General features: G+C 72.0%; 54 protein-coding genes (1 of these 54 cut by a window edge). 24 read left to right on the forward strand and 30 right to left on the reverse strand.

What is annotated here, in order from left to right; translation table 11 throughout:
- The 7 genes from AC6H2I_RS13095 to AC6H2I_RS13125 all read left to right on the forward strand — a co-directional run.
- On the forward strand, positions 1–620 hold a 620-nt coding region (locus AC6H2I_RS13095), incomplete at its 5' end, for a type I glyceraldehyde-3-phosphate dehydrogenase (RefSeq protein ID WP_497501086.1).
- Between the two features lie 42 nt (positions 621–662).
- On the forward strand, positions 663–1592 hold the full coding sequence (locus AC6H2I_RS13100) for a sugar kinase (RefSeq protein WP_497501087.1): 930 nt from the start codon (positions 663–665) through the stop codon (positions 1590–1592).
- A 44-nt stretch (positions 1593–1636) separates the two neighbouring features.
- A complete protein-coding gene (locus AC6H2I_RS13105; protein WP_497501088.1) occupies positions 1637–2350 on the forward strand; it encodes a GntR family transcriptional regulator in 714 nt (237 codons plus the stop codon).
- A 23-nt stretch (positions 2351–2373) separates the two neighbouring features.
- Positions 2374–3006: a bifunctional 4-hydroxy-2-oxoglutarate aldolase/2-dehydro-3-deoxy-phosphogluconate aldolase gene (gene eda, locus AC6H2I_RS13110; protein ID WP_497501089.1), complete on the forward strand. Its 633-nt coding sequence runs from the start codon at positions 2374–2376 to the stop codon at positions 3004–3006.
- A 570-nt stretch (positions 3007–3576) separates the two neighbouring features.
- Positions 3577–4599, forward strand: a complete 1023-nt coding sequence (gene kdgT / locus AC6H2I_RS13115; RefSeq protein WP_497501090.1) for a 2-keto-3-deoxygluconate transporter — start codon at positions 3577–3579, stop codon at positions 4597–4599.
- A gap of 62 nt (positions 4600–4661) precedes the next feature.
- Positions 4662–5438, forward strand: coding sequence for a 2-keto-4-pentenoate hydratase (locus AC6H2I_RS13120; protein WP_497501091.1), 777 nt, complete (start codon positions 4662–4664; stop codon positions 5436–5438).
- 113 nt (positions 5439–5551) lie between these two features.
- Positions 5552–5986, forward strand: coding sequence for a methylglyoxal synthase (locus AC6H2I_RS13125; protein WP_497501092.1), 435 nt, complete (start codon positions 5552–5554; stop codon positions 5984–5986).
- On the opposite strand, the gene AC6H2I_RS13130 is transcribed toward AC6H2I_RS13125, so the two are convergent.
- Genes AC6H2I_RS13130 through AC6H2I_RS13140 form a run of 3 tightly spaced genes read right to left on the reverse strand, consistent with a single transcriptional unit; the run spans position 5965 to position 11317 of the window.
- Complete coding sequence (locus tag AC6H2I_RS13130; protein WP_497501093.1) at positions 5965–9285, reverse strand: efflux RND transporter permease subunit; 3321 nt, start codon at positions 9283–9285, stop codon at positions 5965–5967. The genes AC6H2I_RS13125 and AC6H2I_RS13130 overlap by 22 nt on opposite strands.
- Positions 9282–10484 (reverse strand): efflux RND transporter periplasmic adaptor subunit, encoded by a 1203-nt coding sequence (locus AC6H2I_RS13135; protein WP_497501094.1) that lies wholly within the window; start codon positions 10482–10484, stop codon positions 9282–9284. Before AC6H2I_RS13135 ends, AC6H2I_RS13130 begins: the two co-directional genes overlap by 4 nt.
- A gap of 14 nt (positions 10485–10498) precedes the next feature.
- Positions 10499–11317: a MipA/OmpV family protein gene (locus tag AC6H2I_RS13140; RefSeq protein ID WP_497501095.1), complete on the reverse strand. Its 819-nt coding sequence runs from the start codon at positions 11315–11317 to the stop codon at positions 10499–10501.
- 146 nt (positions 11318–11463) lie between these two features.
- Between AC6H2I_RS13140 and AC6H2I_RS13145 the strand changes: the two genes are divergently transcribed.
- Entirely contained in the window at positions 11464–12123 is a 660-nt protein-coding gene (locus tag AC6H2I_RS13145; RefSeq protein ID WP_497501096.1) for a response regulator, read from the forward strand.
- Between the two features lies 1 nt (position 12124).
- The gene (locus AC6H2I_RS13150) at positions 12125–13504 is read left to right on the forward strand and encodes a sensor histidine kinase (RefSeq protein WP_497501097.1); all 1380 of its coding nucleotides are present in this window, start codon (positions 12125–12127) and stop codon (positions 13502–13504) included.
- A 66-nt stretch (positions 13505–13570) separates the two neighbouring features.
- Here AC6H2I_RS13150 and AC6H2I_RS13155 read toward each other — a convergent pair whose 3' ends face one another.
- Both AC6H2I_RS13155 and AC6H2I_RS13160 read right to left on the reverse strand, forming a co-directional pair.
- A complete protein-coding gene (locus AC6H2I_RS13155) occupies positions 13571–14506 on the reverse strand; it encodes a pirin family protein (RefSeq protein ID WP_497501098.1) in 936 nt (311 codons plus the stop codon).
- A gap of 127 nt (positions 14507–14633) precedes the next feature.
- Positions 14634–15527, reverse strand: coding sequence for a LysR family transcriptional regulator (locus AC6H2I_RS13160; RefSeq protein ID WP_497501099.1), 894 nt, complete (start codon positions 15525–15527; stop codon positions 14634–14636).
- Positions 15528–15685: 158 nt separating this feature from the next.
- Here AC6H2I_RS13160 and AC6H2I_RS13165 point away from each other — a divergent pair, with 158 nt between their 5' ends.
- Both AC6H2I_RS13165 and AC6H2I_RS13170 read left to right on the forward strand, forming a co-directional pair.
- Complete coding sequence (locus AC6H2I_RS13165) at positions 15686–16339, forward strand: hydrolase (RefSeq protein ID WP_497501100.1); 654 nt, start codon at positions 15686–15688, stop codon at positions 16337–16339.
- 105 nt (positions 16340–16444) lie between these two features.
- Positions 16445–17137, forward strand: coding sequence for a nuclear transport factor 2 family protein (locus AC6H2I_RS13170; RefSeq protein WP_497501101.1), 693 nt, complete (start codon positions 16445–16447; stop codon positions 17135–17137).
- 30 nt (positions 17138–17167) lie between these two features.
- Here AC6H2I_RS13170 and AC6H2I_RS13175 read toward each other — a convergent pair whose 3' ends face one another.
- Positions 17168–18055: an IS1 family transposase gene (locus AC6H2I_RS13175; protein ID WP_497501102.1), complete on the reverse strand. Its 888-nt coding sequence runs from the start codon at positions 18053–18055 to the stop codon at positions 17168–17170.
- Between the two features lie 167 nt (positions 18056–18222).
- Here AC6H2I_RS13175 and AC6H2I_RS13180 point away from each other — a divergent pair, with 167 nt between their 5' ends.
- On the forward strand, positions 18223–19545 hold the full coding sequence (locus tag AC6H2I_RS13180; protein ID WP_497501103.1) for an AAA family ATPase: 1323 nt from the start codon (positions 18223–18225) through the stop codon (positions 19543–19545).
- Positions 19546–19695: 150 nt separating this feature from the next.
- On the opposite strand, the gene AC6H2I_RS13185 is transcribed toward AC6H2I_RS13180, so the two are convergent.
- Complete coding sequence (locus tag AC6H2I_RS13185) at positions 19696–19827, reverse strand: hypothetical protein (protein WP_497501104.1); 132 nt, start codon at positions 19825–19827, stop codon at positions 19696–19698.
- A gap of 134 nt (positions 19828–19961) precedes the next feature.
- Entirely contained in the window at positions 19962–20708 is a 747-nt protein-coding gene (locus tag AC6H2I_RS13190) for a GntR family transcriptional regulator (RefSeq protein ID WP_497501105.1), read from the reverse strand.
- Positions 20709–21085: 377 nt separating this feature from the next.
- On the opposite strand from AC6H2I_RS13190, the gene AC6H2I_RS13195 reads away from it, so the two are divergent.
- Positions 21086–22777, forward strand: a complete 1692-nt coding sequence (locus AC6H2I_RS13195; protein ID WP_497501106.1) for a methyl-accepting chemotaxis protein — start codon at positions 21086–21088, stop codon at positions 22775–22777.
- A gap of 67 nt (positions 22778–22844) precedes the next feature.
- Here the strand turns inward: AC6H2I_RS13195 and AC6H2I_RS13200 are convergent, their stop codons facing one another.
- Together AC6H2I_RS13200 and AC6H2I_RS13205 are read right to left on the reverse strand one after the other, a co-directional pair.
- Complete coding sequence (locus tag AC6H2I_RS13200; RefSeq protein WP_497501107.1) at positions 22845–23732, reverse strand: universal stress protein; 888 nt, start codon at positions 23730–23732, stop codon at positions 22845–22847.
- A gap of 97 nt (positions 23733–23829) precedes the next feature.
- Complete coding sequence (locus AC6H2I_RS13205; RefSeq protein ID WP_497501108.1) at positions 23830–24354, reverse strand: Fur family transcriptional regulator; 525 nt, start codon at positions 24352–24354, stop codon at positions 23830–23832.
- 108 nt (positions 24355–24462) lie between these two features.
- On the opposite strand from AC6H2I_RS13205, the gene AC6H2I_RS13210 reads away from it, so the two are divergent.
- The 7 genes from AC6H2I_RS13210 (at position 24463) to AC6H2I_RS13240 (ending at position 29577) form a co-directional block, all read left to right on the forward strand.
- Complete coding sequence (locus AC6H2I_RS13210) at positions 24463–24666, forward strand: hypothetical protein (protein WP_497501109.1); 204 nt, start codon at positions 24463–24465, stop codon at positions 24664–24666.
- Position 24667: 1 nt separating this feature from the next.
- On the forward strand, positions 24668–24790 hold the full coding sequence (locus AC6H2I_RS13215; protein WP_497501110.1) for a hypothetical protein: 123 nt from the start codon (positions 24668–24670) through the stop codon (positions 24788–24790).
- Between the two features lie 4 nt (positions 24791–24794).
- Entirely contained in the window at positions 24795–25538 is a 744-nt protein-coding gene (locus tag AC6H2I_RS13220) for a metal ABC transporter ATP-binding protein (RefSeq protein WP_497501111.1), read from the forward strand.
- The gene (locus tag AC6H2I_RS13225) at positions 25535–26407 is read left to right on the forward strand and encodes a metal ABC transporter permease (RefSeq protein ID WP_497501112.1); all 873 of its coding nucleotides are present in this window, start codon (positions 25535–25537) and stop codon (positions 26405–26407) included. Before AC6H2I_RS13220 ends, AC6H2I_RS13225 begins: the two co-directional genes overlap by 4 nt.
- A gap of 30 nt (positions 26408–26437) precedes the next feature.
- Positions 26438–27379 (forward strand): metal ABC transporter solute-binding protein, Zn/Mn family, encoded by a 942-nt coding sequence (locus AC6H2I_RS13230; RefSeq protein WP_497501113.1) that lies wholly within the window; start codon positions 26438–26440, stop codon positions 27377–27379.
- Between the two features lie 192 nt (positions 27380–27571).
- Positions 27572–28531: a CobW family GTP-binding protein gene (locus AC6H2I_RS13235; RefSeq protein WP_497501114.1), complete on the forward strand. Its 960-nt coding sequence runs from the start codon at positions 27572–27574 to the stop codon at positions 28529–28531.
- Positions 28528–29577, forward strand: coding sequence for a WD40 repeat domain-containing protein (locus AC6H2I_RS13240; protein WP_497501115.1), 1050 nt, complete (start codon positions 28528–28530; stop codon positions 29575–29577). The genes AC6H2I_RS13235 and AC6H2I_RS13240 overlap by 4 nt, the downstream gene beginning before the upstream one ends.
- A gap of 53 nt (positions 29578–29630) precedes the next feature.
- On the opposite strand, the gene AC6H2I_RS13245 is transcribed toward AC6H2I_RS13240, so the two are convergent.
- The 5 genes from AC6H2I_RS13245 to AC6H2I_RS13265 are packed head-to-tail and all read right to left on the reverse strand — an operon-like array spanning position 29631 to position 34616.
- The gene (locus tag AC6H2I_RS13245) at positions 29631–30377 is read right to left on the reverse strand and encodes an aspartate/glutamate racemase family protein (protein WP_497501116.1); all 747 of its coding nucleotides are present in this window, start codon (positions 30375–30377) and stop codon (positions 29631–29633) included.
- Positions 30374–31753 (reverse strand): amidohydrolase family protein, encoded by a 1380-nt coding sequence (locus AC6H2I_RS13250; protein WP_497501117.1) that lies wholly within the window; start codon positions 31751–31753, stop codon positions 30374–30376. Before AC6H2I_RS13250 ends, AC6H2I_RS13245 begins: the two co-directional genes overlap by 4 nt.
- A gap of 30 nt (positions 31754–31783) precedes the next feature.
- The gene (locus AC6H2I_RS13255) at positions 31784–33064 is read right to left on the reverse strand and encodes a TRAP transporter large permease (protein WP_497501118.1); all 1281 of its coding nucleotides are present in this window, start codon (positions 33062–33064) and stop codon (positions 31784–31786) included.
- Positions 33061–33612: a TRAP transporter small permease gene (locus tag AC6H2I_RS13260; RefSeq protein WP_497501119.1), complete on the reverse strand. Its 552-nt coding sequence runs from the start codon at positions 33610–33612 to the stop codon at positions 33061–33063. Before AC6H2I_RS13260 ends, AC6H2I_RS13255 begins: the two co-directional genes overlap by 4 nt.
- Positions 33609–34616, reverse strand: a complete 1008-nt coding sequence (locus tag AC6H2I_RS13265) for a TRAP transporter substrate-binding protein (RefSeq protein ID WP_497501120.1) — start codon at positions 34614–34616, stop codon at positions 33609–33611. Before AC6H2I_RS13265 ends, AC6H2I_RS13260 begins: the two co-directional genes overlap by 4 nt.
- Positions 34617–35037: 421 nt before the next feature.
- Here AC6H2I_RS13265 and AC6H2I_RS13270 point away from each other — a divergent pair, with 421 nt between their 5' ends.
- Positions 35038–35763 carry a GntR family transcriptional regulator gene (locus tag AC6H2I_RS13270; RefSeq protein WP_497501121.1) on the forward strand — a complete coding sequence of 242 codons (726 nt, stop codon included), beginning with the start codon at positions 35038–35040 and terminating at the stop codon, positions 35761–35763.
- A 28-nt stretch (positions 35764–35791) separates the two neighbouring features.
- Here AC6H2I_RS13270 and AC6H2I_RS13275 read toward each other — a convergent pair whose 3' ends face one another.
- The 3 genes from AC6H2I_RS13275 to AC6H2I_RS13285 form a co-directional block, all read right to left on the reverse strand.
- Positions 35792–36892: an NADH:flavin oxidoreductase/NADH oxidase gene (locus AC6H2I_RS13275; protein ID WP_497501122.1), complete on the reverse strand. Its 1101-nt coding sequence runs from the start codon at positions 36890–36892 to the stop codon at positions 35792–35794.
- A gap of 61 nt (positions 36893–36953) precedes the next feature.
- Positions 36954–37394 carry a VOC family protein gene (locus AC6H2I_RS13280; RefSeq protein ID WP_497501123.1) on the reverse strand — a complete coding sequence of 147 codons (441 nt, stop codon included), beginning with the start codon at positions 37392–37394 and terminating at the stop codon, positions 36954–36956.
- Positions 37391–38101 (reverse strand): type 1 glutamine amidotransferase domain-containing protein, encoded by a 711-nt coding sequence (locus AC6H2I_RS13285; RefSeq protein ID WP_497501124.1) that lies wholly within the window; start codon positions 38099–38101, stop codon positions 37391–37393. The genes AC6H2I_RS13280 and AC6H2I_RS13285 overlap by 4 nt, the downstream gene beginning before the upstream one ends.
- 98 nt (positions 38102–38199) lie before the next feature.
- Between AC6H2I_RS13285 and AC6H2I_RS13290 the strand changes: the two genes are divergently transcribed.
- Positions 38200–39090: a LysR family transcriptional regulator gene (locus tag AC6H2I_RS13290; protein ID WP_497501125.1), complete on the forward strand. Its 891-nt coding sequence runs from the start codon at positions 38200–38202 to the stop codon at positions 39088–39090.
- 79 nt (positions 39091–39169) lie between these two features.
- Complete coding sequence (locus tag AC6H2I_RS13295; RefSeq protein ID WP_497501126.1) at positions 39170–40318, forward strand: THUMP domain-containing class I SAM-dependent RNA methyltransferase; 1149 nt, start codon at positions 39170–39172, stop codon at positions 40316–40318.
- Positions 40319–40331: 13 nt separating this feature from the next.
- Here AC6H2I_RS13295 and AC6H2I_RS13300 read toward each other — a convergent pair whose 3' ends face one another.
- From AC6H2I_RS13300 to AC6H2I_RS13345, 10 genes are all read right to left on the reverse strand, one after another.
- Positions 40332–40592: a DUF6455 family protein gene (locus tag AC6H2I_RS13300; RefSeq protein WP_497501127.1), complete on the reverse strand. Its 261-nt coding sequence runs from the start codon at positions 40590–40592 to the stop codon at positions 40332–40334.
- Between the two features lie 124 nt (positions 40593–40716).
- On the reverse strand, positions 40717–41031 hold the full coding sequence (locus AC6H2I_RS13305) for an Rdx family protein (RefSeq protein WP_497501128.1): 315 nt from the start codon (positions 41029–41031) through the stop codon (positions 40717–40719).
- A 23-nt stretch (positions 41032–41054) separates the two neighbouring features.
- Positions 41055–41861, reverse strand: coding sequence for an EAL domain-containing protein (locus AC6H2I_RS13310; protein ID WP_497501129.1), 807 nt, complete (start codon positions 41859–41861; stop codon positions 41055–41057).
- A gap of 77 nt (positions 41862–41938) precedes the next feature.
- Positions 41939–43144, reverse strand: a complete 1206-nt coding sequence (phaZ, locus tag AC6H2I_RS13315; protein ID WP_497501130.1) for a polyhydroxyalkanoate depolymerase — start codon at positions 43142–43144, stop codon at positions 41939–41941.
- A 197-nt stretch (positions 43145–43341) separates the two neighbouring features.
- Positions 43342–43638, reverse strand: a complete 297-nt coding sequence (locus AC6H2I_RS13320) for a DUF3325 family protein (protein ID WP_497501131.1) — start codon at positions 43636–43638, stop codon at positions 43342–43344.
- A complete protein-coding gene (locus AC6H2I_RS13325; protein ID WP_497501132.1) occupies positions 43635–45218 on the reverse strand; it encodes a PepSY-associated TM helix domain-containing protein in 1584 nt (527 codons plus the stop codon). Before AC6H2I_RS13325 ends, AC6H2I_RS13320 begins: the two co-directional genes overlap by 4 nt.
- On the reverse strand, positions 45215–45505 hold the full coding sequence (locus tag AC6H2I_RS13330; RefSeq protein WP_497501133.1) for a DUF3649 domain-containing protein: 291 nt from the start codon (positions 45503–45505) through the stop codon (positions 45215–45217). Before AC6H2I_RS13330 ends, AC6H2I_RS13325 begins: the two co-directional genes overlap by 4 nt.
- On the reverse strand, positions 45502–46230 hold the full coding sequence (locus AC6H2I_RS13335; protein ID WP_497501134.1) for a cobalt ABC transporter substrate-binding protein: 729 nt from the start codon (positions 46228–46230) through the stop codon (positions 45502–45504). The genes AC6H2I_RS13330 and AC6H2I_RS13335 overlap by 4 nt, the downstream gene beginning before the upstream one ends.
- A 26-nt stretch (positions 46231–46256) precedes the next feature.
- Positions 46257–48737, reverse strand: coding sequence for a TonB-dependent siderophore receptor (locus AC6H2I_RS13340; RefSeq protein ID WP_497501135.1), 2481 nt, complete (start codon positions 48735–48737; stop codon positions 46257–46259).
- Between the two features lie 483 nt (positions 48738–49220).
- Positions 49221–51224 carry a methyl-accepting chemotaxis protein gene (locus tag AC6H2I_RS13345; protein ID WP_497501136.1) on the reverse strand — a complete coding sequence of 668 codons (2004 nt, stop codon included), beginning with the start codon at positions 51222–51224 and terminating at the stop codon, positions 49221–49223.
- A 374-nt stretch (positions 51225–51598) separates the two neighbouring features.
- Here AC6H2I_RS13345 and AC6H2I_RS13350 point away from each other — a divergent pair, with 374 nt between their 5' ends.
- Entirely contained in the window at positions 51599–51832 is a 234-nt protein-coding gene (locus AC6H2I_RS13350) for a hypothetical protein (RefSeq protein ID WP_497501137.1), read from the forward strand.
- A gap of 9 nt (positions 51833–51841) precedes the next feature.
- Here the strand turns inward: AC6H2I_RS13350 and AC6H2I_RS13355 are convergent, their stop codons facing one another.
- Together AC6H2I_RS13355 and AC6H2I_RS13360 are read right to left on the reverse strand one after the other, a co-directional pair.
- On the reverse strand, positions 51842–53515 hold the full coding sequence (locus AC6H2I_RS13355) for an acyl-CoA dehydrogenase family protein (RefSeq protein WP_497501138.1): 1674 nt from the start codon (positions 53513–53515) through the stop codon (positions 51842–51844).
- A 50-nt stretch (positions 53516–53565) separates the two neighbouring features.
- A protein-coding gene (locus tag AC6H2I_RS13360; RefSeq protein WP_497501139.1) for a LysR substrate-binding domain-containing protein crosses the window boundary here: on the reverse strand, positions 53566–54115 show its 3' portion. It continues 359 nt past the right edge of the window; 550 of the gene's 909 nt are visible here — the last part of the coding sequence; the start codon falls outside the window, past its right edge; it ends in the stop codon at positions 53566–53568.

Raw genomic sequence — 54115 nt, forward strand, 5'->3', positions numbered from 1 at the left:
TCACCGTGGTCTACGGCGTCAACAGCGACAAGCTGACGGCCGGGCACCGCATCGTCTCCAACGCCTCGTGCACCACCAACTGCCTGGCCCCGGTCGCCTTCGTGCTGAACACCGCGGTCGGCATCGACCACGGCTTCATGACCACCATCCACTCCTACACCGGCGACCAGCGCGTCGTCGACACCATGCACAAGGACCTGCACCGCGCCCGCGCCGCCGCCCTCAACATGATCCCGACCTCGACCGGTGCGGCCAAGGCGGTGGGCAAGGTCCTGCCCGACCTCAAGGGCAAGCTGGACGGCACCGCCATCCGCGTCCCCACCCCCAACGTCTCGGTCGTCGACTTCAAGTTCGTGGCCAAGCGCGCCACCACCGTCGAGGAGATCCAGGGCGCCATCAAGGCCGCCGCCGCCGGCCCCCTCAAGGGCATCCTCGGCTGCTACGACGAGCCGCTGGTCTCCAGCGACTTCAACCACGACGACCACTCCTCGATCTTCGCGCTCAAGGAGGTCAAGGTCATCGAGGGCACCTTCGTGCGCGTCATGAGCTGGTACGACAACGAATGGGGCTTCTCCTGCCGCATGAGCGACACCGCCGTCGCCATGGCCAACGCCCAGTAAGCCGACCGAGCCACCCACCACCCCATGCCCCGGAGACCGACCATGGCCGTCCCCGCCCGCTCCGTCGCCGCCCTCGGCGAATGCATGATCGAGCTGTTCCGCCGATCCGGCGACACGCTCACCATCGGGTTCGGCGGCGACACGCTGAACACCGCCGTCTACCTCGCGCGCCTCGGCGTGCCGGTGGACTACGTCACCGCGCTGGGCGACGACACCATCAGCGACGGCATGGTCGCCTCCTGGGCCGCGGAGGGGGTGGGGGTCGACCGCGTCCTGCGCGTGCCGGGCCGGCTGCCCGGACTCTACCTCATCGAGACCGACGACGCGGGGGAGCGCCGCTTCCACTACTGGCGCGACCGCGCGCCGGCGCGCGACCTGTTCGTGCTGGAGCCGTCGCCGGCGCTGGTGGCGGCGCTGGAGGGCTACGACGTCCTCTACCTCTCCGGCATCAGCCTGGCGATCTGGGGCGAGGCGGGACGCGCGGTCCTGTTTCCGTTGCTGGACCGGGTGCGCCGGCGCGGCGGGCGCGTCGTCTTCGACACCAACTGGCGGCCGCGGCTGTGGCCGGACCGCGCCACGGCGCAGCGGGCCTACGACGCCATGCTGGCGCGCACCGACATCGCCCTGCCCGGCGTCGCCGACCTGCGCGACCTCTACGGCGACGACGGGGTCGAGTCCATCGTCGCCCGGGTGCGCGCGGCCGGTGCGGCGGAGATCGTGGTCAAGCTCGCGGCGCCCGGCTGCCGGGTCATCGCCGGCGGCGACGACATCCTGGTTCCGGCCACGCCGGTGGACAGCGTGGTCGACACCACGGCCGCCGGCGACAGCTTCAGCGCCGGCTATCTCGCGGCGCGGCTGGCCGGGGCGTCGCCGGAGGCGGCGGCCCGCGCCGGCCACCGCCTGGCCGCCCGGGTCATCCAGCACCGCGGCGCCATCATCCCGCGCGAGGCCATGGCCGCCGCCAGCCTCTAGGTCCGCCCGCGCCGTCCCCTTCCCCCCGGAAAGGAACACCCGCCATGGCCCCCGCCCCCCGCGCGGCCCAGCGCGGCGGCACCGTCGCCACGGTCTACCGCACGCTGCGCGACGACATCGTCTCCCTGCGCCGAAAGCCGGGCGAGCCGGTCGTCGAGAAGCACCTCGCCGAGGCCTTCGGCGTCAGCCGGACGCCGGTGCGCGAGGCGGTGCTGAAGCTCGCCGACGAGGGCCTGATCGAGATCTTCCCGCAATCGGGCACCTTCGTGGCGCGCATCCCCCTGGCCGCCCTGCCCGAGGCCGGGCTGATCCGCCGCTCCCTGGAGTCGACCGTCGTCCGGCGGGCGGCGGAGCGGGCGACGCGCAGCCAGGTCGCCCTGCTGCGGGCCCATCTGGCCCGCCAGCAGGAGGCCGAGGCCGCCCACGAATACGATGGCTTCCACCTCGCCGACGAGGCGTTCCACGCCACCCTGGCCGAGATCGCCGGCGCGCCGGGCGTATGGACCGTGATCCGCGCCGTCAAGGTCCAGGTCGACCGCTGCCGGCGCCTCACCCTGCCGGTCGCCGGCAACATCGCCCGGGCGATCGCCGAGCACCAAGCCATCCTCGACGCCGTGGCGGCCAACGACCCCGAGGGCGCGGTCCGCGCGATCACCGCGCACCTCGACGGGCTGGAGCTGACCATCGACGACCTCCACCACGCCGCCCCGATCTACTTCTCCCGCACCGCCGCGACCCGGGCGTGGAGCACCGCCTGATCCCCTGACCCCGAGGTTCCCCCATGTCCCCGACCCTGCCCCGTCTCGAGCCCGCCCTGTCCGGGCCGCGCGTCGTTCCCGTGCTCGTCCTCGATGACCCGGTCGACGCGGTCGACCTGGCCCGCGCGCTGGTCGCCGGCGGCCTGACCACCCTGGAGGTGACGCTGCGCACCCCCGCGGCGCTGGCCTGCGCGGAGGCCATCGCCGCCGCCGTGCCCGAGGCGCTGGTCGGCATCGGCACCCTGACCCGGCCGGAGCAGTTCGCGCACGCCCGCGACGCCGGCGCCCGCTTCCTGGTCAGTCCCGGCCTCACCGAGCGCCTGGCGGCGGCGGCCCTGGACACCGGCCTGCCCTACCTGCCGGGCATCGCCACGGTGTCCGAAGCCCTGGCCGCCCGGGAATTCGGCTTCGTCGAGCAGAAGTTCTTCCCCGCCATGCTCAACGGCGGCGCGCCGGCGCTCCGGGGCATGGTGCCGCTGTTGCCGGACGTGCGCTTCTGCCCCACCGGCGGGCTGCGCGCCGAGCACGTCGGCGAGATCCTGTCCCTGCCCAACGTCTTCGCTCTGGGCGGGACCTGGCTGACACCCGACGCCCTGGTGAAGGGCCGGCGCTGGGACGAGATCCGCCAACTCGCCGCCGCCGTGCCCCGCCCCTGACGCGGCGACCGCGAGCCGGCCGCTTCGACGCCCGCCATCCTCGCCAGGACCACACCCACGCCCCGTCCTTTGCGCTGCAAAGGACGGGGCGTGTTTCGTTTTCACGCAGCGTCCGGAACGCTTTGCCCACGGGGGTGCGACATTGTGTCGGCGCGGTCGAGCGGGCCCGCTTCCGCCTTGCCGGTCAACTGATATACTAGTATAACGATGGAGACGGAGACGCACGGGCACCGGCGCACCCGTCACCACCTCGACCGCCGGCCGCGGCCCCCGCAACGAAGCGGTGGCGCCGGGCCGAGGCCAGGAGAGGAGCATTCCGATGATCTGGCTCAACACCCGGAGCGCCCGCCGCGGCGACAGTGGGCACCCACGCCCGGACCACGCGACCGGAGGCCGCCCCGACCCCAGCCGCCGATGCCTGCGAACGATCCCCGCTCATGGCGGCCCCGTCGACGACCGTCATCGCCGACGACGGCGATCCCGCCTGAGCACCGGAATCCCCCCTCGCCCCGCATCGCGCCCAGCGACCCGGCAGACGCGGCACCGCTGGACGGCCCAAGGAGTACCGACATGAACATCAAAGCGCGGATCGATCGCATTCCCGGCGGGATGATGATCGTCCCCCTCTTCCTCGGCGCCTGCCTCAACACCTTCGCGCCCTGGACCGCCGACTTCTTCGGCTCCTTCACCAAGGGCCTGATCACCGGGACGCTGCCGATCCTGTCGGTGTGGTTCTTCTGCATCGGCGCCAGCATCAGCCTGAAGGCGACGCCGCTGGTGCTGCGCAAGAGCGGTGTTCTGGTGTCGGTCAAGGTGCTGACGGCGGCCACCGCCGGCGTCGTCGCCTCCTGGTTCATCCCGGCCGCCGGAGTCACCTCCGGGTTCTTCACCGGCCTCTCGGTCCTGGCGATCATCGCCGCCATGAACGACACCAACGGCGGCATGTACATGGCGCTGATGCAGCAGTACGGCACCAAGGAGGAATCCGGCGCCTTCTGCCTGATGTGCCTGGAATCCGGCCCGTTCATGACGATGGTCACGCTGGGCGTGGCGGGGCTCGCCAGCTTCCCCTGGCAGACCATGGTCGGCGCCCTGCTGCCCTTCGTGATCGGCTTCACGCTGGGCAACCTCGACAAGGACCTGCGCGCCTTCTTCACCCAGGGTGTCTCGGTGATGGTGCCGTTCTTCGCCTTCGCCCTGGGCAACGCGCTGAACTTCACGGTGATCCTGAACACCGGCCTGCTGGGCATCGTCCTGGGGCTGGTGGTGATCCTGGTGACGGGCACCACCCTGGTGCTGGCCGACATCTTCCTGGCCAAGGGCAACGGCACCGCCGGCATCGGCGCCGCCTCGACCGCCGGGGCCGCGGTGACGGTGCCGCCGATCATCGCCTCGATCGAGCCGGCCTTCGCCCCGGTGGCCCCCGCCGCCACCGCCCTGGTCGCCACCAGCGTCGTCGTGACCGCCCTGCTGACGCCGATCCTCACCGCCTGGTGGGCGCGCCGCTGGGGCGTCCTGTCGGCCCGCCACCAGGAGGCGCAGCGCGTCGAGGCGGACGCGGCGCTGCTGACCGCCGCCACCCCCGCGGAATGACCGGAGCACCGCCCTAGGACGGCCGCCCCCCACGGGGCGGCCACACCCACGAGGATCACGCCATGCCCGACACCCTCACCCTCCCCGGCGCGCTGAACGCCGCCGTCGACGCCCTGCTCACCGCCCGCCACACCCGGACGACCCTCGCCGCGCTGCCCGCCGCCGCCCGCCCCGCCACCAAGGACGAGGCCTACGCGATCCAGGCCGCGGTGGCCCGCAGCCTCGGCCCGGTGACCGCCTGGAAGGTCGGCGGCCCGGCCCCCGACGCCGAGCCGAGCTGCGCCCCCATCAACCCGCAGACCCTCTTCTTCGAAGTCGACGCGCTGCCCGCCGAGCGGTTCCACATCATCGGCATCGAGGCGGAGATCGTCTACCGCCTCGCCCGCGACCTGCCGGCCGCGGCCCGCCCCTACAGCCGCGAGGAGGTGCTGGACGCCGTCGCCTCGATGCACCCCGCCTTCGAGATCTGCGACACCCGGTTCACCGCGTACGGCTCCCAGGACGCGCTCAGCCACCTCGCCGACCAGGCCAACCACGGCGCGCTGGTCGTCGGCCCGGCGGCCACCGCCGACTGGCGCTCCCTCGACCCGGTGCGCCAGCCCATCGCCCTGGAGATCAACGGCCGCCTCGCCGTCGACGTGGTCGGCGGCAACTCCGCCGGCGATCCCGTCAACCTGCTGGTGTGGCTGGCCAATGTCGGGTCGCGGCCGTTCGGCGGCCTGAAGGCCGGCGACAGCGTCACCACCGGGTCGTGCACCGGCACGCTGTTCATCAAGCCGGGCAGCCGCTGCGTCGCCCGCTATCCCGGTCTCGGCACCCTCACCCTGACCGTCGCCTGATCCGGTCACCCCCGCCCTGCCCATCCGGCATGGGCCGGGCGGGGGCAAAGCGTGCTAGGGGTGCGGGACGCCGGTCCGCCCGACCCACCCGATCCCTTCCGACGGAGCCGCCCATGATCCGCAAACGCATCGCCCTGGTCGCCCACGACGCCCGCAAGGCCGACCTCATCGCCTGGATCGGTGCCAACATGGGGCTGTTGGACGGGCACGCCTTCTGGGCCACCGGCACCACCGGGCGCAAGGTCCACGACGCCCACCCCAACCTGGAGGTCACGGCCCTGAAGAGCGGGCCGCTGGGGGGCGACCAGCAGATCGGCGCGCTGATCGCCGAGGGGCGGATCGACCTCCTGGTGTTCTTCGTCGACCCGATGACGGCGCAGCCCCACGACGTCGACGTCAAGGCCCTGACCCGGCTGGCCACCCTCTACAACATCCCGATGGCCTGCAACCAGGCGACCGCCGACATGGTGGTCACCTCCCCCCTGTTCGCCAACGGCTACCAGCCCAGCAGCGGCGATTTCGGCGGCTACGCCGACCGCGCCGTGTGAGACGGCCGGCCCCAGTCGGGCCCGCGCCCGCACCGCCCTGAGCACGGCTCATCCTCCTCGAGCGTCCTGACGCGCGCCTCCAGGCTGTCGACGGCGCGGCCCTGTTCGGCGGCAAGCGCGGCGAGCGCCCGGCGATCGGGCGGCGGGTCCTCCTCGTCCTTCCTGCCGACCCAGCGGCCGGCGGTGCGGGCGAGCAGCCGCGAGAGATCGTCCATGATCAGGAACACCGAGGGGACGACGACCAGGCTCAGGGCCGTCGAGGCGATGATGCCGCCGATCACGGCGATCGCCATCGGGGCGCGGAAGGAGCCGCCCTCGCCGACGCCGAGGGCGGAGGGCAGCATGCCCGCGGACATGGCGACCGAGGTCATGATGATCGGGCGGGCGCGCGTGCGCCCGGCCTCGATGATGGCGGCCCTGCGGTCGACACCGCGACGCATCCGTTCGATGCCGACGTCGACCAGCAGGATGGCGTTCTTGCTGACGATGCCCATCAGCATGAGGATGCCGATCAGCACCGGCATCGACAGCGGGTTCTGAGTGAGGATGAGTCCGGCGGCGACGCCGCCGATGGCGAGCGGCAGCGAGAACAGGACGGTGAACGGCTGCACCACGTCCCGGAAGAGCAGGATCAGGACCACCAGCACCATCATCAGGCCCAGCAGCATGGCGTCGCCGAAGCTCTGCTGCAATTCCCCCTGCACCTCGACGTCGCCGCTTTCGCGCAGCTCGACCGACGCCGGCAACGCGGCCTCGGCCGCGATCTCCCAGAAGCGGTCGGACGCCGTGTCGAGGGCAACCCCCGCCGGCAGATCGGCGCCGAGCCCGACGACGCGGGCACGGTCGTAGCGCCGGATCGAGCTCGGCCCCTCCGCGAAGCCGATGTCGGCGACGCTCGACAGTGGCACCAGTGCCCCGGACGCCGTGGGGACCTTCAGGTTGCGGATCGCCGCGGCATCGCCGCGGACGTCGCGGTCGAGCTGCACCCGGATCGGGATCATCCGCCCGTCGAGCGCGATCTTCGTCAGCTCCCGGTCGCCGCCGCCGATGGTGGCGACCCGCACGACCTCGGACAGCTGCTCGGCGGTGATGCCGAGACGGGCCAGGCGCTCGTCCCGCGGCCGGATCCGCAGTTCCGGCCGCGGCAGGGCGCCGTCCGCGCCGACGTTGGCGAGCAGCGGATCGCGACGCAGCTTCGCCTCCAAGGTCGCCACCGCCGCGTCCAGGTCCGCGTCGTGCTCGGACACCAGATTGAAGGACAGCTCGCGCTCCCCCTCCTCGTTCATCTTGACGACGCGCGCGTCGGGCAGCGGGCGCAGCCGCGCGAGGATCTCCGCCTCGATCCGCCATTGCGGCGTGGTGCGCCCGGTCGCCGGCCGCTTCGGCAGGTGCGGCCCGATCAGCGGGATGCCGCCGATCACGTCGTTGACGAGCGTGGTGAGCAGGGAATGGTCGAGCTGGTCGAGAAGAACGGTGACGGCGGCGCGGCGCACCTCGCGGTCACCGGCCGGCGACGTGCCGCCGAGCACGAAGACGTTCGCAATCCCGTCGACGTCCCTGATCCGCTCATGGAGCGCCATCGCGGTGCGTTCCGTGTCCTCCAGCATCGCCCCCGGCGGCAGCTCGACCGACAGGCTGATCCGACCGTCGTCTTCCGGCGGCATGAAACTGCCGGGAACCTGGGCCAGGAGGTGGACCGAGAGGGCCAGTCCGCCGACGGCGGCGAGCAGCGTGGTGTAGCGCCAGCGGGTCGTCGCGCCGATCAGCGCCGTGTAGAACGCCATGATGCCGCTGTCGCCGCGGCCATGACGGTCGTCGCCGGCCCCCGCCGGGCGCGCCAGGTAGGCCGCCAGGACGGGCGTGATCAGCCGGGCGACCAGCAGGGAGAAGAGGACCGAGACCGCGACCGTCAGGCCGAACTGGATGAAGTACTGCCCGGCGATGCCCGGCATGAAGGAGACGGGCAGGAACACCGCGACGATCGCCAGGGTGGTGGCGATGACCGCCAGGCCGATCTCGTCGGCGGCGTCCATCGCGGCACGGAAGGGCGACTTGCCCATGCGGGCGTGCCGCTCGATGTTCTCGATCTCCACGATCGCGTCATCGACGAGGATACCCGTGGCCAGGGTCATCGCCAGGAGGCTGACGAGGTTCAGCGAGAAGCCGAGGAGGTCCATGACCCAGAACGTCGGGACGGCCGAGAGCGGCAGGGCCACCGCCGCGAACAGGGTGGACCGCCAGTCGCGCAGGAAGACCATCACGATGGCGACCGCCAGAACGGCGCCTTCGACCAGCGTGTGAAGGGCGGCCTCGTAGGTCCCGTAGGTGATGTGCACCAGATCGTCGACCAGGGCGATGGCGACATCCGGGTGCCGCACGCGCAGTGCGTCCAGCGTCCGGGCCACCGCCTCGGCGACGGTCACCTCGCTGGCGCCCTTGGCACGGAACACCGCGAACGTGACGACCGGACGGCCGTCGAAGCGGGCGAAGGACTGCGGCTCACGGTAGGTGTCGGCCACGCGGCCAAGCTCCGACAGGCGGACAAAGCGGCCGTTCGGCAGCCCGATCATCGTGTCGGCCAGCCCGGCCACGTCGCGCGTGTCGCCCAGCAGCCGGATGGCCTGCTCGCGGCCGCCCACCTCGCCCCGGCCGGACCCGAGATCCAGGTTCATCCGTCGGAGCTGGTCGTTGACCTCGGCCGCGGTGACGCCGAAGGAATTCAGCCGGTCGTCATCGAGCTCGACGCGGACCTCGCGATCGGCGCCGCCATGGCGGTCGACCCGGCCGATGCCGCGCTGCCCCTGGAGGGCCCGGATGATCGTGTCGTCGACGAACCAGGAGAGTTCCTCGAGCGTCATGCCGGGGGAGGAGACCGCGAAGGTCTGGATCGCCTGGCCCTCGATCTCGACCTTCGACACGATCGGGGCGTCGATCGCAGCCGGAAGGTCCCCGCGGATGCGGTCGACCGCGTCCTTGACGTCCTGCACCGCCTGGGCGGTCGGGACCTCCAGGCGGAAGGTGACGAACGTCGTGGACCGCCCGTCCGTGATCGTCGACTGCACGTGGTGGACGCCCGCGATGCCGGCGACGTCGTCCTCGACGGGTTCGGTGACCTGGGTTTCGAGTTCGGCGGGCGTGGCACCGTTCTGGGTGACCTCGATCGAGACGATCGGCACGTCGATGTTGGGCAACTGCGTGATCGGCAGGGCGCCGAAGGACTGCCAGCCCAGCATGAGGAGGACGACGAACACCAGGATCGGCGGGACGGGATTGCGGATGGCCCAGGCGGAGACGTTCATGGCCCGGGGTCCGTTCCACGGGTTGCCGGGGGCGCCGGTTCGACCGCCCGGATGCGGTCGCCGTCGCGCACGAAGACGCCCGCTTTCGCCACCACCCGGTCGCCCGCCGCGAGACCGGACAGGATCTCGACGACGGGGCCGTCCTCTATGCCGACCGACACCGGCACCAGACGGACGACGCCGTCGTCCACCTTGCGGACGGCCGCCCCCCCGTCGACCGACGTGATGGACGCGCGGGGCAGGATGATCGCCCGCTTCTCCTCGGCGATGACGGTCGCGCTGGCGTACATGCCGACCCGGGCGGCCGCCGTGTCGGCGAGGGCGATGTGGACGGTGCCGAGACGCGTCTGCGGGTCGACCGTCGGAGCGATCCGGCGGATCGTCCCTGGAACGGCCATGCCGTCGCCGGCCAGCGCGACCGTCGCCGGCATTCCGACCGCGAGCTTGCCGAGATCGGTCTCGGGAACCCCGGCCGTCATCTCGACCGCGCCATCGCGGATGATGGCGTAGAGCGGTTGCCCGCCGCCGCTGGTGATCGCCCCGACCTTGGCGTTCCGGACGGAGATCACGCCGCTGACCGGGGCCTTGACGGCGGTGCGGGCGAGACGCAGCTCGACGTCGTCGACGCGGGCACGCGCCACCCGGATGTCCGCGGCGGCGATGCCCAGGGCCTGCCCGGCCGAGCGCCGACGGGCCCGCGCCGCGGTGGCAAGGGCCGACAGCCGGTCGACCTCCGCCACCGAGACCGTCTGATTGGCCGACAGCCGTGCGGCCCGTTCCGCGACGCGGGTCGCCTCGTCGGCGTTCGCCCCGGCTTCGGCGAGTTGCGCCTGCGCCTGCGCCAACGCGGCCTCCGCCTTCGCCAGGGAGGCCTCCGTCTCGCTCTTCTCCAGACGAAGGGCGTCGTCGTTGAGAACGGCCAGCGTGCGGCCGCCTTCCACCCGGTCGCCACGATCGGCGGTCACCGCGCGGATGGACAGCCCGTCGACCAGCGGGGAGACGTAGACCTCCTCGACCGCCTCGATGGAACCGGTGGCAAGGACACGATCGCTGATCCGACCCTCCACGGCCTCGACGACGACGATGGAGGGGGGTGTGCGCGTCGGTCCTGGCTGTGCCGAGTCCTGGTCCGGGACACAGGCCGCCGCCATGAGCACCATCACCACGCCGGCGCCGAGGACAGGAAGTTCACGAATCATCTCACGAGCGCCCGTTACCAGCGATAGCTGACGCCGACCAGCGCCGTGAGCTGGTCCGCGGTGCCCTCACGATCGACCAGCGGGCTGTCGGCGGCGTCGCCGAGCAGGCGGCCGTAACCCACCCCGCCCATGGCCTGGATCGAATCGGTAACGTTGTACGCGAGGGAGACGGCAACGCCCGCGTCCTTGATTCCGGCGGCGGCGTCGTAGCGGGTGTAGCGACGGGCGGAGCGGGCGGCCTGGGCCGCCGTGATGCCGAACGTGTTGCCCATGTACTCGTCGTCGGCCCAGGTGACATACGGCGTCACGCCGAGGCGCGCCCGCCCGCCGAACAGGTCGATGGCGTACTCCGCCTCGACGGTGGCCGTGAGTCCCTCGCGGTCGCCGGAGAGGTCGCGGGCAACCTCGAGGCCGAGGTCCACCGGGCCGACGGCGTAGCCGAGCCGGACGACCCCCACCGCGCCGACGTCGAGGTCGCCGAGTCCCTTCAGGGCGTCGTTGTCGTCCTCCTTGCGTCCGAAATCGTAGCGGACGCCGAGGTCGAACCGCAGCTTGTCGGTCATGAAAGGGGTCGCGTAGAGCCCCGGTTCCCCCATGGTGGTGAGGCGCACGCGGTCGCGCCAGGACACCTCGACGAGCGGCAGCGGCATCACCTCGAACTCGTCGGACCCTTCGTAGTCCGGAGCGTAGAAGGCGCCGGCCCCGAGGGCGAAGGACCAGTCGCCGGGGGCACCGTCCTGCGGCGCCGCGTTGGCGGCCGCCGTGGGAATCGCCGCGGTTACGCAGAAGGCGGTCGCCAGGGCCATGCCGCGGCCGATGGATGCACGTCTCATGTGGATTATGCCTTATGTTGGGTCGGTGTCGGCGCGGACCATGCCAGCGGTGCCTGAACCGGACCTGAACGCGGTGACGGATGGCGACTCAGTTTCGCTTCAGGTTCCGGTGGGACCTTCTCGCCCGAACCAACCGGGAGTGAGGCATGCGCATTCTGCTCGTCGAGGACGACCCGCTGATCGGCGACGCCATCCGCGCCCGCCTGACCCGGGCCGGCATGACCGTCGACTGGCTCACCGACGGCAGCGGGCTCGACGCGGCCACCGAATTCGACGCCTTCGACCTCATGGTCCTCGACCTCGGTCTGCCGGACCGCGATGGCCTCGAGATCCTGCGGGAGCAGCGGGCGGCCGGACACGGGCTGCCCATCCTGATCCTGAGCGCGCGCTACGAGCTGGACACCCGGGTGCGCGGCCTCGACCTCGGCGCCGACGACTATCTGGTCAAGCCGTTCGCCATGGAGGAGCTGATGGCCCGCTGCCGCGCGCTGGCGCGCCGCCGCGGCAACCGCCCGTCGGAGGTCCTGCAGTACCGGGATCTGCGGATCGATCCCGCCTCCTACGCCGTGCTGCGCGGCGACGAGAGCATCGCGCTGACGCCGAAGGTCTTCGCGCTGTTCCGGCTGTTCGTCGAGAACCAGGGCCGGGTGCTCACCCGGCGCACCCTGGAGGACCATCTCTACGGCTGGGGCGGGGAGACCGAGAGCAACACGCTGGAGGTGTTCGTCTCGCAGATCCGCCGCAAACTCGGCGCCGACCTGATCCAGACGATCCGCGGCGTCGGCTACATGCTGGAGAGGGAATAGCATGCCGTCGATCCGCGCGCGCCTGCAGCGCCGGCTGGCCTGGCTGATCGCGGCCGTCTGGGTGCCGGCCTCCCTCCTGATCGTCGGCGCCGTCGCGCTGGAATACAAGGAATCCTTCCACGGCCGCACCGCCCACACCGCACAGCTCATGCTGGCCTTCGCGGCGACACAGCCGGCGTCGCCGACGGTGATGCCGGTCTTCGAGCAGCAGAACGACGCCGACTTCGACCTCGACGACTACCTCGTGGTGATCAGCCGCAACGGACAGCTTTTCTACGCCTCGGAGGCGTTGCCGCCGGAACGGGCACTGGCCCTGCCCCTGGACGGCCAGGCCGACATCGGCGGCAAGTTGCGGCTCCTCCGGGGATTCGAGGACGAGAGCACCGGCACGCGGGTCGTGATCGGCATCGACGCCTGGGAACCCGTGCTGTCCTCCCTCCAGGTGGCGGGCCTGGTGGCCGTCTATGTCCTCGCGGCGACGGCGCTGGTGGGCGTCGCCCTGACGGTCGGCATCCGCTCCGGCCTGGCACCGCTCGGTGCCTTCGCAGGCCAGGTCCGCGAGCGCAGCGAGGAGAACCTCGCCCCGCTGGACGAGACGGAGGCGCCGAGCGAGCTGCAGGGCGTCGCCCACGCGCTGAACGGGCTGATGGACCGTCTGCGGCTGGTGCTGGACCGCGAGCGCGATTTCGTCTCGAACGCCGCCCATGAGCTGCGCACCCCGCTGACGGCCATCCGGGCCCAGGTCGAGGCCCTCGACGACGACCTGCCCGCGCGCGTCCGACCGCGCTTCACCAACATCGTGGAGGCCACGGACCGGGCGGGCCGGCTGATCACGCAGCTCCTCGACGTCACCCGCTCGCAGTCGATCGATCTCACGCGGAACCCCGGCAGCCGGATCGACCTGGTCGACCTCGCTCAGTCCGTGGTCGCCGGGCTGGTGCCGGCGGCCAACGCGCGCAACGTGGAGATCACGCTGGACTCGCCCCGGACGGCCGCCGTCACGGCTCACCCGGATCTGCTGGCGATCGTGCTGCGCAACCTCGTCGAGAACGCGGTGAAGTACGCCGCATCGCCGGGCCGGGTCGTCGTCACGCTCGCCCATGACGCGCCGGCCGCCACCGATCTGCTGGTGGAGGACGACGGCCCCGGCCTGTCGGCGGAGGCGTTCGAGCGCGCGTTCGAACGATTCCAACGGCTCGGGCACGCCGGCGGCGACGGGGTCGGCCTCGGCCTCTCGATCGTCGCCGAGCTGTGCCGGTGCATGGGTGTGCCGGTGGATTGGCGGGAGCCGGGCGCGCTCGGCGGGCTGCGCGTCCGCTTGCGGCTGCCGAGCGCGCCGCCGGCGACGCCGCCGGACCACCGGGTCTCATACTACGGTTGACGACGCCGGCGTCGCTCCGGCGGCCCGCCGGTCATCAGGCCCCCCCGGTCATCGAGGCGCATCGGGTCAGCCCGGCAGGGGGATGTGCTCGTCCCGGTCGCCGGCCGGCAGGTCGAAGCGGCCGCTGCCCCAGTCCTGGGCGCGCCAGTCGGCCTTGGCCTGCTCGATCCGCTCCCGCGACGACGCCACGAAATTCCACCAGATGAAGCGCGGGCCCGACAGGGTGGCGCCGCCCAGGATCATCAGCCGCGCCCCGCCGTCGCCGGCCGCGACCGTGATGCGGTCGCCGGGCCGGAACACCATCATCCGGCCGGCCTCGTAGACCTGGCCGGCGACCGAGATCGACCCGTCCACGATGTAGACGGCCCGGTCCTCGTGGGTGTCGGGCAGCGGCAGCCGGCTGCCCGCCGCCAGCGTCGCGTCGGCGTAGAAGGTCTCCGAGAACATCGTCGCCGGCGCCGTCTCCCCATAGGCGTCGCCGAGGATCAGCCGGACCGACACCCCCTGGTCCTCGATGACCGGCAGCGCCGCCGCGCCATGATGCTCGAACAGCGGCGCCATGTCCTCGGCGGCCTCGGGCAGGGCCACCCAGGTCTGGATGCCGAACAGGCTGTTGGGGCCGCTCCGGGCGGCGGCGGAGGTGCGCTCCGAGTGGGACACGCCACGCCCGGCGACCATCCAGTTCAGCGCGCCCGGGCGGATGATCTGGTCGGCCCCCGTGCTGTCGCGGTGGTGGAAGTCGCCGCGAAACAGGTAGGTGACGGTGCCCAGGCCGATGTGCGGGTGGGGCCGGACGTCGACGCCCTGCCCGGTCAGCATCTCGGCCGGGCCGGCCTGGTCGAAGAAGATGAAGGGGCCGACCATCTGGCGCCGCGGCGCCGGCAGGGCGCGCCGGACCTCGAAGCCGCCGATGTCGCGGGCGCGGGGCACGATGAGGGTCTCGATCGCGTCGACGCCCACCGCGTCGGGGCAACCGGGTTCGAGGGCCGGGTTCCAGCTCATGGGGATGATCCTGTCTAGGGCGCGGGAGAGGCGTCGGCCTCATGAACCTGGCGCGGGACGGCCCCGCGGACCAGCCCCGCGGCGCGCCACACTGTGTCGCCGCGCCTGGAACACCCGGCCGGCGGACTTAGTGGTCCAGACCCCACAGCTCCCGGTCCGTCTTGAAGGACTCCGCCAGCATCTCCGTGAGGACCCGCACCTTGCGTGCCGGGTGCGGGCCCGGCGGGCGCACGACGTAGGCCCCCGCGGGTGGCGGGGGATGGCGTGTCATCACCGGCACCAGCGCGCCAGCCGCCACATGGCCGTGGGTGATGCAGTCGGGCAGCCAGGCGATGCCCAGTCCCGCCACCGCCGCCATCGCCAGCGCGGTGGCGTTGTCGGCCTTGAACCGGCCCTGCGGCTGGACCGTGACGATCCGGTCGCCGTCCATGAACTGCCAGGCCTCCGTTCCCTGCATGAGGGCCTGATGGGCCAGGAGGTCCTGCGGCGTTTCCGGCGCGCCGTGCGCGGCGATGTAGGCCGGGCTGGCGACGAGCCTTCCGGTGATCGGCCCGACCCGCTTCGCGATCAGGGTGGAATCGCGCAGATACCCGACCCGGATCGCGCAATCGAAGCCTTCGGCGACGAGATCGACGAAACGGTCGCTGTAGGCGGTGTGGATGTGGAGCCGGGGATGGCGTCGCGCCATCGCCGCCAGCACGGGGGCGAAGTGGGTCGGGCCGAAGGACAGCGGCACGGCGACCCGCAGCCGGCCCTGCAGATCGCCCGCCGGATGGATGGTCTCGCGCGCCGTGTCGATCTCGGCGCAGGCCCGGGCGGCATGGTCGCGGAACGTGGTCCCGGCCTCGGTCAGCGCCGCGCCGCGGGTGGTCCGGGCCAGGAGCTGGACGCCCAGCTCCGCCTCGATGCGCAGAAGCCGCCGGCTGACGATCGACTTGGACAGGCCGAGCCGGCGCGCGGCGGCCGAGACGCCGCCGGCATCGGCCACGGCGACGAAGGTCTGCAGGTCCTCGATGTCCATCCGGCGTTGCCCCTTCCGCGACACAGCTGGGCCGACTATCGCACTACCGGACCGCCGGCCGGAACAGCAGATTGCGACCAGGCGGCGTCGCCACCGACGGGCGACGGCCGCCGGCCACGAAACCCGATGCCACCCGACATGGCAGGAAGGCTGTCACCATGACCTTTCGCAACGGACTGTCCTCGCTTCTTCGTCCCGAAGATTCCGTCCTCGTGCTGATCGACCACCAGCCCTTCCAGCTGGCGAACGTGAACAGCCACGAGCCGCAGATGGTCGTCAACAACACCGCCGGCCTGGCCAAGGCCGCCAGGGCCTTCGGCGTCCCCACCGTCCTGACGACGGTCCTGGCGGAGCGCGGCGGCCTGCTCTTTCCCCAGATCACCGAGGTGTTTCCCGGGCAGGCGGTGATCGACCGGACGCTGATCAACACCTGGCAGGACCGGGCGGTGGTGGACGTGGTCAAGGCGACGGGCCGCACGCAGCTGGTCATCGCCGGCCTGTGGACGGAGGTGTGCGTCGCCATGCCGGCGATCCAGGCGGCCGGCGAGGGCTGGGACGTGACGGTCGTCACCGACGCCTCGGGCGGCGTCTCGGCCGAGGCCCACGCGGTCGCCCTCCAGCGCATGGGCGCCGCCGGCGTGACCATGATGACGTGGCTGGCGGTGGCGGCGGAATGGCAGCGCGACTGGGCGCGCGCCGAGCAGGCCGCGGCCCTGACGGAGGTGATCGTGCAGCACGCCGGCGGCAGCGGCATCGCCTTCCTGTGGGAACAGCAGCTGCTGAACACACCCGTGCCGACCGTCGCGCGCTGATCCCCGCCCCTCCCACGGCAACCCGGTGCCGCGCCGCGGCACCGGCCCCCATCCATCGCCGAAGGACACCGCATGCCGCCGGAGCCATTCCCCGTCGGACTGGAAATGGACGTTTCCTATCCGACCTTCACCGTCCGCCTGTCGCTCCTGTCGCCGTCGCGGTTGCGGTTCGCGATCGCCGACGGGCCCTTCGCCCGGACCGAGACCGTCGACATCGCGGTGATGCCGCTGGGCGACGGTGTCTTCGCCGTCAGCTGGCAGGAAAAGGACGGCGCGACGGTCACCAACGTGCAGGACTACGATCGCGGCCTGGTCCACTCCTGGGCCACCCTTCCCGACGGCCGGTTCCTGCGCATGACCGGGCGCATGGCGGTCACCCGGCCCGCCGACCGCATGGCCGACCACCGTCCCCACCGCAACCGGGCGCTGGTCCTGGACGCCATGACCTCCCTCTTCCAGCGCCACGACGCCACGGCGGTCGACCGCCTCTACGCCGACGCCTACGCCCAGCACAACCCCGGCATCCCCCAGGGGCGCGAGGCGCTGCGGGCCATCGTCGAGACGCTCTCGCCGTCCGTCCACTACGAGCCGGGCCTGGTCATCGCCCAGGGCGATCTCGTCGCCATCCACGGCCGCATCCGCGGCTGGGCCGACGAGCCCCAGGTCGTGGTCGACATCTTCCGCATCGAGGATGGGAAGCTCGCCGAGCACTGGGACGTGCTGCAGGCCGAGGTGCCGGCCGCCCATGGCGTCGCCGGCCTGGCGATGTTCGACCCCGCGGAAGGCGCCGGCCGGTAGTGTCTCAGTTTGAAATCTGAGCCCGGCGGATCACTCCGCCGTCACCGCGACCCGCTTCTTGTACGGCCCGCGCTTCTTCGGCGCTTTCGCCCGCGCGTCGATGGCCGCCGCGATATCCTCCATGCTCCACAGCCGATCCGTGACGCGGGCCGCCATGGCAAGTGTGACCTTCAGCGTCTTGTGGATGCGGACGAAATTATAGAACATGAAGTATAGCGCCAGTGCGTGAATATGGTTCTCCAGCTTCTTGGAGAAGGCATTGGTGAGCCGGGTGAACCGGCGCATGCCCATCCGCATGTTGAGGTTCTGACGCTCCACATAGGACGTGGACACGTGCTTCATGTCGGGCTGGCCTTCGATCCGGTTCTTCTTGATGCCGGTGCAGTCGGCCGGGCTGTAGCCCTTGTGGGCGTCGGGAACGTCACCGTACAGCTTAATGAGCTGTGCATAGTCCACGTCCCGGCCGAAGGCCCCTTCCACGGCTTCCAGGTACGCCTTGTGCCCGTCCGTGGTGATCTGCACCCGGTTGTTCAGCCGGCCGCACAGATCGTCCATGAGCACAATGGCGGACTGCCCCGAGCGGTCGCCGACGAAGTAGGAGACGATCAGCTTGGTATCGGCGTCCAGCGCCGTCCAGGTCCACACGTCGCCAGCCTCTTCCGTCGCAGCCTTGGCCTTCTCGACGTTCTTCTCCTTGGCATAGCAGAACGACCAGATTTCATCGCACTGGACGCGGCTGGCGCGCACGTCGCGCACCAGCTCGTCATGCAAGGCGAGGCAGGTTTCCCCCGCGTCCACCAGCAGCTTGGTGACGGTGTTAATCGACACATCGCAAACCCGCGAGATCGACCGCATGGACGAGCCCTCGCACAGCATGGAGAGGATCTGAACGCGCTTGGCGAGGGGCAGCTTGTTCATGGCAAGGGCTCATCCTTGAGGGCACCGCGTCGATGCCCTCACAATATGAACTTTTATGCTTAGCGTCAAGAACATTAGGTCATGATGAAAAATGACAGATTGCTACTCTGAGCCACCCTGAGTAAGATAGTGAAAATGTGAGTGTTTAACCCATAGGGCCAGCACTGATGAGCCATCCAGCACGCACCAAGTTTGGGCCAGAGGATTGGGCCGTCGTCCGAAACGAGGTGGTCGAAAAATTTACTCCCGGCGCTCCCATCAATGAAGCTGATCTGTTTGCTGGCAGGCAGGACACAATCAGGCAACTCCAGGACACAGTATTGGAGATTGGTAGGCATGCAATAATATTTGGAGAAAGAGGTGTCGGAAAGACATCTATTTCAAACGTTTTCCACAAGCCCCTCAATACGGCGACGAGGCACATGTATGTTATTCGTATCAACGCGGATTCGTCGGATACGTTTGACAGCCTCTGGCGTAAAATTTTTAGGCGTATCCGTCATGGGTCTGAAGGATCTTATGCTTGGGCTGACGACGCACACCCAGCGCCCATAACGCCAGACGACATCCTGATTGAAATGTCTACGTTTACTCAAAACGATGCGCCAATAATTATCATTGATGAATTCGACAGAATTTCTGATAAAAACTGCAAAACTCTTATCACGGATACCATTAAGGCACTCTCTGATCACGCTGTTAATTGTACAATTATACTTGTTGCGGTAGCGGAATCGATAGTTGATGTTCTAAATGAGCACGGGTCAATAACGCGATCGCTGGTTCAGGTGCCAATGCGTCGGATGAATTCAGACGAGATCCGTGATATTATCTCTATCAGAGTCAAACGCCTTATGTTTTCAATAGACCCAGAAGCCCTCTGGCGAATAGCATTCTTCGCAGCAGGACTACCGCACTATGCTCACCTTCTAGGGAAACACGCCGTATTGCAAGCCATAGAGAAGAGAACTCAATCAATTACCGTAGGGCATGTGCATGATTCGATGCTTTCATGCCTGAATGAAGTAGACTATTCGATTAGAGATGCATATGCACAAGCAACTAGGCGAGCGTATCGCAACGAGAACATTTATCCGCAGGTTCTGGCTGCCGCCGCTCTTACAGAGCATGATGGAGTCGGCAGGTTTGGAGCCGCCGATGTATCCGATCCACTAAGTGCAATAATGGGTCAGCCATACAAAACCCAAAGCTTTTCTTTTCACATAAAAGAAATGTGCGAAAAAGAGCGTGGTCCGGTTTTCAGAAAATGGGCCTTTAAGAAGACCTTTCGATTTGCCTTTATTGAGCCTCTAATGAAGCCATACATAATCATGAAAAGTCTCAATGACGGACTTGTTAACGATGAAATTGTTAACCAATTTACAGCTAAACGTCAGACGGAGCTTTCCATCTGGACGCCGCAGCCTTCTGCGCAATCTGAGAGCGCCGATTCGGTGAAAGCTTCTGGGCGCGGGCGGCGCCGCCTCTAGATCCAAGCGCCTTCGCCGCCGGGTCCTTCCCGTCGTCAACCTCGGTCGCATCCGACTCGGTGATTTCCCCGGTGGCGATCTTCGCCACCATGATAGCCGCGCCGATCACGTCGCCGGGACGCTTCTGGCCTTGGGGTCCCTTGGGCATGCTCAGAACTCCTCGTGCCGAATGAACAGGCGGACAGCCCGGCGCTCGCCTTTCCAGAACACGCGCTTGGTCCAGCGCAGATGCTTCCACCACTCGTCGGGTGCGTTCAGCAGCCCCTTCTTGACGTTTGCCATGGCTCGCTCGCCTCTTTGCTTTCCGCCAAGCATATAGCACGGAGGCCGGTGGGGCGACACCCGGTCAAGCCCCGTCAAATTTCAAACTGAGACACTACCCGCCCGCCGCGCCCCCGATCCCAGCTGGCCCGAGCCTAGCTGACGAAATACTCCGGGCTGGTGCGCCGCGCCTCGTCGATGCCCACCTGCAGGTCGTCGAGGTGGTGGGTCAGCGCCCGGGCCGCCCGGTCGGCGTCGCCGGCGGCGATCGCCTCGAGGATCGCCTCGTGCTCGGCGATCGCCTTGGCGACCCGGCCGACCACCGGCAGCGTCAGATGGCGGTAGCGGTCGACCTGCATCTTCACCTGCTGGGTCACCGTCCAGAACCCGGGATAGCCCGACGCCTCGGCCAGCAGGGCGTGGAACGCCTCGTCGGCGTCGTGGAAGCCGTCGAGATCGCCGGCCGCCTCCTTCTCGTGCTGCAGCTCCACATTCGCCCGCAGCTTGGCCACCTGGCTGCGGCTCGCCCGCTCCGCCGCGAAGCGCACGGTCGCCTCCTCCAGCACCCGGCGGATGGTGATGGCCTCGGGCAGGCCGCCCACCGGGATGCGGGCGACGAAGGTGCCCGACTGCGGGAAGATCTCCACCAGCCCCTCGTCCGCCAGCTTCAGCACCGCCTCGCGCACCGGCGTGCGGCTGACCCCGTAGGCCTCGGCGATCTGCTTCTCGTAGACCGGCTCGCCCGGCTTGCGGTGCACCGACAGGATCGCCTCCCGCAGGTCGCGGTAGATGGTCGCCGCGACCGAGGCGCCGCGCTGCACCGGACGCGCCACGGCCTTGGAGGGTCCGCGGCGCCGCGGCCGTGGCGGGGTCAGGTCCTGCTGTTCCGTGTTCGACGTCATGATCCCGCACACACGATGGCACCGTCAGCGATGCCCACAAGTATAGGACGCCGGCAACCGGGATGAAACCGGGTTGTCCGGCGCACCGGCCCGCCGGCGCGCCACGCCGCCGCCACCGCCGCCGCAGACGTTGTCGTCGCCCCGGCAAATGGTCGCCATGACCTCGGCCTGGCCGGCCATGACGAGCCGTTCGTGGGCGAACACCGCGGCAAGGGCATGCACCGGTCTCAACTGCCGAACGCCGCCCCTCGGGGCGCCCCTCGCCTTACTGCGGCAAATCAACCCAGCAAAACGGCCGGGTCCACGCTTTAACCTTTTAGCGAGTATGGTCATGCGAGACTTCCTGCCATACAAGTGAACCAAGGATCGAGGGCGCCATGCCGTCCATCTCTCTGTCCATCCGGATGAAATTGTGGAGCCTCGTGCTCCTCGCCAGCCTGGCCTCCTCGGTGGTGGTCGGGACGGCGCTCTATCTCAGCTACAGCCGCATGTACCAGGACCGCGTCGACGCCCTGCGCTACATGGTGGAGGCCGGGCACGGGCTGGCGACGACGTTCGAGGCCGAGGCGGCGGCCGGACGCCTGTCGCGCGAAGAGGCGCAGAGCCGCTTCAAGCAGGCCTTCCTGGCGATCCGCTACGACGGCTCGGAGTATCTGTTCTCGCACACCTACGGCGCGGTCGGCTTCGCCCATCCCAACGCGGCGCTGATGGGCAAGGACGTCTCGGGCATCAAGGACAGCAAGGGCGTTCCCGTCATTCCGGCGCTGGTCGCCATCGTCAAGGACCGCGGCGAGGGCACCTACGCCTACGACTGGCCGCGCACCTCCGGGGGAACGGAGACGGCGATGAAGCTCGCCTACGTCAAGGGGTTCGAGCCGTGGGGCATCTTCATCGGCACCGGCGTCTTCATCGATGACATCCACGCCGCGTTCCTGTCCCAGCTCTGGACCCTGCTGGGCGTGGTCACCGCCCTGGCGCTGCCCGTGCTGGTCCTCCTCGCCCTGGTGGGGCGGACCCTCAGCACCACCGTCCGGAGCCTGGCCGAGAAGATGCGGGCGCTCGCCGCCGGCGACCTGTCGGTGACCTTCCCCGAGGCCGGGCGGCGCGACGAGCTCGGCGCCATGGCCACCGCCGTCCAGGTCTTCAAGGAGAACGCCACGGCCAAGGCCCGGCTCGAGGCGGACCAGGCGGAGCTGACCCGGCGGGCCGAGGCCGACAAGCGCCAGGCCATGGCCGAGCTGGCCGACCGCTTCGAGGCGGCGGTCGGCGGCGTCGTCCGCTCCGTCGCCGAGGAGGCGGAAGGCATGGAACGGCGGGTGCAGGAGATGACCCGCTCCGCCGACCAGACCAACCGCCTCGCCGGCACCGTCGCCGCGGCCACCGAGCAGACCTCGGCCAACGTGCAGACCGTCGCCTCGGCCGCCGAGGAGCTGTCCGGTTCGATCAACGAGATCAGCCGCCAGGTCGGCCAGTCCTCGCAGATCGCCCAGGAGGCGGTGGTCATCGCCGGCCGTGCCAACGACAAGGTCGGCGGCCTGGCCACCGCGGTCGAGCGCATCGGCGCCGTGGTCGACCTGATCAACTCGATCGCCAGCCAGACCAACCTGCTGGCGCTCAACGCGACCATCGAGGCGGCGCGGGCCGGCGAGGCCGGCAAGGGCTTCGCCGTGGTGGCCAGCGAGGTCAAGCAGCTGGCCAACCAGACCGCCAAGGCGACCGAGGACATCGCCACCCAGGTCGCCAGCGTCCAGGCGGTGACCGGCGAGGCCGTCGGGGAGATCCAGGAGGTGGCCCGGGTCATCGGCCGGATCAACGAGGTGGCGACCTCGATCGCCTCGGCGGTCGAGCAGCAGGGGGCGGCGACCCGCGAGATCAGCCGCAACGTCCAGCAGGCCGCGTGCGGCACCCAGGAGGTGACGACCAGCATCGGCGGCGTCAACGCCGCGGCCGGCGAGAGCGGCAAGGTCGCCTACGCCGTGCTGGAATCGGTCCGCCACCTGTCGGTCCACGCCGACGCGCTGAACGGCGAACTCGGCCGCTTCCTCACCCGCGTCCGGGTCGGCGGCTGACGGCGACCCGGTGCCCCCGCGGCGCGGCCGCGGCGGGCACCGGCACGGCGCACGGCGGGGCCGGCCGTCACGGCACGGGTCCGGTGGCGGTGGCGGTGGCGGTCGCGCTGGCCGCCCCGGCGGCGGTCCGCACGGCGACGACGTCGCAGGGCGGGTCGCGCAACAGGGCCTCGGCAATGCTGCCGAACACGGCATGCGCCAGGCCGGTGCGGCCGTGGGTGCCGATGACCAGCAGCTCGACCTGGTGCTGCCGGCAGTGCCGGGCCAGTGATTCCAGGGCGTCGCCGTGGCTGAGCAGGCGGCTCGGCTCGGCCGCCGCGGGGGATTCCCGCCGCACCGAGTCCAGCACCGCGGCGACGGCGCGGTCCAGCTCCTGGCGGCAGCGCTCGCGCACGTCGTCGTGGGTGTCGGCGCCGCACAGGAAGCCCTCGTAGGGCACGTGGTAGGCGTGCACCACCGCGACCTCGTCGGGCCGGAAGCGGTAGGCCAGGCGCAGGGCCGCCTCGGCGTGGGCCGAGAAGTCGAAGCCGACGGCGACCCGCCGGTATCCCTTCAGCGCCGCGTCCTTCACCAGCAGCACGGGGGGAACCGAGCGCCGCAGCACCTTCCACGCGGTCGAGCCCTGGAAGGTGCCGTCGGCCGCGCCGTCGCGGCGGGCGCCGAGGACGACGAGATCGGCCCCGCTCTCGACCGAGCGGCGCAGGATCTCGCGGTGCGGCGTGCCGACCGCCACCGCGACCCGCGCGTCCTGGCCGCCGCCGCGCGCCGCCAGATAGGCGCGCACCGTCTCCGTCGCCTCCTGGCCGCCGCGGTCGATCGCCGCCTGGGGCAGCGCGCCGTCGATCACGTGCAGCACCGTCAGCCGCGCGCCGTTCTCGCGGGCCAGGATCAGGGCACGGTCGAGCGCGCGGTCCGAGCGCGCCGACAGATCGGTCGCCATCACGATGGTCTTCATGGCCGGGCCCTCCCTTGCCGCTCGGCACGCCGCCCCCGCGGCTCGCGCCGTCGCACGTCAGTGTACGGGCGACTGGCCCGCGCCGCGATGAGATGGGTCAAGGGCGGGGTGTGTCGACCCGGGGCACGCCGTCGGCGACGGTGCCCGCGCAGGCGGCGCACACACCCTGGATCTCGACGACGCGGCGCAGGGTCGCGAATCCATGGGCGGCACCGCACCGGTCGAGCACCGCGTCCAGCTCTCCGCACGGCACCGCGGTCGTCGCCCCGCAGCGTCCGCACAGCAGGAAGAGCCCGCGGTGCGGGGTCCCCGGATCGTCGTGCGCCACATAGGCGGCCCAGCTTTCCAGCCGGGACACCAGGCCGTGCGCGATCAGGAACTCGAGGCCGCGGTAGACGGTCTGCGGCTTCGGCGCCACGCCCAGGTCCCCCGCCAGACGGGCGGCGATCTCGTACGCCCCGAGCGGCCGCCCGGCGCCGACAAGGGCCAGGAACACGGCGCGGCGCGTCCCGGCGAGGCGGCCGCCCCGGGCGCGGCACACCGCGTCCGCGGCCGTCGCCGCCTCGTCGGTGCGGCGGCGGTCCCGCGCGGCCGCCACCGCGGTGTCCGGCAGGTCCACCATAACGTACTCCTTGACCCGGGTCCGGCGCCCGGCTATAGAACGTTATGTTATAACATTACATATTGACGCGCAACGGTGTGGCGCGCCACCGCACGGACACGAGGACCGATGGACGGCCATCTTCACGACATCGACGCCGCCGGGCCGGACCATCGGCGCACCGCCGGGTCGGACCATCGGCGCACCGCCGGGTCGGACCATCGGCGCACCGCCGCGCCGGGGCACGTCGCGCCGCTGAAGGGCGCGGGCTGGCCGGGCGACCGCACGGGTCGGCCGCGGCCGCTCGTCGTCCGCGACCGGGAGACCGACTGACATGGCGCCCCGCACCGCCCGCTCGCCGCTGGCCGCGCCGGCCCGCCACCGGCTCGTCGCCGCCATGGCCGCGTCCGGCCTGCTGTGGACGGCGATCGCCTGGGCCCTGGATTGGATCGGGTGACACCATGCGCACGCTCGTCCGCTTCGACGACCTGACGCTCGGCTACCGCCGCCATCCGGCGGTGCACCATCTCTCCGGCGCCGTCGCCGACGGCACGATGACCGCCGTCGTCGGCCCCAACGGTGCCGGGAAGAGCACCCTGCTCAAGGGCATCATCGGGGCGCTGCGGCCGTTGCAGGGGCGCATCACCCTTGATGGCCTGGACCGCCGCGACGTCGCGTACCTGCCCCAGCAGGCGGAGGTCGACCGGGACTTCCCCATCGACGTGCTGGACACCGTGCTGACCGGCCACTGGCGGCGGGTGGGGGCGTTCGGGGCCATCGGCCGGGCGCTGCACGACGAGGCGGTCGCCGCCCTGGAGGCGGTCGGCCTGGCCGGCTTCGAGGGGCGCCCGATCGCCGCCCTGTCGGCCGGGCAGTTCCAGCGCGTCCTGTTCGCCCGCATGCTGCTCCAGGACGCCCGGCTGATCCTGCTGGACGAGCCGTTCACCGCCATCGACGCGCGCACCACCGCCGACCTGCTGGGCGTGGTGCGGCGCTGGCACGGCGAGGGACGCACCGTCGTCGCCGTGCTGCACGACATCGAGCAGGTCCGCGGCCATTTTCCCGACACTCTGCTGCTGGCCCGCGAGCCGGTCGGCTGGGGACCGACAGCGGCGACGCTGACCATGGACAACCTGCGCCGCGCCCGCGCCATGGCCGAGGCGTGGGACGACCGCGCGCCCGTCTGCGACCGCGGGGCGGCATGATGGCCTACGACGCGCTGGTCGCCCCCTTCCTCGAATTCGCCTTCATGCGCCGCGCCCTGGTCGCCGGCCTGGCGTTGTCCATGGGCTGCGCACCGGTCGGGGTGCTCCTGGTGCTGCGGCGGATGAGCCTGATGGGCGACGCCATGTCCCACGCCGTGCTCCCCGGCGCCGCCGCCGGCTTTCTGGTGTCGGGGCTCTCCCTGTGGGCCATGAGCGCCGGCGGATTCGCGGCCGGCCTCGCGGTCGCCCTGCTGGCCGGATTGGTGTCGCGCGCCACCAGCCAGCGCGAGGACGCGAGCTTCGCCGCCTTCTACCTGATCTCGCTGTCGGGGGGCGTGCTCCTGGTGTCGATGCGGGGCAGCAACGTCGACCTCATGCACGTGCTGTTCGGCACCATCCTGGCGGTGGACGACGCCGGGCTGCTGCTGGTGGGAGGCATCACCTCCCTCACCCTCCTGGCGCTGGCCCTGCTCTACCGGCCGCTGGTGATCGAGTGCTTCGACCCCGGCTTCCTGCGGGCGGTCGGCGGGCGTGGCGGGCTCAGCCATCTCTGCTTCCTGGTGCTGGTCGTCCTCAACCTGGTTGGCGGCTTCCAGGCACTGGGCACGCTGATGGCGGTCGGCCTGATGATGCTGCCGGCCGCCGCCGCGCGCTTCTGGGCGGAGCGGGTCTGGTCCCTCGCCCTGGTCGCCATGGCCGTCGCCGTCGCGTCGGCCTATGGCGGCCTGCTCTTGTCCTACCACCTCAACCTGCCCTCCGGGCCGGCCATCATCCTGGCGGCGGGCGGCGCCTACGTGGCCTCGCTCGTGCTCGGCCCCCTTGGCAGCCTGCGGACCCGCTGGTGGCCCGCACCCCACCTGAACGCCTGATCGACCACCCCCTTCGAAGGAGCCCCCGCCGTGACCCGATTCCTTGCCTGCGCGCTGACGACGGCCGCCCTGCTCGGCGCGACGCCGGCGCTGTCCGCGCCGCTGAAGGTCGTCACCAGCTTCAGCATTCTGGGCGACATGGTGCAGCGGATCGGCGGCGACGCCGTGACCGTCACCACCCTGGTCGGTGCCGACGGCGACGCCCACGTCTACGAACCCACCCCGGCCGACGCCCGCGCCCTGGCGCAGGCCGACGTGCTCGTGGTCAACGGCCTGGGCTTCGAAGGGTGGATGGAGCGGCTGGTGCAGTCCTCCGGCTACAAGGGCCCCGTGGTCGTGGCGAGCAAGGGTGTGGACGCCATCGACCTGGACGCGGCGGACGACGACGATCACGACGATCACGACGATCATGCCGGACACGACGGCCACGACCACCACGGTGTCGATCCGCACGCCTGGCAGTCGGTGGACAACGCCAGGCTCTACGCCGGCAACATCCTGACCGGCCTGGCCGCCGCCGCGCCGGGTGACGCCGACGCGCTGCGCGGCCGCCACGCGGCGTACGGGCGCGAGCTCGACGCGCTGGATGCGGCGATCCGTGCGGCCCTGCAGCCGATCCCGCACGCCAACCGCAAGATCGTCACGTCGCACGACGCGTTCGGCTACTTCGCCCGGGCCTACGACGTCACGGTCCTGGCGCCCGTCGGCGTCTCCACCGAGGCCGAGCCCTCGGCCGGCGAGATCGCCAAGCTGATCCGCCAGATCAAGGAGCAGGGCATCCGCGCCGTGTTCGTCGAATCGATTTCCGATCCCCGCATGCTGGAGCAGATCGCACGCGACACCGGGGCGCGGGTCGGCGGCCGGGTCTACTCCGACGCCCTGTCCGCCCCCCAGGGTGCCGCGCCCTCCTACGTCGCGATGATGCGCCACAACGTCCAGCAGTTCGTCAGCGCCCTTCAGCCCAAGAGCTGAACCCGCGGCCCTGGCGGCGCCGGACGCGCGGACGCGGCGCGGCGCCGCCAGGGTGGTCCGCCCAGCCACACGCGGCGGTCTCCTGCACCCGGCCGAGGCGGGCGCGGGGCGCTTGCCTCCCGGGCGTTGCCCGGGCATGATGTTATGATATATCATAACATCACTTGGCGCCCAGCGCAGGAAGGCAAGCCGATGCCCCCGACCCCCGTCACCGTGCTGACCGGCTATCTCGGAGCCGGCAAGACGACCCTGCTGAACCGCATCCTGTCGGAGCCGCACGGCAAGCGCTTCGCCGTCATCGTCAACGAGTTCGGCGAGATCGGCATCGACAACGACCTGGTGGTCGGCGCCGACGAGGAGGTGTTCGAGATGAACAACGGGTGCATCTGCTGCACCGTGCGGGGCGACCTCATCCGGATCGTCGGCGGCCTGCTGAAGCGCAAGGGCGGCTTTGACGGCATCCTGATCGAGACCACCGGCCTCGCCGATCCGGCGCCGGTGGCGCAGACCTTCCTGGTCGACCCCGAGGTGTCCCGCCGCACCCGGCTTGACGGCATCGTCACCGTCGTCGACGCCCGGCACCTGCCCCAGCGCCTCGCCGACAGCCACGAGGCGGCGGAGCAGGTCGCCTTCGCCGACGTGATCCTGCTGAACAAGACCGACCTGGTGGACGCCCCGGCGCTGGAGGCTCTGGAGGCCCGGTTGCGGACGATCAACCCCTTCGCCCGCATCCGGCGCACCGAACGCTGCGACGTGGCACTCGACGAGGTGTTCGGGATCGCCGCGTTCGACCTCGACCGCATCCTGTCCATCGAGCCGGGCTTCCTCGGCGAGGACGACCACGAGCACGACCAGACGGTGACCAGCGTCTCGCTGCGCGAGGACCGGGCACTGGATCCCGCGGCGTTCGACCTGTGGTTCCGCACCCTCATCCAGGTCAACGGCGTGGACCTGCTGCGCTACAAGGGAATCCTGTCGTTGCGCGGCAGCGATCGGCAGACCGTGGTCCAGGGGGTGCACATGCTGGCCGACAGCGGCAACCTCGCCCAGTGGCCCGACGGGCGGCCGCGCACCAGCCGCTTCGTCGTGATCGGGCGGAATCTGGACGCGGACGCGCTGCGCCGCGGCTTCGCCGCTTGCGCCGCACCATGAGCGCCACGATCGAAAACGGCGTCACCCATCCTCTGGAACACCGCTTCGACACCGGCGCGTACGTCGTCGCCGTGGCGGTGAACCGGGCGGGCCGCACCGCGGCGGCGGCGCTGGGCGACGGGACGGTGTGGCTGCTCGACCTCGCGCAGGGCGCCCGGCCGCCCTCCGTCGTCCAGGCCCACGACGGCGCCTGTCTGGCGCTGGCGCGCGACCTCGACGACGTCGGATTCCTGACGGGCGGCGACGACGGGCGGTTGCGGCGGATCGCGCCGGGCGAGGAACCGCGCACCTTGGCCGAGGCCAAGGGATGCTGGATCGAACACCTGGACGCGGCCCCCCGCGTGGGCCTGCGCGCCTGGGCGGCGGGCCGGCGGGTGCGGCTCCTCGACGGTGCCGGCCGGGAGCGCGATGACGCCCTGGACCATCCGAGCACCGTGGGCGGGTTGGCGTTCGCGCCCAACGGCAAGCGCGTGGCGGTGGCCCACTACGGCGGCGTGAGCCTGTGGTGGACGGGTCGGGCCGGGCCCCCGGCGCGGCTGGACTGGAAGGGCTCCCACCTCGGCGTCCTCTGGCATCCGCAGGGCACCCATGTGATGACCACCCTTCAGGAATGTGGCCTGCACGGCTGGCGGCTGCGGGACAAGGCCGACCTGCAGATGGACGGCTACCCCACCAAGGTGCGTTCCATGGGCTGGACCCGCGGCGCCCGCCACCTCGCCACCGCCGGTGCGCAGGCGCTGGTGTGCTGGCCGTTCACCGGGGGCGGGCCGTGGAACCGCCGCCCGCTGGAGCTGGCGGCCGTCGGCCTCGGCCTGGTCTCCACCGTGGCGCCGCACCCGGCCGAGGCGATCGTCGCCACGGGCTACGACAGCGGGGCCGTCGCCCTCGTCCCGCTCGACGGTTCGGCCCCGGCCTCCGTGTGCCCAACCGGCGGGGCGCCGGTCAGCGCCCTGGCGTGGAGCGATACCGGGCGCCACCTGCTGATCGGCACCGAGGACGGCCGTTTGAGCTGGTTTCCCATCCCGGCCCGGCGGAACGGCGCCTGACCGACTCAGCGCCCGAGCGCCAGACCGATGGCCCGCCGTCCTAGCCCGCCGTCCTAGCCCGCCCGGCCGATCAGCCGGGCCAGCGCCGGTGGCAGGCCGCGGTGGGGCTTCTCCGGCGGGGCGGCGAAGCTGCCCGCGGTGACCGGGCGGTGCTCCAGCCCGGCCAGCGCCTCGGCGTGGCGCACGGCGCTGCCCACCCCGTCCACCAGGGGCACCGGGATGCGGTCGGCGACGGTGCGGGCCAGCCCGGCCAGGGGTGCGCCGGCCAGGATCAGGCAATCGGCGTCGTCGCGGGCCACCGCGTCGTGGCACAGCTCGACCAGCCGCTCCGCCTTGTCCTGCTGCACCCGGCCGACGTCGGCGAACCCCTCGTCGAGGCCGCGGATGCTGGCCAGCCGGCCCAGCAGCCCGTGCGCCTCCACCGTCTCGCGGTACCAGGCGCGGATGCGCGCGGAGATGGCGATGATCGAGAAGCGCCCGCCCAGCGCACAGGCCGACAGCAGCGCCCCCTCGGTCAGGCCGACCACGGGGATCGGCAGCATCTCCTTGGCCGCCGCCAGGCCGGGGTCGCCGAAAGCGGCGATCACCGCGGCGTCGTGGCCCTCGTGGTGCTCGGCCAGCAGGCCCAGGGTGGCGTAGGCGCCGACCGCCGCCTCGCTGCGGGTCTCGATGTAGGCGACGCCGAACGGCGCGGTCAGCATGGTGATCTCCGTGCCCGGCGAGGCGGCGCGGCGCGCCTCCGCGGCGATCAGGTCGGACACGCTCTCGGAGATGTTGGGGTTGACGATCAGCAGCCTCATGCCGTCCCTCCCGCGGCAGGCGCCACGCCGGCGCGGGCCCGCGCCCACAGGGCCTCCGCCGCGGCCTGGGCGTCGGCGAGGATGGCGGCGGTGTCGGCATGGACGGCCCGGCCGTCCTCCACCACGATCCGGCCGTCGACCACCACCATGGACACGTCGCGCCCCTGGGCGGTGTGCACCAGGGTGCCAAGCGGCTCCAGCACCGGCACCAGATGGGGGCGGCGCAGGTCGATGGCCACGAGGTCGGCGCGCTTGCCCACCTCCAGCGACCCGATCTCGTCCTCCATCCCCAGCGCCCGCGCCCCGCCCAGGGTCGCCATGCGGAACACGTCGGCCGACTGCCAGCGGTCGTCGATGCAGCCCGTCTGCACCCGGCCGACGTTGAGGGCCCAGCGCATGACCTCGATCATGTCGGCGTGCATGTTGTCGGTGGCGAGCGCGATGGTGGCCCCGGCGGCGCGCAGCGCCGTGGTCGGCGCGATGCGCCCGCCGGTGGCGTTGCCCTTGGGGACATGGGCGACGCTGACCCCGGCCGCGCCGATGCGGCGGATGTCGTCGTCGCTCACATACATGCAGTGGGCCGCCGTCAGGCGGTGGTCGAGCAGGCCGACCTCGTCCAGCAGCTCGGTCGGGGTGCGGCCGTCGCGGGCGGCGATGCGCTCGTTCTCCAGCCGGCTCTGGGACAGGTGGGTGTTGACCCGCACCCCCAGCCGGTCGCGCGCGTCGCGCACCCGCCCCAGCAGGGCGGCCGAGCAGGTGTCGGGGGCGTGCGGCGTGAGGTGCACGCTCAGCCGCCCGTCCATGGCGCCGTGGAAGGCGCCGTGCAGGGCCACCGCCTCGCCCAGGGTGCGCTCGCCGATGGCGGCGCGGTGCTCCCACACACCCTCGTGGACGCGCGCGAAGTCGACGTCGTGGATGCGCCCGCAGGCGACCACCCGCAGCCCCAGCTCCCCCATCGCCGGCAGGATGCGGTCGGCATGGACGTAGCTGTCGTTGATCAGGGTCGAGCCGAACAGCAGCGCCTCCAGGGCGCCCAGGCGGGCCAGCGCCACCGCCTCGTCCGGCGTCACCTCGTGGCCGTGCGGCACGCCCGGGGTGTAGGCGGGGGCGAAGCCCATGTCCTCGGCCACACCGCGCACCATGGTCAGGATGGCGTGGGTGTGCACGTTGACGAAGCCGGGGGTGACGAGGTGGCCGGCGAGGTCGACGGTGCGCCGGGCCGGTGGCAGCGGGGCGCCGGGGGCGCGGGGCGCCACCGCCGCCAGCCGGCCGCCGCGCACCACGATCACGGCGTCGTCGAGGCGCGGCCGGGCCGCGTCGGCGGTGAGGACCGTCGCCCCGTGGAGGACGAGGTCGGCGGAATCGGGGGCCGTCATGACGGACTCTCTCTTCTCGTAGCCGGGCGTCTAGTAGCCGAGCGCCGTCGGCAGCGCCTTCACCAGCCCGGGGAAGACGATGCACAGGGCCAGCACGGCAAACTGCAGGATCACGAACGGGGTGGCTTCCCACACCAGCTTCATGATCGGCACCCGGGTGATCCCGCTCATGACGAAGAACAGGACGCCGACGGGGGGCGTCATCATGCCCACCACCAGGTTGTACATGAAGAGGAAGCCGAAATAGAGCGGGTCGATGCCGTAGCTCAGCGCCACCGGGGCGAACAGCGGCACCAGCATGATGTAGGCGGCGTTGGATTCGATCAGCATGCCCACCGCGACCAGCAGCACCATGGTCAGCAGGATGTAGGTCATGGGGTCGGCGGTCAGGCCGCGGATCAGGTCGGACAGGCGCTGCGGCACCATGTCGATGGTGAACACGAAGGTGACCGTCGCGGCGAAGGCGATCAGCGCGCCCACCATGGCCGCCGTGACCGCGGCGCGGAACAGGCAGGCCGGCAGGTCCGACAGGCGGAGCTGGCGGGTCACGAAGAAGCCGATGGCGGCGGAGTAGACCACGGCGATGGCGGCGCCTTCGGTGGCGGTGAAGACCCCGCCGACGATGCCACCGACGACGATCACCGGCATCACCAGGATGACCAGGGCGCGCCGGCCCTGGTGCAGCACGTTGCCCAGGGAGACCCGCGCGCCGGTCAGGGCGTAGCCGCGCCGCCACGAGATCCAGCTGGCGAGCGCCATGAAGCCGACGGTCAGCAGAATGCCCGGCACGATGCCGGCCATGAACAGCCCACCCACCGACACCGACGAGCCGGCCATCAGGGCGTAGACGATCATCGCGTTGGACGGCGGGATGACCGGCCCGAGGTTGGCGGCGGAGGCGATGACGGCGCTGGAGTAGGTGTCGGGGTAGTGCTTGCGCAGGGCCGGCACCAGCGACGACCCCAGCGCCGAGGCGCTGGCCACCGCCGCCCCGCTGACCGCGGCGAGGATCATGCCGGAGATGATGGTGACGTGGGCCAGCCCCCCGTGCACCCGCCCGACCAGGCTGTTGGCGAAGGCGATCAGCCGGTCCATGATGCCGGCGCGCACCATCAGCTCCCCCGCCAGCATGAACAGCGGGATCGCCATCAGCGGGAAGTTGTCGACGGCGTGCAGCATGCGCTGGGGCAGCACCACCAGCTCGAAGTCGGCGAACCACAGGGCGCCCAGGGACGCGAAGCCCAGCGCGAAGGCCAGCGGCATGCCCACCACGGACAGCGCCAGGAACACCGCGATCACCAGCACGGTCATAGGGATTCTCCCTCCCAGGTGCGGGGTCCGCCCCAGGCCAGCAGCGACAGGTGAAGGAAGGCATGGCCGGTGGAGAGCAGCACGGCGACGTAGTAGACGCCGGCCGACACCGGCAGCGTCGGCATCAGCTCCGGCCACTTGTCCAGCGTCGCCGTCCACGACACGGTGAGCACCACCAGCATCAGCAGCGCCCCGGCGGCGGCCACGGCGCGGAACAGGGCGTCCTGCGCCGCCCGCGGCAGCCACGTGACGAACAGGTCGATGCCGACGTGCACGCCGTGCTTCACGCCGTGCGGGATGGCCAGGAAGATCGCCCACACGAAGAACAGGCGCGACAGCTCGTCGGCGGAATCGATCGAGGAGCCCAGCGCGTAGCGCCAGAACACCTGGAGCGACACGATCCCGGCCATCGCCGCCATGACCGCGACGATCACGCCGTAGGACAGGCGGTCGAGCCAGCCGACCGCCGTCTTGACGCGGGCGAGGCCGGCGCTTGCCGCCGGCCCCTCCAACGGGCCCGCCGCGCGGGCGGCCGGGCCCTCGGTCACTTCGCGGCCTCGGCCAGGACCATGTCGACGACCTTCGGGTCGACCCGCGCCTTGACGCTGTCCACCACCGGGGCCGTCGCCGCGCGCAGGGCGGCGCGGGTCTCGTCGGAGATCGGGGTGTAGACCATCCCGCTCTTGACCAGCTCCTCGCGCCAGCCGTCGTCGCGCTTGGCGGCCTCGGCGCGCTGCCACTCCATGGCCGTGCGCATGGCCGTGCGCATCGCCTGCTGGTGCTCCGGCGACAGCGTCTCGAACTGGCGCTTGTTCACCACCGCGTTGATGAAGTCGTAGAAGTGCCCGCTGTTCGACAGGTGCTTCTGCACCTCGTTGAAGCGGCGGGTGGCGATGATGTTGTAGGGGTTCTCCTGGCCGTCCAGCACGCCCTGCTGCAGGGCGGCGTACAGCTCCTTCACGTCCATGGCGACGGGGTTGGCGCCCAGCGCCCGGAAGGTCTCCAGGTGCACCTCGTTGGGCTGCAGGCGGATCTTCAGGTCCTTGAAGTCCGCCACCGTCTCCAGCGGCCGCACGTTGTTGGTGGCGTGGCGGAAGCCGAGCTCGCCGTAGCCCAGGTTGATGAAGCCCTTCTCCGCCATCTTGGCGTCGAACAGCTGGCCCGCCGGGCCGTCCATGACGCGGAACGCGTCCTCGCGGCTGTCGAACAGGAAGGGCAGGCTCACCGCCTCGTACTCCGGTACGGTGCGGGTGAAATAGGCGATCGAGGTGAAGACGCCGAAGACCGTGCCGGAACGCACCTGGTCCACGTTCTCCTGGGCGCCGCCGAGCTGCATGGCCGGGAACAGGTCGACCTTGAAATACCCGTCGGTGGCCGCCTCCAGCTCCGTCTTGAAGATCTCCATCGCCTGGCTGGCGGTGTGGTCGGCGGGGAAGTTGCCGGCGATGCGGATGCGTTCCGCGGCGGCGGCGCCGCCGGTGGCGGCGAGGGTCAGGGCGGCGCCACAGGCGAATGCCGTAAGGGTGGAGAGCAGGCTGCGTTTGCTGAGCATCGGATCCTCCAGTCAGGGGCTGACGAGCGTCGTCACGAGCGCGGTCGAAGGTGACGCGCCAAGGCTCCGGAGCGGTCACGTCGGAAGGGATCGTGTCGCATACCAGGGGAGGCCGCAAGCAGAATATAATTATGATGACCGATTGAACCGCTTGCCTGTTTTGCCGTCACCCATCTGCACGGAATCTGTGCAGGCACGCCATTTCTCGATGGATCATGGGTTCTTTCGGGGTTGACTCCGGCCCACCGCGGCCCGCTTGCCGCGCGTGGCCAGCCCGCGCGGCGGTCGCCGATTGCCGGAATCAAGAGATTGAATTATGTTTGCCCCAAGGCCGGCAGCCCGCGCGGGGCCTTTCCCGGACGGGAAAAAGCGCGCATGGTCGTGCGGCCCGGTGGACGGGCCGGAATGGCAGAGGTGGCGGTTGCTGGAGACGGAGAACGCGGGACGGGGCGGCGAGGACGGGGCGGCCGGCGGGCGGCGGCGCAAGCGCACCGGCCCCACGGCCATGCACCTGGAGGCGCGCGAACGGGTGCGCGAGATGATCGTGACCGGCGAGCTGAAGCCGGGGCAGCGCATCGACGAGCGCGCGCTCTGCGCGGCCTTCGCCCTGTCGCGCACGCCGATCCGCGAGGCGCTGAAGGTGCTGGCGGCGGAAGGGCTGGTGGAGCTGCTGCCCAACCGCGGCACCCGGGTCGCCCGGTCCAGCGGGTTGGACATCGCCCGCCTGTTCCAGGTGATCGCGGCGCTGGAACGGCTGGCGGCGGAGCTGACGGCGGCGATCGCGACCGCCGACGACCTGCGGGGCCTGCGGGCCGACCACGACGAGATGGTGCGGATGTACCGGGCGGACCGGCGCGAGGAGTATTTCGCGCTGAACCAGCGCATCCACGAGACGGTGATCGCGCTGACCGGCAACCCCGTGCTGATCCGCACCCACGCCGACCTGATGACCCGGGCGCGCCGCCCCCGCTACATCGCCATCACCTCCCAGGAGCGCTGGGACGAGTCGGTGCGCGAGCACGAGTTGCTGATGGCGGCCCTGGAGATCCGCGACAGCCGCTCGGCCGGCGACATCCTGTTCAAGCACGTGCTGAAGACCGGCGAGGTGGTCCGCGCCAGCCTGGAGGCGGAGGCGGCGCCGGAATGACCGCCGCCCCCGGCCGCGCCGGCCGGCGTCAGCTTGCCAGGCGGTAGCGATCGAGCCAGTGGGCGTAGGGCGCCGGCAACACCCAGGCGCTGCGCTCCAGGTTCAGCTTGCGCGCGGCGGCGAAGGTCCAGTTGGGGTTGGCCAGGTGGCCGCGGCCGACCAGCGCCACGTCGAGGTCGCCGTTGGCGACCGCCATCTCGGCCACCAGCGGGTCTTCGAACCCCCAGGCGGAGGACACCAGCAGGCCGGCCTCGCGCTTCACCCGCCCGGCGAAGGGGGCGAGGAAGCCCGGACCCCAGGGGATCGTCGCGTCGGGCGTGGAGAAGCCGACGCTGACGCTCATCAGGTCCAGGCCGGCCTCCTTGAACGCCCGCGCCAGCGCCAGGGATTCCTCCATCGTCTCCGCGTCGCGGCCGTCGAACTCGACGACCCCGAACCGCGCGGTCAGCGGCAGGCGCTCCGGCCACACCGCGCGCACCGCCTGGAGCGTCTCCACCAGGAAGCGCCGGCGCCCCGCCGCGTCGCCGCCATAGGCGTCGCCGCGTCGGTTGGCGTGGTGCGAGAAGAAACTCTGGCCGAGGTAGCCATGGGCGAAGTGCAGCTCCAGCCATTGGAAGCCCGCGTCGCGCGCGCGGATCGCGGCGGCCACGAAATCGCCGCGCACCCGGGCGATGTCGGCCGCGTCCATGGCCGCGGGCAGCCGGCCGAGCCCGCCGCCATAGGCCACCGCCGAGGGCGAGAGCGTGGGCCAGGCCCGCGGGTCCTCGGCGGCGATGTGGTCGTCACCCTCCCACGGGCGGTTGGCGCTGGCCTTGCGCCCGGCGTGGCCGATCTGGATGCCGGGGACGGCGCCGCCGGCCCGGATCGCCCGGACGATGCCGGCCAGCCCCTCGGCCTGGGCGTCGGTCCACAGGCCCAGGCAGTTGGGCGTGATGCGGCCCTCCGGCGACACGGCGGTGGCCTCGACGGTCACCAGCCCGGCGCCGCCGCGGGCCAGCGCGCCGTAGTGGGTGCGGTGCCAGTCGTTCACCAGCCCGTCGGTCGCCATGTACTGGCACATCGGCGGCACGCCCACGCGGTTGCGCAAGGTGACGTCCTTGAGGGAGAGGGTTTGGAAGAGCGCGGTCATGGTCGGCGTTCCGATCGGGATTGCGGCGCGGCGCCTGCGGGCGCGGCGCGCCAGGGGGTGGTCACCAGGTGCCGGTGTTGGGCATGGACACCCACGGTTCGGCCGGGACGAGCGGCTCGCCCTCCTGGAGAAGCTCGATGGAGATGCCGTCCGGCGTCTTCACGAAGGCCATGTGGCCGTCGCGCGGCGGCCGGTTGATGGTCACCCCGGCGTCCCGCAGGGTCCGGCAGGTGGCGTGGATGTCCGCCACCCGGTAGGCGAGATGGCCGAAGTTGCGGCCGCCGGCGTAGCCCGTCTCGTCCCAGTTCCAGGTCAGCTCGAGCAGCGGCGCCTTGGCCTCCAGCGCGCTGTCGCGGTCTTCGTCGGCGGCCAGGAAGATCAGGGTGAAGCGGCCCGCCTCGTTCTCGATCCGGCGGGTCTCCCGCAGGCCCAGCAGCGCGAAGAAGCGCAGGCTCGCCTCCGGGTCGCTGACCCGCAGCATGGTGTGCAGGTACCGGGTCATGACGCCCCCCCGGCCGCGCGCAGCGCGTCGAGCACCAGCTCCGCCACCGGGGTGGCGGAGGCCGGGTTCTGGCCCGTCACCAGGGTGCCGTCGCGCACCGCGAAGGGCGCGAAGTCCGGCCCGCTCTCGTAGCGCGCCCCGAGGTCGCGAAGGCGGCGTTCCAGGAGGAACGGCACGGCCCGGTCGAGGCCGGCGGCACGCTCCTCGCTGTCGGTGAAGCCGGCGACCCGGCGGCCCGCCACCAGCGGCGCGCCGTCGGCCCGGGTCGCCGACACCAGGCCGGCCGGGCCGTGGCAGACCGCGGCCACCACCTTGCCGCGGGCGTCGAAATCGGCGACCAGCCGGGCCAGCGCCGCGCTGCCCGGGTAGTCGAACATGGTGCCGTGGCCGCCCGGCAGGAACACCGCGTCGAAGCCCGACGGGTCGAGGGTGTCGAAGGCCGGCGTCGCCCGCAGCGCCGCCTGGAGCGTGGCGTCGGCGAGGCCGCGTTCCACCGAGGCGTCGTTCTCGCCGACCGGCTTGACGCTGCGCGGGTCGACCGGCACGGCGCCGCCGGCGACCGAGGCCAGGGTCACCGCGGCGCCGGCGTCGACGAAGGCATAGTAGGGGGTCGTCAGCTCCTCCAGCCAGAGGCCGGTGGGCTCGTCCCCGGCGCCCATGCGGGCTGCCGAGGTGGTGATGACGAGGATGGTGGGCGGGGTCGGCATCGCTCTCTCCTGACTCGATCCGGCCCGGAGCGTACCCTTGACTTTCGCCGCGGACCTCTCATGGTTTCGGCGCCCAGCCATAAGGGAATTTATGGGACATGTCGCTCATCCACCTCCGCACCTTCGTCGAGGTGCACCGCCAGCGCTCCATCAGCAAGGCGGCACGGGTGCTGGGTCTGACCCAGCCCGCGGCGTCCGGCCACATCGCCTCGCTCGAGGCCCAGCTTGGCCGGACCCTGTTCGAGCGCCACGCCCGCGGCGCCCTCCCCACGGCGGTGGCCGACGACCTCGCCGCCAGCCTCGGCCAGACCCTGGACCGGGCCGAGGCCGCGCTGTCGGCGGCCAAGGCGCGCTCGGCCCGCCTGTCGGGCGTCGTGCACCTGGCCGGACCGTCGGACTTCCTGACGGAGTGCGTGGCGCCCCTGCTGCCGCGCCTGCTTGAGTGCGGTCTGGAGCTGCGGGTGCAGGTCGGCGGCAAGGAGACGATCTACGGGCTGCTGCTGGACGGCAAGGTCGACCTGGCCCTCACCGCCTCCCTGCCCGACGACCGCCGCCTGGCCCACCAGCGGGTCGGCGACGAGGAGCTGGTGGCGGTCGCCGCCCCGGTGCAGGCGGACCGCATCATCGAGGCCGGCGCGCTGGCGGCGGCACTCGACGCGGTGCCCCACGTGGCCTACGACGCCGACCGCCCGCTGCTGCGCACCTGGCTGGCGGCCAACGGCCTGCCGCCGCTCGCCGGCGCGGCGGTGGCCACGGCGCCCGACCTGCGGCTCCTGCGCGCCCTGGTGGTCAGCGGCGCGGGATGGACGGTGCTTCCCGACTACCTGTGCCGCGGCCAGCTGGCCGACGGCCGGCTGGTGGAGATCGCGCCGCCCCGCCAGCGGCCGTGCAACGCCTTCTATCTCGCCTGGGCGAAGTCGGCCCTGCGCCACCCCCGCGTCGCCTTCGCCCGCGAGCGGCTGGCCGCCTCGCTGCTCGAAGGGCTGTGAGGGGCGCGGCACCCGGCGGAATGGCGGGGCGGCCGAGAAAGCCGTCGCTGCCGGCCCGCCGGCGCGCTATGTAGGCGCCATGGACCGTCCCGACACCTTCGAGATCTACCTCGTCGCCACCCCCGGCCTGGAATTCGCGCTGTGCGCGGAGGCCGGGGAGAAGGGCTTCGCCGACCCCGTGCCGGGCAAGGGCGGGGTCACCGTCCGCGGCGGCTGGGCCGAGGTCTGGCGCGCCAACCTGGTGCTGCGCGGGGCCACCCGCGTGCTGGCCCGGGTCGCCAGCTTCCGCGCCTTCCACCTGGCCCAGCTCGACAAGCGGGCGCGCCGGGTGGCCTGGGGGGAGATCCTGCGGGCCGACGAGCCGGTGCGGGTCGAGGTGTCCTGCAAGGGCTCGCGCATCTACCACGCCGGCGCCGCCGGGCAGCGGATCGAGCGGGCGATCCACGAGGAGCTGGGGGCGCCGATCGCCCGCGACGCGGTGGTCTGCCTGAAGGCGCGCATCGACGACGACCTCTGCACCATCAGCGTCGACGCCTCGGGCGAGTCCCTGCACAAGCGCGGCCACAAGGAGGCGGTCCACAAGGCGCCGCTGCGCGAGACCCTGGCGGCGCTTCTGCTGCGCCAGTGCGGGTTCGACGGGCGGGAGCCGGTGGTCGATCCCATGTGCGGGTCCGGCACCTTCGTCATCGAGGCCGCGGAGATCGCCGCCGGCCTGGCGCCCGGGCGCACGCGCGCCTTCGCCTTCGAACGCCTTGCCGCCTTCGACGCCGCCGCGTGGCAGCGCCTGCGCGACGCGGCCGGAGGTGCGGCCGGGGACGCCGCCGGGGATGCCGTGCCGCCGGCGGAGGCGCCGGTGCGGTTCCACGGCAGCGACCGCGACGCCGGGGCGGTGGCGATGAGCCGGGCCAACGCGGCGCGCGCCGGCGTCGCGGCCCTGACGGGCTTCCGCCAGCACGCGGTGAGCGACCTCGTCCCGCCGGAGGGGCCGCCGGGGCTGGTCGTCGTCAACCCGCCCTACGGGGCCCGCATCGGCGAGCGCAAGCCCCTGGTCGGCCTCTACCACGCGCTCGGCCAGACGCTGCTGACGCGGTTTGCCGGCTGGCGGGTCGGCGTTCTCACCAACGAGGCGTCGCTGGCCCAGGCCACCGCCCTGCCGTTCGGCCCGCCGCCCGCCCCCATCTCCAACGGCGGGCTGCGGGTGACGCTCTACACCACCGGCCCGCTGTGAGCCGGTCGCCGCGTCACGCGGCGGCGTGCCCGGCGTCCTCGCGCAGCAGGTCGAAGCGCGCGGCGTTGGGGCAGAAGTGGCGGTAGGCCTCGTCCGCGGCCGATCCGGCCAGCCAGGCGCGGCAGTCCTTGGCGCTTCGGCACAGCATGCAGGTCCGCGCCATCGTGCCGTAGCGCTCGGCGCCGCCGCCGGCGCAGGCCGCGGGCACGTCGATCTCCAGGCGCCGGGCCATCGCCCCGATCAGCTCCGCGCGGGCGTCCATCCACTCGAACATTTGAGGGCCTCTCCGATCCTGCCACAGGCCCCCTTCCTGCCATGGAACGGCGCCGGCGCGGTTTGACCGAGATCAACGCCGGACGCGCGCCGGCGGCAGGGCTGCCGCGCGTCGTGCGCCGCGCTCACGGGGTGGCGCGCCCCGCGGCCCGGTCGACGTGGCCCAGCGGCTTGTCGGGGGCGATGCGGTCGCGCACCCGGACCTTGAGTTCGGTGATCTCGGGGAACCGCCCCTCGTCCTGGCGCGACCACAGCACGGCGCCGTCGCACCGCACCTCGAAGACGCCGCCGGTGCCCGGCACCAGGGTGACGCCGCCCAGCTCCTCCTCGAAGGTGGAGAGCAGCTCCTGCGCCATCCACGCCGCGCGCAGCAGCCAGCGGCACTGGCGGCAGTACGCGATCGCGACGGTCGGCCGGCCGGCGGCCTGATCTCCAGCCATGGTCGTGACTCCCGGGCGCCGGGTCAGCTGCCCGCCGGCCGCAGCGGCGGCAGCGCCTCGAAGGCGGGACGGGCGAAATGGTAGCCCTGCATGAGCGAGACGCCAAGGTCGGCCAGCGCCGCCGCCTCGTCCGCCGTCTCCACCCCCTCGGCGATGGGCACGATCGCCAGCTCCTCGCACACGTTCAGCACGCCGCGCACGATGGCCCGGCGCACCCGGTCGGCGTCGATGCCGCGGGTCAGCTCCATGTCCAGCTTGATGATGTCGGGGCGGAACTCCGCCAGCAGGTTGAGGCCGGAATAGCCGGCGCCGAAATCGTCGATGGCGGTCATGAACCCCTGGCGGGCGTATTCCGTGAAGATCGCCTGGAGATGCCGGCGGTCGAGCACCCGCTCGCCCTCGGTCACCTCGAAGATGATGCGGTCGGTCGGCAGGGCGAACCGGCGCGCGGCGCGCAGCGTCGCCTGGATGCAGGCCGCCGGCTCGTACACCGCGTTGGGCAGGAAGTTGATGCTGAGGCGGGCCGGCAGCCCCAGCCGCACCGCCAGCTCGATGGCCTTGGTCCGGCAGGCCTGGTCGAAGGCGTAGCGGTTGGTGTCGTCGACGGCCCCCAGCACCGTCGCAGCCCCCTCGCCGCGCGCACCGCGCACCAGCGCCTCGTGGCCCCAGGCCGCGCCGCTGCGCACGTCGACGATCGGCTGGAACGCCATGGAGAACGGCACGGGGAACGCCTGGCCGCACAGACCACCGCACCCGCCCGGCCGCGCCTCCGCCGCGCCGCCCCCCGACGCCGAGCCGCCACCGCCATGCCCCGTCATCGCACCCGCCATGCCGCCCCTCCGGTTGAGCGGCTGCATATGGGAAGAGGGCGGCAAGGCGAAAAGACCGGACGCCCCGGACTATGCCGTCAGGCGGCGGCGAAGGTCCGCGCGAGCTGCGGCAGGATGCCCTTGCGGTAGCGCGACCCGCTGAACACGCCGTAGTGACCGACGCCCTCCTGGACGTGGTGGGCCTTCATCGAGTCCGGCAGGTTGGGCAGCAGGCGGTGGGCGGCGACGGTCTGGCCGGGGGCGCAGATGTCGTCCTTCTCGCCCTCCACCGTCAGCAGCCGCACCCGGTCGATGGCGCCGAGGTCCACGGTGCGGTCCCGCCAGGTGAAGCGCCCGTGCGCCATGTCGCGGCGCTGGAACACCCGGTCGATGGTCTCCAGGTAGAACTCCGCCGTGAGGTCGAGCACCGACAGGTACTCGTCGTAGAAGTCGGTGATGCGCTCCGCCGCGTCACCGTCCATCATCGACAGGTGGCGGAACAGGTCGAGGTGCTGCTTGAGGTGGCGGTCCATCTGCGTCGACATGAAGCCGGCGAGCTGGACCATGCCCGGGTAGACGCGGCGGAAGCGGCCGGGGTAGCGCGACGGCACCCGGTGGATCAGCTTGCGCTCGAACGACCGCAGGCTGTGCTTGAGGGCGAAGCGGGTCACCTCGGTCTCGGCGGCGCCGGGGTCGATCGGGCCGGACATCAGGGCCATGCTCTGCGGCAGGCCCGGCCCGCCGCCGTCCTCGCTCAGCAGCGCCACCGCCGCCAGCACCGGCACGCAGGGCTGGCACACCGCCAGCACGCTGAACGGCCCGCCGGCGCCGACGACGGCCATCACCTCCAGCACGTAGTCGATGTACTCGTCCAGGCCGAAGCGGCCCTCCGACAGCGGCACCTGCTTGGCGTCGAGCCAGTCGGTGACGAACACCTCGTGCTCGCCGACCAGGGATTCCACGGTGCCGCGCAGCAGCGTGGCGTGGTGCCCCGACAGCGGCGCGAAGATCACCACCCGCGGCGCGTCGGGCCGGCCGGCGGCGAAATGCAGCAGGTTGCAGAACGGCCGGCGCCACACCACCGCCTCGTCCACGCCGACGCCGAAGACCGGCTTGTCGTAAACGCGGGTCACCCGCTCCAGCATCCCGAAGCCGGCGGCGTACACCCGCGCCGCCTCGCTGAACGGGGCGAAGTGGGACGGCATGGCCAGCGCCGGCTGCAACATCGTCTGCCCCAGCCGCCCCGCCCAATTCATGGGCGCGAACAGTGCATGCCGGGTGAGGTCATGGAGTTCGTACAGCATTTCTTGTCGCGTCTGTTGGTGGAAGGGGAGCGGCGGATTTGGTATGGAGTCACACAGTTTGTGACTCGAACATATAGGCTTCCATACCAGCCTGCAAACCCCATGGCCCCGCATCAGGCGAATGGCAGCATTGCGCAGTGCAGCAGAAGCCGGGCGCCGCGTGTCGCGGCCGCGGCAACAATGATGGCGGCGCGGCCCTACCGGCGGGCCGCCGCCGGCGCCCGGCGCCGCGCCACGGCGATGAGGGCGCCGTGCACGACGCCGGCGCCCAGGCTGGTGTGGCCGCTGAACATGACCAGCCCGAGGCCCCAGCCCCGCCAGTCGACCAGGGCGTGCAGCGCCAGCAGCAAGGCGCCGGCGCCGGCGGTGCGCAGCGCGCGCGTGGCGGCCACCGCCAGCGCGCGGCCGAACACGGCGTGCTGCGGACGGTCCATGGCGAGGGCCAGAGCGGCGAATCCGGCGACGCACAACGCGGCGGACAGCAGATGGGTCATGCGCCACCGCCGCCGCGCGCCGGCCGCGGTGCGCCGCGCCGCCCGGTCGCCCGGACCGCCACCACGGCGTGGAGCGCGGCCAAGGCCCAGCACATGAGGTCGACGCCGGCGAACACCCAGTCGCCCTGGGCCAGGCTGTGCCACAGCGGCCGCGGCGTGGTCAGGGCGTTGACCACGGGCAGCAGCGCCAGCAGCGCCGACGCCGCCCACAGCTGCTCCACCCAGGCCGCCGTGGCCGGGCGCAGCGCGGCGTGGAGCAGCGTCGCCGCCCAGACCACGAAGAAGGCATGGATCTCCCAGGCGCCGCGCCCCTCCAGCCCGGTCGGCAGCAGGCGGTTGGCCCACAGGAAGGCGGTCATGGCGACCGAGAGGCCGGCGACGCCGGCGATGTTCAGCCGCTCCACCGCCCGGACGCCGAGGTGGGGGCGGAGCGGATCGGCCAGCGTCTGCCGCCGCTTGACCGTCCACATCACCAGCCCTGTTCCGACCATGGCGGTCCCGGCCAGGCTGACCAGGAAATAGAGCCAGCGGGTGACGGTGTCGCTGAAGCGGCCGAGGTGCAGGGCGTACAGCACGCCGCGGGTCTCGGCCGCAGCGCCCACCGCCTCGTGGACCTCCAGCAGCGCCCCGCTGGCGCCGTCGAACAGCAGGTACTGGGGGCTCATGGAGACGCGGCCGGCCTCGCCGCGCACCACCGCCACCCGCGCCGCCGCGTCGCCGGGGTGGGTGGCGGTGACCCGGCCGATGTTGTGCGCCCCCCATCGCGCCTGGGCCTGGCGGACCATCCCGGCGACGGAGGCCAGCGGTGCGGCCTCGCCGCTGGCCTTGCCGGGCTGGATGAAGGCGCTGAGCTGGGCGGTGTACGCCTGGCGCTCCGCCGGAGTCTCGATGGCCGCCCGCTCGCCCCACGGCACGTACAGCGCCATCAGGGTGACCAGCCCGGTGTAGGTGATCATCAGGTGGAACGGCAGCCCGAACACCGAGAGCGCGTTGTGCGCGTCGAGCCAGGAGCGCTGGCCCTTGCCCCAGCGGAAGGTGAAGAAGTCGACGAAGATCTTCTTGTGGACGATCACCCCGCTGACGATGGCCACCAGCATGAACATGGCCGCGGCCCCGGCCAGCCAGCGGCCCCAGATCACCGGCATGTAGTGGAACTGGAAGTGGAAGCGGTAGAAGAACTCGCCGCCCATGGTGTCGCGGGCCGTCAGCTCGGCGCCGGTGGCGGGGTCGAAACTGGCCTCGCGGAACGGCCGCTGCCCCGGTGCCGGGGTGGCGATGCGCCAGAAGACGGAGGCGCTGTTGGTGCGCGCGTCGGGCAGGCGCACGCTCCATTGCCGGCTGCCCGGCGCCACCGTGGCGAGCCGGTCGGCGACGCGCTGGGCGACCCCGGCCGGGTCGGGCACGGCCGCCTGGGCCGCCAGCTCCGGGCGCATCCACTGGGACAGCTCGTCCTTGAAATAGGACACGGTCCCGGTGAGGAACATGGCGTAGAGCACCCAGCCCAGCAGCAGTCCGGCCCAGGTGTGCAGACCGGACATGCTCTGGCGCAGGCCGCGTGGCGCGGGCGTCCGGCGGGTCATGCCGACGCCCACACCGACGCCGCCGCCGCCAGCAGCGGCGCCGCGGCCAGGAGCAGACCGGCCCAGGCGCGCCCGGCGCTGCGCGCCGCGAACACCCAGACCACCGCCCCGGCGTAGACGGCGAAACTCACGAGCATGCCGGCGATCACCGCCTGGCGCTCGTCGACCGGCAGCGCCAGCACGGCCACGCTGGCCAGCGCCGCCAGGGCGTAGCCGCCGAGCAGCGCGGCGACGATGCGCGCGACGAGCGGGCCGACGGCGCGCCGGCGGTCTGCCGGCACCGTCATGGGTTGGGCGGCGCCGCCGGCCCTGCGGGCACCGCCGGCAGCCCCTCGGGGCTGGCATAGGTGACCGAGGTGACGTAGGTGACCCCGTCGTAGGCCTCCGCGCCGTTCGCCCCGGCGCGCTCCCCCGGCGTGGCGTCGTCGACGCTGACCTCGGCCACGTACGGCCCTTGCCAGGGCATGTCGAAGCGGACCAGGCCCTGCTCGTCGGTGCGGCCCTCCTTGCGCCAGCCGGACGGCGTCACCAGGGTCACCGTGGTCTCGGCCTTGGGCTCGCCCTTGAAGAACAGCTTGAACCGCCCGGGCTCGCCGGCCGGCACCAGGTCGAGGGCGAGCCTGGGCGGCTGCTCGGCGAAGCCGGTGATCAACCGCGCCGCCGGCCGGTACCAGCTGGTGACCGCGCGGCTCCCGTTCGTCCAGGTGTAGAGCGGGTAGTGCGCGTCCTCGGCGACGATGCTCTCGCCCGCCGCCGCCGCGAAGGGCAGCGTGAAGCCCGTTGCCGTCTTGACGGCGTCGGCGCTGCGCTCGCCGACGGCGGCGGAGACCAGCGTGCCGGCCGGCCGGCCCATCTTGTCGAGCAGGCCGGGCGAGGCCTCGCGCAGGTTGTCGCCGAACTCGCCGAAGCGGATCACCGCGCCCCGGTCGTCGGGCTGCTCGATCCACAGCTGGTGGGCCTGCGCCGGCAGGGCGAGGGCGATCGCACAGGCGGCGGCGAAAAGCCTGGTCATGGCGGACCCCGCGCGGTGGTGACGCATCAGAAGTCCATCGACGCGGACAGCAGCACGGTGCGCGGCGAGCCGACGGTCACGTAGGTGCCGGTGGTCAGCCAGTACGCCTCGTCGAAGAGGTTCTCGACGGTGGCCCGCAGGGTGAGCGGGTTGCCGGCCAGAACGGTCTCGTAGCGGGCGCCGATGTCGACCCGGGTCCAGCCGTCGAAGCGCAGCGTGTTCTCGTTGGTCAGGTACGAGCCCGAGGTGTGGATCACCCGGCCGTTCAGCGAGAGGCCCTCCAGCCACGGCGTGTCCCACTCCAGGCCGGCCGAGACGGTCGTGTCCGGCACGCCGGCGGCGTCGTTGCCCTCTTCCGCGGCGACCGCCGTGCGGCTCAGCTCCGGCTTCAGGAAGGTGGCGCTGGCGATGCCGCGCAGGCCCGGCACGACCTCGCCGAACGCCGACAGCTCCAGGCCGCGGTTGCGCTGCTCGCCGTCGTAGGCCAGCTCGTTGGCGGCGGTGGTGATCGAGTTCGGGCGCGACAGCTGGAACACCGCGGCGGTGGTCGTGACGGTGCCCCAGTCGACCTTCACGCCGGCCTCGACCTGCTCGGACTTGAACGGGGCGAGCACCTCGCCGGCGTTGGCGTAGCCGGCGCCGACGATGGTGCCGCGGGTCAGTCCCTCGGCGTAGCTGGCGTAGACCGAGACGGTCTCCAGGGGCTTGACGACGAGGCCGGCGAGCGGCGTCGTGGCGCTGGCGTCGTAGGTGGAGGTCTTCGCCCCGGTCGCCGTGCTGTAGCTGTCGACCTTCACCTTCTGGTCGCGCACGCCCAGGGTCAGCAGCACGCGCTCGTCCAGGAACGACAGGGTGTCGGCGATCGCGACGCTGGTCAGCGTGGTTTCCGACGACCGCTGCGGCTCGGTGCGCGGCGCCGTGGTGACGGGCAGCGCCACCGGCGCGTAGATGTTGGAGACGACGGCGTCGGCGGACTGGATGTAGGCGTTGCCGGCCTCCTGCTGGAAGCCGGTGAAGCCGACGCTGAGGGCATGGCCGACCGGCCCCGTGGCGAAGCGCCAGCGCGCGCCCACCGTGCCGCTGACCGTCTCGCTGTACGAATCGTACCAGGAGTTGCGGACCGTGAAGGTGCCGAGGTCGTCGGCCCCGGGACGGGCCACCGGGAACATCTGGTCGTTGGTGCCGTCGCGGTAGCCGATGGCGGCGTACGCGGTCAGCTGGTCGGTCAGGTCGAACTCGACCCGGGTGGCGACCGTCGTGTCCTTCTGGACCAGCGTCGTGCCCGGGAACCAGTTGCTGTCGGCGTCGGGCGGCGACGGGATGGCGGTGACGGTGGGCAGGATGGAGATCTGCGGGCGGAAGCCGTCGGTGTCGTCGCGCTGGAACATGGCGTCCAGCGACCAGCGCAGCCGCTCCCCGCGGTAGTCGATCGCGGCGGCGCCGAGCACGGTCTGGACGTTGCCGTCCTCGATCGAGGCCTCGCCGTCGCGCAGCAGCGCGTTGACCCGCACGCCCCATTCCTTGTTCGCGCCGAAACGGCGCCCGACGTCGGCGTGGACGCCGAAATTGGCGTCGCCGATGTAGGTCGTGGTCAGCCGCGTGAGCGGCTCGTCACCGGCCCGCTTGGACGCGATGTTGATGCCGCCGCCGATGCTGCCGTTGGGCGGGATGCCGTTGATCAGGGCGCTCGGCCCCTTCATCAGCTCGATGCGCTCGATGATCTGCGCCGGGACGCGGTTGGACGACACCAGACCGTACAGCCCGTTGAAGCCGACGTCGCCGGAAGGGACGGCGAAACCGCGGATCTGGAAGGTGTCGTCGAAGCCGTTGCTGCCCGTGGTCAGGCGCACCGACGCGTCGTTGACCAGGGTGTCGGCCGCGGTGCGCGCCTGCTGGTCCTCGATCAGGTCGGCGGTGTAGTTCACCGTGCTGAACGGCGTGTCCATGATGTCCCGGGTGCCGAGCAGGCCCAGCGACCCGCCCTCGGCCACCTGGCCGCCGGCGTAGGGCGCCGGCAGGTCGCCCGCCGCCGTGCCGGCGCTGGCCGTCACCTGCAGGGCCGGCAGGGTCACGGCGCCGGACGGCGCCGCCGCCGCCGCCACCAGCGCGTAGCTGGAGCCGGCGCGGCCGAGCTGGTAGCCGCTGCCGGCCAGCAGGCGGCGGAAGCCGTCCTCGACGGTGGTCGTCCCGGTCACCCCGGGCGCGCTCTTGCCGCGGACCTGGTCGGGATCGACGGCGATGGCGACCCCGGCCTGGGCGGCGAAGCGGTTCAGCGAATCGCCCAGCGGCCCCGGCGGAACGTTGGCGACGACCGCGGCCGGGGCGCCCGGCGCCTGGGCAAGGACCGCCGACGGCAGGACGAGGCCGCCCGCCAGCACCGCACCGGCCAGGTGGACCGCCACGGCAAGCGGGCGCAGGCCGGCATGGGAGGCGTCGGACGCGCCGCGCGGGTCGTTGCGGAGGGGGCGGGGATGGCGCAACGCAGCCTCTCCGTGGGGTCGCTTCATGGGTGCCGGGTCCTCTACCAAACGTCTGTCTCGGTGGCGCAACGACAGCGACCGGCACGGCCGGTCCGGGGGATGTCACGCCGGTGCGGGGTGTCGCGAATGCGAGTAAGTTTCATTATCTTGCACCGACGGGACTTGCAACAGGTGTCTGGCGGGGGCGCCGCACGCCGCCGCACCGGCGTGCGTTTCCGGCGGCGCGGCGGTCGGCGCCGGCGAACCCGGCCGGTGGCCGCCGTATTGCCGGTTGTCCTTGGGCGCCGATGGGCGTCCGCGCCCGATCGGCGAACCGCCGCCGGCCGTGGCGCGGCAGGCCGCGAGTCGGCGTGGCCGGGCCGCCGGGCTCCCGGCGGCCGGCCCCGGGTCCCGCCCACGCCGAAACGCCACCCCACGGGTCCGTGGGATGGCGTTGGGACGGGGCGGTGTTGGGCGGGGCGGTGTTGGCGCGGGGCGGTGTTGGCGCGGGGTAGCGGGGCCCCCCGCGGGTTACGCCGCCTTCACCGCGCCCAGGAAGCGGGAGACCTCGCCGGTGAGCGACGCCGAGCGGGTTTCGATTCCGCCGGCGGCGGCGAGCACCTGACCGGCCGCCGCGCCGGTTTCCGCCGCCGCCTGGCGGACGCCGACGATGGTGGTGGTGACGTCCTGGGTGCCCGCCGCGGCCTGCTGCACGTTGCGGGCGATCTCCTGGGTCGCCGCCCCCTGCTCCTCCACCGCCGACGCGATGGCCGTGGCGATCTCGTTGAGGCGGCCGATGGTGCTGGCGATCGAGCGGATGGCCTGGACCGCCTGGCCGGCGGCGGACTGCACCTGCTGGATCTGGCCGGAGATCTCCTCGGTGGCGCGGCCGGTCTGGTTGGCCAGTTGCTTGACCTCGCTGGCGACCACGGCGAAGCCCTTGCCGGCCTCGCCGGCCCGCGCCGCCTCGATCGTCGCGTTCAGCGCCAGCAGGTTGGTCTGGCTGGCGATGTTGTTGATCAGATCGACCACGTCGCCGATCCGTGCGGTGGCGCTGGACAGGGTTTCGACGATTCCGTTGGTGCGCTCCGCCTCGCTCTGCGCCTCGCCGGAGATGCGGGCGCTCTCGGCCACCTGGCGGGTGATCTCGGCGATGGAGCTGGACAGCTCCTCGGCCGCCGTCGCCACCGTCTGGACGTTGGCCGACGCCTCTTCGGCCGCCCCCGCCACGGCGATCGCCTGGCTGTTGGTCTGGTTCGACAAGGCCGACATGGACTGGGCGGCGCCGCGCATCTGCACGCTGGCCGAGCCGAGCTGCGACACCAGCCCCTGCACGTCGGCCTCGAACGCGGACATCAGCCGCTCCAGGGTCGCCGCCCGGCGCTCGCGCGCCTGGCGGGCCGTCTCCTGCTCCGCCTCCAGGCGGCGGCGCTCCAGGCCGTTGGCCTTGAACACCTCCACCGCACGGGCCATGGCGCCGATCTCGTCGCGGTGGTCGACATGCGGCACCGCGGTGTCGAGGTCGCCGTCGGCGAGGGTGCGCATCGCCCCGGTGATGGCGCCCATGGGCCGGGTGAGCGAGCGCGCGACGACGAAGGAGCACAGCACGCCGAACAGGACGGCGACGATGCCGAGCCCGGCCTGGACATACTCCGCCCGCTGCATCGCCGCAACCGCCTGCGGGCCGAGGGTGTCCTGCTCGCGGACCAGGCTGGCCCGCATCTCCGTGGCCATCTCGGTGATGGTCTGTCCGGCCGGGTTCAGGGTGTCGGTGACCACCCCCTGCAGGGTGCGCAGGGAGTCCGCCTTCTCGGCGAAGGCGGCGCGGTAGGTGGCGAACCGCCCGGCCGCCGCCGCCGCCGCGGCGCGGCGCTCCGGATTCTCCAGTTCGGCCTGGAGCGCCGCCAGGGCGTCGGCGAACTGGGTGAACTCCGCCTCGACCCGGTCGGCGGTCGCGGCGTCGCGGCGCGTGTCGAAGCGCAGGGAGTAGAGCCGGGCGAGAAGCAGGTGGCGCAGCGCCTGACCGGCGCGGACCGCGGCGACGGCGTCGCCGTCCTCCTCGGCCCCGCGCATGATGGCGGTCATCGCCTGTTCGATCAGGGGACCGTTGACGTCGAGCGTCTCGGCGGACAGGGCGCCGGCGCGGTCGCTGGCGACGACGATCCGGCCGAACGCCTCCTCGTAGGTGTCGAGCGCCGCGCGCGCCGCGCCGAGCAGGCGCCGCCGCTCCGGATTCTGGAACTCCCGCTCCGCCCTTTCCAGCAGCCCGCGGACCCCGGCGACCTCCGCCGTCACGCGCGCCGCGTCCTCCTTGGTGCCGGTCAGCAGGAAGTCCTTCACCGCCAGCCGCGCCGTGTCGATGTCGATCTCGACGCTGCTGGCCAGGTTGGCGTCACGCGCGGTCGCCCGGTAACTGGTGAACTGCTCCTCGCCGGTCAGCAACGACCACACGGCGCTGCCCGCGAGCACCAGAAGCAGCACGAGAAGAAGCCCCTGACCGAGCACAACCCGCTGCCCCACCTTCAATCGATCCATCCTCACGGCGCCCTCCTGTCGATGATCGCGACGCCGCCGCCGGACACCGACCGCGAAGCCGAAACACCCACTACTCCATTGCGGGTATACAATTCGTAAAGATGATGCCCTCGATACCGTGAACGTGGCAATATTTTAGAATTTCAATACTTCCGACACGATGTATCACGACATCGGCAACATTCGGAACAGGCGCGGAATCTGTCGTTGCGGCGGGGTCGATGCCCATCGACACTTCGTTATCTATGCATTCCGTCGAGGCGTCTGCCGTTCGGCATCCCACCCCGCTGTTGCGCCGAGAACGAAAAGACGGGGGCACAAACCCGCACCCGCTGCGTTCTTCCGGCATCTGACAACCATCGGGGACTTGACCCATGCTTCACCGCACCCGCGCCATCGCCCTGGCCAGCCTTCTGTTCGCCGTTCCCGTCGTCGCCGCCTGCGACAACGAGGGCCCGGCCGAGCAGGCGGGCGAGGCCATCGGCCGCGACATCGACCGCGCCGGGGAACAGATGGGCACCGCCGCCGACACCGCCGCCGACAACGTCGGAGAGGCGATGCAGGACGCCGGCGAGGCGATCGAGGACGCGGCGAACGACGCCCGCTGAGCCCGACGGTCAGCGGCCGCCCAGCCGACCGCCCGCCGCCCGCGCGAGGATCGCGTCGGTGTCGGTGTCGGCGGGCAGCGTGCCGAACGCCTGCCCCCGGTCGCCGCCCAGGCGGGAGGCGCAGAACGCCTCCGCCACCGCCGCCGGGGCGTGGCGCAGCAGCAACCCGGCCTGGAGCGCCAGGGCCAGCCGCTCGACCACCCGGCGCGCCTGCACCTCCAGGGCATCCGGTGCGGCGAGCAGCGCGCGTGTCGCGGCCACCCACGCGTCGAGCCGACCGTCGAGTCCGCGGCAGCCCGCCAGCTCGCCCTCCAGCCCGGCCAGGGCCGCCGGTTCCGTCTGCACGGTGCGCAGCGCGTCCAGGCAGATGACGTTGCCCGACCCCTCCCAGATCGCGTTGAGCGGCGCCTCCCGGTAGAGGCGCGCCATGGCCCCGTCCTCCACGTAGCCGTTGCCGCCGTGGCACTCCAGCGCCTCGCCGACCACCGCCGGGCAGCGCTTGGTCACCCAGTACTTGGCGATCGCCACGCCGAGCCGGGCGAAGGCCCGGTCCTCCGGCGCCCGGCCGTCGACGGCCCGCGCCACCCGCAGCACCAGCGCCAGCGCCGCCTCGCTTTCCAGCGCCAGGTCGGCCAGGACCGCCGTCATCAGCGGCTGCTCGGCCAGCCGCCGGCCGAACGCCGTGCGGTGCCCGGCGTGGTGCAGGGCGCGCGACACCGCGGCACGCATCAGCCCGGCGGCGGCGCTGCCGCAGTCCAGGCGCGTGTGGTGGACCATGTCGATGATGGTGGCGACGCCGCGCCCCTCGGCCCCCACCATCACCGCCTCGGCGTCCTCGTACTCGATCTCCGCCGACGCGTTGGCGCGGTTGCCCAGCTTGTCCTTCAGGCGCTGCAGGCGCAGGCCGTTGCGGCCGCCGTCGTCGCGCCAGCGCGGCACCAGGAAGCAGGACAGGCCGCCCGGCGCCCGGGCCAGGGTCAGGAACGCGTCCGACATCGGCGCCGAGCAGAACCATTTGTGGCCGCGCAGGGCGTAGGTCCGTGCCGGCCCGGCGGCGCCCAGCGGGCGCGCCTCGGTGGCGGTGGCGCGCACGTCGGAACCGCCCTGCTTCTCGGTCATCGCCATGCCGATGGTGGCGCCGGTCTTCTCCGCCGCCGGCGCCGCCCGCCCGTCGTAGCGGCCGGACAGGACGCGCGGCACCCACACCGCCGCCACCTCCGGCTGGTGGCGCAGCGCCGGCACGGCCGCGTGGGTCATCGCCATCGGGCACAGCACGCCGGCCTCGGCCTGGGTCAGCAGGTATCCCATGGCGGCGTGGGCGACGTGGCCGCCCGGGCGGGCCGCCGTCCAGGCCACGGCGTGCACCCCGTGGGACATCGCCAGCGCCATCAGCTCGTGGTAGGCGGGGTGGAACACCACCTCGTCGATGCGCTGGCCGAACCGGTCGAAGGCTGCGAGCTGCGGCGGATGGCGGTTCGCCAGTTCGCCCAGCGCCATGACCCGGTCGCTGCCGGCCTCGGCGCCGAGCGCGGCCAGCGCCGGCTCGGCCCAAGCGGCGCCCTCGCGGCGCACCCCCTCCGCCAGGGCGGCGTCCTCGCGCCACAGGTCGCGGGGGGCGTATTCCGGCGGCTGGTTGGTGACGGCGTGGGTGGCGAGCCGCGTCGTCGGCGCGTGGTGGGCCATGGCAGTCCCTCCCGGTCGTTCGCCCACCCTACCATCACGCCACCCGACCGTCACGCGGCCGCCGGAGGGGGCTCCGGAGGCGGGGGCGGCGGACCGGCCAGCTCCGACGCGAGCCAGGCGCGGAACGCCGCCAGCGGCCGGCGTTCCCCGCGCCCGTCCGGCCACACCAGCCAGTAGCCCGTGGGCAACGGCACCGCCGGCCCGAAGGGCAGGACCAGGTGGCCGGCGGCCAGCTCGGCCTCCACGAAGCGGGGGTCGACGACGGCCACGCCCATGCCGGCGATCACCGCCTGGATGACCAGGTGGCGGGTGTCGAAGGCCGGGCCGGACGCCACGTCGACGCCCGCCACGCCCGCCGCCGTGAGCCACCGCCGCCAGTCGTCGCGCCGGCTGCGCGCGTGCAGCAAGCGCGCGGCGGCGAGGCCCGCCGGCCCCGCCAGCGCGCCGCCGGCCCGCAGCGCCGGGCTGCACGCCGGCACCAGCACCTCGTCGTAGAGGCGGTCGCCCGTCACCCCGGTCCACCGTCCCTCGCCCCAGCGGATGGCGCAGTCGAAGGCCTCGCGGTCGAAGTCGACGACCCGGGTCGAGGTCGACACCAGC

It is taken from the genome of Azospirillum sp. NS33, assembly GCF_059703765.1.

What these genes read in the sequence shown, in the direction of transcription:
- AC6H2I_RS13100 (WP_497501087.1), top strand. Translation starts at nt 663, where the DNA reads ATGGCCGTCCCCGCCCGCTCCGTCGCCGCCCTCGGCGAATGCATGATC.
- AC6H2I_RS13105 (WP_497501088.1), top strand. Translation starts at nt 1,637, where the DNA reads ATGGCCCCCGCCCCCCGCGCGGCCCAGCGCGGCGGCACCGTCGCCACG.
- eda (WP_497501089.1), top strand. Translation starts at nt 2,374, where the DNA reads ATGTCCCCGACCCTGCCCCGTCTCGAGCCCGCCCTGTCCGGGCCGCGC.
- kdgT (WP_497501090.1), top strand. Translation starts at nt 3,577, where the DNA reads ATGAACATCAAAGCGCGGATCGATCGCATTCCCGGCGGGATGATGATC.
- AC6H2I_RS13120 (WP_497501091.1), top strand. Translation starts at nt 4,662, where the DNA reads ATGCCCGACACCCTCACCCTCCCCGGCGCGCTGAACGCCGCCGTCGAC.
- AC6H2I_RS13125 (WP_497501092.1), top strand. Translation starts at nt 5,552, where the DNA reads ATGATCCGCAAACGCATCGCCCTGGTCGCCCACGACGCCCGCAAGGCC.
- AC6H2I_RS13130 (WP_497501093.1), bottom strand. Translation starts at nt 9,285, where the DNA reads ATGAACGTCTCCGCCTGGGCCATCCGCAATCCCGTCCCGCCGATCCTG.
- AC6H2I_RS13135 (WP_497501094.1), bottom strand. Translation starts at nt 10,484, where the DNA reads ATGATTCGTGAACTTCCTGTCCTCGGCGCCGGCGTGGTGATGGTGCTC.
- AC6H2I_RS13140 (WP_497501095.1), bottom strand. Translation starts at nt 11,317, where the DNA reads ATGAGACGTGCATCCATCGGCCGCGGCATGGCCCTGGCGACCGCCTTC.
- AC6H2I_RS13145 (WP_497501096.1), top strand. Translation starts at nt 11,464, where the DNA reads ATGCGCATTCTGCTCGTCGAGGACGACCCGCTGATCGGCGACGCCATC.
- AC6H2I_RS13150 (WP_497501097.1), top strand. Translation starts at nt 12,125, where the DNA reads ATGCCGTCGATCCGCGCGCGCCTGCAGCGCCGGCTGGCCTGGCTGATC.
- AC6H2I_RS13155 (WP_497501098.1), bottom strand. Translation starts at nt 14,506, where the DNA reads ATGAGCTGGAACCCGGCCCTCGAACCCGGTTGCCCCGACGCGGTGGGC.
- AC6H2I_RS13160 (WP_497501099.1), bottom strand. Translation starts at nt 15,527, where the DNA reads ATGGACATCGAGGACCTGCAGACCTTCGTCGCCGTGGCCGATGCCGGC.
- AC6H2I_RS13165 (WP_497501100.1), top strand. Translation starts at nt 15,686, where the DNA reads ATGACCTTTCGCAACGGACTGTCCTCGCTTCTTCGTCCCGAAGATTCC.
- AC6H2I_RS13170 (WP_497501101.1), top strand. Translation starts at nt 16,445, where the DNA reads ATGGACGTTTCCTATCCGACCTTCACCGTCCGCCTGTCGCTCCTGTCG.
- AC6H2I_RS13175 (WP_497501102.1), bottom strand. Translation starts at nt 18,055, where the DNA reads ATGAACAAGCTGCCCCTCGCCAAGCGCGTTCAGATCCTCTCCATGCTG.
- AC6H2I_RS13180 (WP_497501103.1), top strand. Translation starts at nt 18,223, where the DNA reads ATGAGCCATCCAGCACGCACCAAGTTTGGGCCAGAGGATTGGGCCGTC.
- AC6H2I_RS13185 (WP_497501104.1), bottom strand. Translation starts at nt 19,827, where the DNA reads ATGGCAAACGTCAAGAAGGGGCTGCTGAACGCACCCGACGAGTGGTGG.
- AC6H2I_RS13190 (WP_497501105.1), bottom strand. Translation starts at nt 20,708, where the DNA reads ATGACGTCGAACACGGAACAGCAGGACCTGACCCCGCCACGGCCGCGG.
- AC6H2I_RS13195 (WP_497501106.1), top strand. Translation starts at nt 21,086, where the DNA reads ATGCCGTCCATCTCTCTGTCCATCCGGATGAAATTGTGGAGCCTCGTG.
- AC6H2I_RS13200 (WP_497501107.1), bottom strand. Translation starts at nt 23,732, where the DNA reads ATGAAGACCATCGTGATGGCGACCGATCTGTCGGCGCGCTCGGACCGC.
- AC6H2I_RS13205 (WP_497501108.1), bottom strand. Translation starts at nt 24,354, where the DNA reads ATGGTGGACCTGCCGGACACCGCGGTGGCGGCCGCGCGGGACCGCCGC.
- AC6H2I_RS13210 (WP_497501109.1), top strand. Translation starts at nt 24,463, where the DNA reads ATGGACGGCCATCTTCACGACATCGACGCCGCCGGGCCGGACCATCGG.
- AC6H2I_RS13215 (WP_497501110.1), top strand. Translation starts at nt 24,668, where the DNA reads ATGGCGCCCCGCACCGCCCGCTCGCCGCTGGCCGCGCCGGCCCGCCAC.
- AC6H2I_RS13220 (WP_497501111.1), top strand. Translation starts at nt 24,795, where the DNA reads ATGCGCACGCTCGTCCGCTTCGACGACCTGACGCTCGGCTACCGCCGC.
- AC6H2I_RS13225 (WP_497501112.1), top strand. Translation starts at nt 25,535, where the DNA reads ATGATGGCCTACGACGCGCTGGTCGCCCCCTTCCTCGAATTCGCCTTC.
- AC6H2I_RS13235 (WP_497501114.1), top strand. Translation starts at nt 27,572, where the DNA reads ATGCCCCCGACCCCCGTCACCGTGCTGACCGGCTATCTCGGAGCCGGC.
- AC6H2I_RS13240 (WP_497501115.1), top strand. Translation starts at nt 28,528, where the DNA reads ATGAGCGCCACGATCGAAAACGGCGTCACCCATCCTCTGGAACACCGC.
- AC6H2I_RS13245 (WP_497501116.1), bottom strand. Translation starts at nt 30,377, where the DNA reads ATGAGGCTGCTGATCGTCAACCCCAACATCTCCGAGAGCGTGTCCGAC.
- AC6H2I_RS13250 (WP_497501117.1), bottom strand. Translation starts at nt 31,753, where the DNA reads ATGACGGCCCCCGATTCCGCCGACCTCGTCCTCCACGGGGCGACGGTC.
- AC6H2I_RS13255 (WP_497501118.1), bottom strand. Translation starts at nt 33,064, where the DNA reads ATGACCGTGCTGGTGATCGCGGTGTTCCTGGCGCTGTCCGTGGTGGGC.
- AC6H2I_RS13265 (WP_497501120.1), bottom strand. Translation starts at nt 34,616, where the DNA reads ATGCTCAGCAAACGCAGCCTGCTCTCCACCCTTACGGCATTCGCCTGT.
- AC6H2I_RS13275 (WP_497501122.1), bottom strand. Translation starts at nt 36,892, where the DNA reads ATGACCGCGCTCTTCCAAACCCTCTCCCTCAAGGACGTCACCTTGCGC.
- AC6H2I_RS13280 (WP_497501123.1), bottom strand. Translation starts at nt 37,394, where the DNA reads ATGACCCGGTACCTGCACACCATGCTGCGGGTCAGCGACCCGGAGGCG.
- AC6H2I_RS13285 (WP_497501124.1), bottom strand. Translation starts at nt 38,101, where the DNA reads ATGCCGACCCCGCCCACCATCCTCGTCATCACCACCTCGGCAGCCCGC.
- AC6H2I_RS13290 (WP_497501125.1), top strand. Translation starts at nt 38,200, where the DNA reads ATGTCGCTCATCCACCTCCGCACCTTCGTCGAGGTGCACCGCCAGCGC.
- AC6H2I_RS13295 (WP_497501126.1), top strand. Translation starts at nt 39,170, where the DNA reads ATGGACCGTCCCGACACCTTCGAGATCTACCTCGTCGCCACCCCCGGC.
- AC6H2I_RS13300 (WP_497501127.1), bottom strand. Translation starts at nt 40,592, where the DNA reads ATGTTCGAGTGGATGGACGCCCGCGCGGAGCTGATCGGGGCGATGGCC.
- AC6H2I_RS13305 (WP_497501128.1), bottom strand. Translation starts at nt 41,031, where the DNA reads ATGGCTGGAGATCAGGCCGCCGGCCGGCCGACCGTCGCGATCGCGTAC.
- AC6H2I_RS13310 (WP_497501129.1), bottom strand. Translation starts at nt 41,861, where the DNA reads ATGGCGGGTGCGATGACGGGGCATGGCGGTGGCGGCTCGGCGTCGGGG.
- phaZ (WP_497501130.1), bottom strand. Translation starts at nt 43,144, where the DNA reads ATGCTGTACGAACTCCATGACCTCACCCGGCATGCACTGTTCGCGCCC.
- AC6H2I_RS13320 (WP_497501131.1), bottom strand. Translation starts at nt 43,638, where the DNA reads ATGACCCATCTGCTGTCCGCCGCGTTGTGCGTCGCCGGATTCGCCGCT.
- AC6H2I_RS13325 (WP_497501132.1), bottom strand. Translation starts at nt 45,218, where the DNA reads ATGACCCGCCGGACGCCCGCGCCACGCGGCCTGCGCCAGAGCATGTCC.
- AC6H2I_RS13330 (WP_497501133.1), bottom strand. Translation starts at nt 45,505, where the DNA reads ATGACGGTGCCGGCAGACCGCCGGCGCGCCGTCGGCCCGCTCGTCGCG.
- AC6H2I_RS13335 (WP_497501134.1), bottom strand. Translation starts at nt 46,230, where the DNA reads ATGACCAGGCTTTTCGCCGCCGCCTGTGCGATCGCCCTCGCCCTGCCG.
- AC6H2I_RS13340 (WP_497501135.1), bottom strand. Translation starts at nt 48,737, where the DNA reads ATGAAGCGACCCCACGGAGAGGCTGCGTTGCGCCATCCCCGCCCCCTC.
- AC6H2I_RS13345 (WP_497501136.1), bottom strand. Translation starts at nt 51,224, where the DNA reads ATGGATCGATTGAAGGTGGGGCAGCGGGTTGTGCTCGGTCAGGGGCTT.
- AC6H2I_RS13350 (WP_497501137.1), top strand. Translation starts at nt 51,599, where the DNA reads ATGCTTCACCGCACCCGCGCCATCGCCCTGGCCAGCCTTCTGTTCGCC.
- AC6H2I_RS13355 (WP_497501138.1), bottom strand. Translation starts at nt 53,515, where the DNA reads ATGGCCCACCACGCGCCGACGACGCGGCTCGCCACCCACGCCGTCACC.